Origin of the sequence: Streptomyces sp. cg35, from assembly GCF_050410835.1 — a bacterium.
Classification (GTDB): Bacteria; Actinomycetota; Actinomycetes; order Streptomycetales; family Streptomycetaceae; genus Streptomyces.
Genome location: NZ_CP191268.1, coordinates 8,213,793 through 8,268,949, shown reverse-complemented (window position 1 = coordinate 8,268,949; position 55,157 = coordinate 8,213,793). Strand labels below are relative to the sequence as shown.

Annotated in this window: 52 protein-coding genes (1 of these 52 only partly in view); 31 read left to right on the top strand and 21 right to left on the bottom strand. The window is 72.7% G+C overall.

The window, feature by feature from the left end; all coding sequences use genetic code 11:
- Positions 1 to 56 precede the first annotated feature (56 nt).
- From ACQUQD_RS38180 to ACQUQD_RS38155, 6 genes are all read left to right on the top strand, one after another.
- Positions 57 to 728 (top strand): DJ-1/PfpI family protein, encoded by a 672-nt coding sequence (locus tag ACQUQD_RS38180; RefSeq protein WP_428956804.1) that lies wholly within the window; start codon positions 57 to 59, stop codon positions 726 to 728.
- 47 nt (positions 729 to 775) lie between these two features.
- Positions 776 to 1,096: a hypothetical protein gene (locus tag ACQUQD_RS38175; protein WP_428956803.1), complete on the top strand. Its 321-nt coding sequence runs from the start codon at positions 776 to 778 to the stop codon at positions 1,094 to 1,096.
- A 2-nt stretch (positions 1,097 to 1,098) separates the two neighbouring features.
- Entirely contained in the window at positions 1,099 to 1,566 is a 468-nt protein-coding gene (locus tag ACQUQD_RS38170; protein ID WP_428956802.1) for a DUF2269 family protein, read from the top strand.
- Between the two features lie 2 nt (positions 1,567 to 1,568).
- Entirely contained in the window at positions 1,569 to 1,841 is a 273-nt protein-coding gene (locus tag ACQUQD_RS38165; RefSeq protein ID WP_428956801.1) for a DUF3817 domain-containing protein, read from the top strand.
- Positions 1,842 to 1,933: 92 nt separating this feature from the next.
- Positions 1,934 to 3,475, top strand: coding sequence for a PstS family phosphate ABC transporter substrate-binding protein (locus ACQUQD_RS38160; RefSeq protein ID WP_428956800.1), 1,542 nt, complete (start codon positions 1,934 to 1,936; stop codon positions 3,473 to 3,475).
- 58 nt (positions 3,476 to 3,533) lie between these two features.
- Entirely contained in the window at positions 3,534 to 4,349 is an 816-nt protein-coding gene (locus tag ACQUQD_RS38155; RefSeq protein ID WP_428956799.1) for a hypothetical protein, read from the top strand.
- Here ACQUQD_RS38155 and ACQUQD_RS38150 read toward each other — a convergent pair.
- A complete protein-coding gene (locus tag ACQUQD_RS38150) occupies positions 4,346 to 4,888 on the bottom strand; it encodes a helix-turn-helix domain-containing protein (protein WP_428956798.1) in 543 nt (180 codons plus the stop codon). The genes ACQUQD_RS38155 and ACQUQD_RS38150 overlap by 4 nt on opposite strands.
- 146 nt (positions 4,889 to 5,034) lie before the next feature.
- On the opposite strand from ACQUQD_RS38150, the gene ACQUQD_RS38145 reads away from it, so the two are divergent.
- A complete protein-coding gene (locus ACQUQD_RS38145) occupies positions 5,035 to 6,273 on the top strand; it encodes a benzoate/H(+) symporter BenE family transporter (RefSeq protein ID WP_428956797.1) in 1,239 nt (412 codons plus the stop codon).
- Here ACQUQD_RS38145 and ACQUQD_RS38140 read toward each other — a convergent pair.
- On the bottom strand, positions 6,233 to 6,958 hold the full coding sequence (locus tag ACQUQD_RS38140; RefSeq protein WP_428956796.1) for a type 1 glutamine amidotransferase: 726 nt from the start codon (positions 6,956 to 6,958) through the stop codon (positions 6,233 to 6,235). The genes ACQUQD_RS38145 and ACQUQD_RS38140 overlap by 41 nt on opposite strands.
- A gap of 98 nt (positions 6,959 to 7,056) precedes the next feature.
- Between ACQUQD_RS38140 and ACQUQD_RS38135 the strand changes: the two genes are divergently transcribed.
- From ACQUQD_RS38135 to ACQUQD_RS38125, 3 genes are read left to right on the top strand one after another with little or no spacing between them, the layout of a single operon-like run.
- Positions 7,057 to 7,908: a fructosamine kinase family protein gene (locus tag ACQUQD_RS38135; RefSeq protein WP_428956795.1), complete on the top strand. Its 852-nt coding sequence runs from the start codon at positions 7,057 to 7,059 to the stop codon at positions 7,906 to 7,908.
- Positions 7,909 to 7,950: 42 nt separating this feature from the next.
- Positions 7,951 to 9,033: an NAD(P)H-dependent amine dehydrogenase family protein gene (locus tag ACQUQD_RS38130; protein ID WP_428956794.1), complete on the top strand. Its 1,083-nt coding sequence runs from the start codon at positions 7,951 to 7,953 to the stop codon at positions 9,031 to 9,033.
- Positions 9,030 to 9,509: a carboxymuconolactone decarboxylase family protein gene (locus tag ACQUQD_RS38125; protein WP_428956793.1), complete on the top strand. Its 480-nt coding sequence runs from the start codon at positions 9,030 to 9,032 to the stop codon at positions 9,507 to 9,509. Before ACQUQD_RS38130 ends, ACQUQD_RS38125 begins: the two co-directional genes overlap by 4 nt.
- 62 nt (positions 9,510 to 9,571) lie before the next feature.
- Here the strand turns inward: ACQUQD_RS38125 and ACQUQD_RS38120 are convergent, their stop codons facing one another.
- A complete protein-coding gene (locus ACQUQD_RS38120; RefSeq protein WP_428956792.1) occupies positions 9,572 to 10,357 on the bottom strand; it encodes an SAM-dependent methyltransferase in 786 nt (261 codons plus the stop codon).
- A 371-nt stretch (positions 10,358 to 10,728) separates the two neighbouring features.
- On the opposite strand from ACQUQD_RS38120, the gene ACQUQD_RS38115 reads away from it, so the two are divergent.
- The gene (locus tag ACQUQD_RS38115; RefSeq protein WP_428956791.1) at positions 10,729 to 11,568 is read left to right on the top strand and encodes a nitroreductase/quinone reductase family protein; all 840 of its coding nucleotides are present in this window, start codon (positions 10,729 to 10,731) and stop codon (positions 11,566 to 11,568) included.
- Positions 11,569 to 11,615: 47 nt separating this feature from the next.
- Entirely contained in the window at positions 11,616 to 12,080 is a 465-nt protein-coding gene (locus ACQUQD_RS38110; protein ID WP_428956790.1) for a cupin domain-containing protein, read from the top strand.
- A 3-nt stretch (positions 12,081 to 12,083) separates the two neighbouring features.
- On the opposite strand, the gene ACQUQD_RS38105 is transcribed toward ACQUQD_RS38110, so the two are convergent.
- The 4 genes from ACQUQD_RS38105 to ACQUQD_RS38090 form a co-directional block, all read right to left on the bottom strand.
- Positions 12,084 to 13,046, bottom strand: coding sequence for a D-2-hydroxyacid dehydrogenase family protein (locus tag ACQUQD_RS38105; protein WP_428956789.1), 963 nt, complete (start codon positions 13,044 to 13,046; stop codon positions 12,084 to 12,086).
- Between the two features lie 68 nt (positions 13,047 to 13,114).
- Positions 13,115 to 13,672 (bottom strand): cysteine hydrolase family protein, encoded by a 558-nt coding sequence (locus tag ACQUQD_RS38100; RefSeq protein WP_428956788.1) that lies wholly within the window; start codon positions 13,670 to 13,672, stop codon positions 13,115 to 13,117.
- A 44-nt stretch (positions 13,673 to 13,716) separates the two neighbouring features.
- Positions 13,717 to 15,051: an MFS transporter gene (locus ACQUQD_RS38095; RefSeq protein WP_428957756.1), complete on the bottom strand. Its 1,335-nt coding sequence runs from the start codon at positions 15,049 to 15,051 to the stop codon at positions 13,717 to 13,719.
- Between the two features lie 64 nt (positions 15,052 to 15,115).
- Positions 15,116 to 15,562, bottom strand: a complete 447-nt coding sequence (locus tag ACQUQD_RS38090) for a MarR family winged helix-turn-helix transcriptional regulator (protein WP_428956787.1) — start codon at positions 15,560 to 15,562, stop codon at positions 15,116 to 15,118.
- Between the two features lie 295 nt (positions 15,563 to 15,857).
- On the opposite strand from ACQUQD_RS38090, the gene ACQUQD_RS38085 reads away from it, so the two are divergent.
- Positions 15,858 to 16,718: a glycoside hydrolase family 16 protein gene (locus ACQUQD_RS38085; protein ID WP_428956786.1), complete on the top strand. Its 861-nt coding sequence runs from the start codon at positions 15,858 to 15,860 to the stop codon at positions 16,716 to 16,718.
- Positions 16,719 to 16,794: 76 nt separating this feature from the next.
- On the opposite strand, the gene ACQUQD_RS38080 is transcribed toward ACQUQD_RS38085, so the two are convergent.
- Both ACQUQD_RS38080 and ACQUQD_RS38075 read right to left on the bottom strand, forming a co-directional pair.
- Positions 16,795 to 17,505 (bottom strand): ribonuclease H family protein, encoded by a 711-nt coding sequence (locus ACQUQD_RS38080; protein ID WP_428956785.1) that lies wholly within the window; start codon positions 17,503 to 17,505, stop codon positions 16,795 to 16,797.
- A gap of 151 nt (positions 17,506 to 17,656) precedes the next feature.
- Positions 17,657 to 18,052: a nitroreductase/quinone reductase family protein gene (locus ACQUQD_RS38075; protein ID WP_428956784.1), complete on the bottom strand. Its 396-nt coding sequence runs from the start codon at positions 18,050 to 18,052 to the stop codon at positions 17,657 to 17,659.
- A gap of 461 nt (positions 18,053 to 18,513) precedes the next feature.
- Here ACQUQD_RS38075 and ACQUQD_RS38070 point away from each other — a divergent pair, with 461 nt between their 5' ends.
- Positions 18,514 to 19,341: an endo alpha-1,4 polygalactosaminidase gene (locus ACQUQD_RS38070; RefSeq protein ID WP_428956783.1), complete on the top strand. Its 828-nt coding sequence runs from the start codon at positions 18,514 to 18,516 to the stop codon at positions 19,339 to 19,341.
- Positions 19,342 to 19,351: 10 nt separating this feature from the next.
- Here ACQUQD_RS38070 and ACQUQD_RS38065 read toward each other — a convergent pair whose 3' ends face one another.
- Together ACQUQD_RS38065 and ACQUQD_RS38060 are read right to left on the bottom strand one after the other, a co-directional pair.
- Positions 19,352 to 20,692 (bottom strand): hypothetical protein, encoded by a 1,341-nt coding sequence (locus ACQUQD_RS38065; RefSeq protein WP_428956782.1) that lies wholly within the window; start codon positions 20,690 to 20,692, stop codon positions 19,352 to 19,354.
- Positions 20,693 to 20,768: 76 nt separating this feature from the next.
- On the bottom strand, positions 20,769 to 22,082 hold the full coding sequence (locus ACQUQD_RS38060) for an LCP family protein (RefSeq protein WP_428956781.1): 1,314 nt from the start codon (positions 22,080 to 22,082) through the stop codon (positions 20,769 to 20,771).
- 219 nt (positions 22,083 to 22,301) lie between these two features.
- Here ACQUQD_RS38060 and ACQUQD_RS38055 point away from each other — a divergent pair, with 219 nt between their 5' ends.
- Entirely contained in the window at positions 22,302 to 22,541 is a 240-nt protein-coding gene (locus tag ACQUQD_RS38055) for a hypothetical protein (RefSeq protein WP_428956780.1), read from the top strand.
- Between the two features lie 65 nt (positions 22,542 to 22,606).
- On the opposite strand, the gene ACQUQD_RS38050 is transcribed toward ACQUQD_RS38055, so the two are convergent.
- Positions 22,607 to 23,554 carry an SDR family oxidoreductase gene (locus ACQUQD_RS38050; protein WP_428956779.1) on the bottom strand — a complete coding sequence of 316 codons (948 nt, stop codon included), beginning with the start codon at positions 23,552 to 23,554 and terminating at the stop codon, positions 22,607 to 22,609.
- A 246-nt stretch (positions 23,555 to 23,800) separates the two neighbouring features.
- Here ACQUQD_RS38050 and ACQUQD_RS38045 point away from each other — a divergent pair, with 246 nt between their 5' ends.
- From ACQUQD_RS38045 to aroA, 4 genes are all read left to right on the top strand, one after another.
- On the top strand, positions 23,801 to 25,423 hold the full coding sequence (locus ACQUQD_RS38045; RefSeq protein ID WP_428956778.1) for an FAD-dependent oxidoreductase: 1,623 nt from the start codon (positions 23,801 to 23,803) through the stop codon (positions 25,421 to 25,423).
- Between the two features lie 46 nt (positions 25,424 to 25,469).
- On the top strand, positions 25,470 to 26,036 hold the full coding sequence (locus ACQUQD_RS38040) for a rhodanese-like domain-containing protein (protein WP_428956777.1): 567 nt from the start codon (positions 25,470 to 25,472) through the stop codon (positions 26,034 to 26,036).
- The gene (locus ACQUQD_RS38035) at positions 26,033 to 26,299 is read left to right on the top strand and encodes a metal-sensitive transcriptional regulator (RefSeq protein WP_428956776.1); all 267 of its coding nucleotides are present in this window, start codon (positions 26,033 to 26,035) and stop codon (positions 26,297 to 26,299) included. The genes ACQUQD_RS38040 and ACQUQD_RS38035 overlap by 4 nt, the downstream gene beginning before the upstream one ends.
- A 162-nt stretch (positions 26,300 to 26,461) precedes the next feature.
- Entirely contained in the window at positions 26,462 to 27,733 is a 1,272-nt protein-coding gene (aroA, locus tag ACQUQD_RS38030) for a 3-phosphoshikimate 1-carboxyvinyltransferase (RefSeq protein WP_428956775.1), read from the top strand.
- A gap of 21 nt (positions 27,734 to 27,754) precedes the next feature.
- Here aroA and ACQUQD_RS38025 read toward each other — a convergent pair whose 3' ends face one another.
- Genes ACQUQD_RS38025 through ACQUQD_RS38010 form a run of 4 tightly spaced genes read right to left on the bottom strand, consistent with a single transcriptional unit; the run spans position 27,755 to position 32,373 of the window.
- Positions 27,755 to 29,128, bottom strand: coding sequence for a GH1 family beta-glucosidase (locus ACQUQD_RS38025; protein ID WP_428956774.1), 1,374 nt, complete (start codon positions 29,126 to 29,128; stop codon positions 27,755 to 27,757).
- Between the two features lie 41 nt (positions 29,129 to 29,169).
- A complete protein-coding gene (locus ACQUQD_RS38020) occupies positions 29,170 to 30,042 on the bottom strand; it encodes a carbohydrate ABC transporter permease (protein ID WP_428956773.1) in 873 nt (290 codons plus the stop codon).
- On the bottom strand, positions 30,035 to 31,042 hold the full coding sequence (locus tag ACQUQD_RS38015) for a carbohydrate ABC transporter permease (protein WP_428956772.1): 1,008 nt from the start codon (positions 31,040 to 31,042) through the stop codon (positions 30,035 to 30,037). The genes ACQUQD_RS38020 and ACQUQD_RS38015 overlap by 8 nt, the downstream gene beginning before the upstream one ends.
- 14 nt (positions 31,043 to 31,056) lie before the next feature.
- Positions 31,057 to 32,373: an ABC transporter substrate-binding protein gene (locus tag ACQUQD_RS38010; protein ID WP_428956771.1), complete on the bottom strand. Its 1,317-nt coding sequence runs from the start codon at positions 32,371 to 32,373 to the stop codon at positions 31,057 to 31,059.
- Positions 32,374 to 32,576: 203 nt separating this feature from the next.
- Between ACQUQD_RS38010 and ACQUQD_RS38005 the strand changes: the two genes are divergently transcribed.
- Genes ACQUQD_RS38005 through ACQUQD_RS37990 form a run of 4 tightly spaced genes read left to right on the top strand, consistent with a single transcriptional unit; the run spans position 32,577 to position 35,832 of the window.
- On the top strand, positions 32,577 to 33,869 hold the full coding sequence (locus tag ACQUQD_RS38005) for an ROK family transcriptional regulator (protein WP_428956770.1): 1,293 nt from the start codon (positions 32,577 to 32,579) through the stop codon (positions 33,867 to 33,869).
- 29 nt (positions 33,870 to 33,898) lie between these two features.
- Positions 33,899 to 34,750: a hypothetical protein gene (locus ACQUQD_RS38000; RefSeq protein WP_428956769.1), complete on the top strand. Its 852-nt coding sequence runs from the start codon at positions 33,899 to 33,901 to the stop codon at positions 34,748 to 34,750.
- A 48-nt stretch (positions 34,751 to 34,798) separates the two neighbouring features.
- Positions 34,799 to 35,368 carry a GNAT family N-acetyltransferase gene (locus tag ACQUQD_RS37995; protein ID WP_428956768.1) on the top strand — a complete coding sequence of 190 codons (570 nt, stop codon included), beginning with the start codon at positions 34,799 to 34,801 and terminating at the stop codon, positions 35,366 to 35,368.
- Positions 35,365 to 35,832 carry a pyridoxamine 5'-phosphate oxidase family protein gene (locus tag ACQUQD_RS37990; RefSeq protein WP_428956767.1) on the top strand — a complete coding sequence of 156 codons (468 nt, stop codon included), beginning with the start codon at positions 35,365 to 35,367 and terminating at the stop codon, positions 35,830 to 35,832. Before ACQUQD_RS37995 ends, ACQUQD_RS37990 begins: the two co-directional genes overlap by 4 nt.
- Before the next feature lie 60 nt (positions 35,833 to 35,892).
- Here ACQUQD_RS37990 and ACQUQD_RS37985 read toward each other — a convergent pair whose 3' ends face one another.
- The 3 genes from ACQUQD_RS37985 to ACQUQD_RS37975 form a co-directional block, all read right to left on the bottom strand.
- Positions 35,893 to 37,515: an MDR family MFS transporter gene (locus ACQUQD_RS37985; RefSeq protein ID WP_428956766.1), complete on the bottom strand. Its 1,623-nt coding sequence runs from the start codon at positions 37,513 to 37,515 to the stop codon at positions 35,893 to 35,895.
- Positions 37,516 to 37,664: 149 nt separating this feature from the next.
- Positions 37,665 to 38,303 (bottom strand): TetR/AcrR family transcriptional regulator, encoded by a 639-nt coding sequence (locus ACQUQD_RS37980; RefSeq protein ID WP_428956765.1) that lies wholly within the window; start codon positions 38,301 to 38,303, stop codon positions 37,665 to 37,667.
- Positions 38,304 to 38,337: 34 nt separating this feature from the next.
- Positions 38,338 to 39,066: a TetR/AcrR family transcriptional regulator gene (locus ACQUQD_RS37975; RefSeq protein ID WP_428956764.1), complete on the bottom strand. Its 729-nt coding sequence runs from the start codon at positions 39,064 to 39,066 to the stop codon at positions 38,338 to 38,340.
- A 135-nt stretch (positions 39,067 to 39,201) separates the two neighbouring features.
- Between ACQUQD_RS37975 and ACQUQD_RS37970 the strand changes: the two genes are divergently transcribed.
- The 7 genes from ACQUQD_RS37970 (at position 39,202) to ACQUQD_RS37940 (ending at position 51,212) form a co-directional block, all read left to right on the top strand.
- Positions 39,202 to 41,046: a glycosyltransferase family 2 protein gene (locus ACQUQD_RS37970; protein WP_428956763.1), complete on the top strand. Its 1,845-nt coding sequence runs from the start codon at positions 39,202 to 39,204 to the stop codon at positions 41,044 to 41,046.
- A 5-nt stretch (positions 41,047 to 41,051) separates the two neighbouring features.
- Positions 41,052 to 42,125, top strand: coding sequence for a UDP-glucose 4-epimerase GalE (galE, locus tag ACQUQD_RS37965; RefSeq protein ID WP_428956762.1), 1,074 nt, complete (start codon positions 41,052 to 41,054; stop codon positions 42,123 to 42,125).
- A gap of 4 nt (positions 42,126 to 42,129) precedes the next feature.
- Positions 42,130 to 43,458 carry a UDP-glucose dehydrogenase family protein gene (locus tag ACQUQD_RS37960; protein WP_428956761.1) on the top strand — a complete coding sequence of 443 codons (1,329 nt, stop codon included), beginning with the start codon at positions 42,130 to 42,132 and terminating at the stop codon, positions 43,456 to 43,458.
- Positions 43,455 to 44,429 carry a UDP-glucuronic acid decarboxylase family protein gene (locus tag ACQUQD_RS37955; RefSeq protein WP_428956760.1) on the top strand — a complete coding sequence of 325 codons (975 nt, stop codon included), beginning with the start codon at positions 43,455 to 43,457 and terminating at the stop codon, positions 44,427 to 44,429. Before ACQUQD_RS37960 ends, ACQUQD_RS37955 begins: the two co-directional genes overlap by 4 nt.
- Positions 44,430 to 44,434: 5 nt before the next feature.
- Entirely contained in the window at positions 44,435 to 46,063 is a 1,629-nt protein-coding gene (locus ACQUQD_RS37950; protein ID WP_428956759.1) for a right-handed parallel beta-helix repeat-containing protein, read from the top strand.
- Between the two features lie 126 nt (positions 46,064 to 46,189).
- Entirely contained in the window at positions 46,190 to 50,470 is a 4,281-nt protein-coding gene (locus ACQUQD_RS37945; RefSeq protein WP_428957755.1) for an aminotransferase class I/II-fold pyridoxal phosphate-dependent enzyme, read from the top strand.
- A 7-nt stretch (positions 50,471 to 50,477) separates the two neighbouring features.
- Positions 50,478 to 51,212, top strand: coding sequence for a class I SAM-dependent methyltransferase (locus tag ACQUQD_RS37940; RefSeq protein WP_428956758.1), 735 nt, complete (start codon positions 50,478 to 50,480; stop codon positions 51,210 to 51,212).
- Here ACQUQD_RS37940 and ACQUQD_RS37935 read toward each other — a convergent pair.
- On the bottom strand, positions 51,167 to 52,852 hold the full coding sequence (locus ACQUQD_RS37935) for a glycoside hydrolase family 15 protein (protein ID WP_428956757.1): 1,686 nt from the start codon (positions 52,850 to 52,852) through the stop codon (positions 51,167 to 51,169). The two genes, ACQUQD_RS37940 and ACQUQD_RS37935, sit on opposite strands and share 46 nt — an antisense overlap.
- A gap of 145 nt (positions 52,853 to 52,997) precedes the next feature.
- Here ACQUQD_RS37935 and ACQUQD_RS37930 point away from each other — a divergent pair, with 145 nt between their 5' ends.
- Positions 52,998 to 53,558 (top strand): DUF4232 domain-containing protein, encoded by a 561-nt coding sequence (locus tag ACQUQD_RS37930; protein ID WP_428956756.1) that lies wholly within the window; start codon positions 52,998 to 53,000, stop codon positions 53,556 to 53,558.
- Between the two features lie 4 nt (positions 53,559 to 53,562).
- Here the strand turns inward: ACQUQD_RS37930 and ACQUQD_RS37925 are convergent, their stop codons facing one another.
- On the bottom strand, positions 53,563 to 55,157 hold the 3' portion of the coding sequence (locus ACQUQD_RS37925; RefSeq protein WP_428956755.1) for a discoidin domain-containing protein. 280 nt of this gene lie beyond the right edge of the window; only the last 1,595 of its 1,875 coding nucleotides appear in the window; its start codon lies off the right edge, out of view; it ends in the stop codon at positions 53,563 to 53,565.

Sequence of the window (55,157 nt, the reverse complement as noted above, 5' to 3'; positions counted from 1 at the left end):
CGTCGACGGCGATCCCGGCTCCCGCCGGGCCCGTCGCACATGAAGGAACCTCCCCCATGCACGTCCAGATCGTCCTCTTCGACGGCTTCGATCCCCTCGACGCCGTCGCCCCGTTCGAGGTGCTGCACGCGGGCGGTGTCGCGTCCGGCGGCGCGGTCCGGGTGGAGCTGGTCTCCGCGGAGGGTCCGCGCGACGTGGTCAGCGGGACCGGCGGATTCACCCTGCGGGCCACCGCCGCCCTCGACCCGTCGCGAGCGGGCCTCGTGCTGGTGCCCGGAGCCTCGGGGCGCCTCGGCGAGCCAGGCGAGGTGCCCGACGAGGACACGGCCGGGGACTCGGTCCCCGTGCTGCTGGGCCGCACGCTGGACACCGGGCTGCCCGCGCTGCTCAAGGCCGCGATGGACAACCCCGAGCTGACGGTCGCGACCGTCTGCGGCGGCTCGCTCGTCCTGGCCCTGGCCGGGCTGCTGGAGGGCCGCCCCGCCACGACGCACCACCTGGGCCTGGACCTCCTGGACGCGACCGGTGCGCACGCGGTGGACGCCCGGGTCGTCGACGACGGCGATCTCGTCACCGGCGCCGGTGTCACCTCTGGGCTCGACCTGGCCCTGTATCTCCTGGAGCGCGAGGTGGGCCCCCAAGTCGCCCACGCCGTCGAGGTGTTGTTCGCCCACGAGCGGCGCGGCACGGTCTGGCGGGCCACGGGTCCGGAGCCCGCCCGGCTCTGACCGCGTCCCCGCACGCTCACATCCCGAGAAGAGAGAAGAACCATCGCATGTCCGTCGAAGGCATCTGGGACCTGGCCGTCGTCACCCCCATCGGCACGATCGAGGCCGTCGTCGAGCTCCGCCGGGAGGGCGCCGGTCTCACCGGCGTCGCGCACGGCGCGGGCGAGGAAGTACCGCTGAAGGAAGTGGAGTCGACCGGTGACCGGCTCACCTGGAAGCAGGCCGTCACCAAGCCGCTGCGGCTGAATCTGGCCTTCGCCGTGACGGTCGACGGCGACAGCCTGAACGGCACGTCCCGCGCCGGACGCCTCCCCGCCTCGAAGGTCAGCGGCACGCGCCGCCCCGTGGCGACGGGCGCGGGCCACTGACCATGGCGAAGCTCCTGCTCTCCCTGCACGTACTGGCCGCCGTCCTGACGGTGGGGCCGGTCACCGTCGCCGCCAGCATGTTCCCCGCGTCCCTTCGCCAGGCGCTCGGTCCGGCGGGCGACGCCGACGCGCTCTCGACGCTGCGGACACTGCACCGCATCTGCCGGGTCTATGCGGGCATCGGCATCGCCGTACCGCTGTTCGGGTTCGCGACGGCGAGCAGCCTCGGCGTCCTCGGCAGTGCCTGGCTGATCGTCTCGATCCTGCTGACCGCGGCTGCCGCCGCCGTACTGGCACTGTGGATCCTGCCCGCACAGGAAGCGGCCCTGGCCACGGCGGAGCGGACCGACGGCTCACCGCTCCTGCGGAGCGGAAGCCAATTGGCCATGCTCACCGGCGTGTTCAACCTTCTCTGGGCCACGGTCACCGTCCTGATGATCATCCGCCCCGGCTCCACCACGGGGGTGTGACCATGCGCGTACATCCTCTGCGCATCGCGGCGCACACCGAACTCCTCTCCCTTCTGGTGCTGTTGGGGAACCTCGCGACCGTCCACCTCCAGGCCGTCTCCTCGCTCATGGGGCCCACGCACGGCTGCACCTACCTGATCGTCGTCGTCGCGACCTGGCGGCACGGCCGGGCGGACGGCGGGGCGAAGGCCGTCGCACTGGTCCCCGGCGTCGGCGGACTCCTCGCGCTGCGCCGGCTCGGCCAGGACAGCGCCGTGGCCGCCACCGGACCCTGAAGTCCGTTCCGGCGCTGAACATCTGACGAACAGTCGGCGAAGCTCGGCAGCGGACCCGCCACAGGGTGCGGCGGGTCCGTAGCGTCGGCCCCATGGGATGGCTCGAGATCACCTTCACGGCCGCGGGTCTGCTGCTCGGCGCCGTCTCCATCGTCACGCCGTTCGTCGCGGACCGGCGGGCCCGGCGCAGCAGACGCATCGGCTTCCGCAAGCAGATGGACATCGCCATAGGACACAACGGCCAGGTGAGCGGGGCCGATCCGCGGCTCGGCCTGTTCAACGACCTGCCGGCGATGCGGGACGCCACCCTCGTGCTGCTGCGCATCGAGAACGACGGCTCGCGGTACATCGAGGAGTCGGACTACATCGATCCGTCGACGCAGTACGGGCTCACCGCCGAGTTCCCCGGGCGGCGCATCGAGGCCCAGGACGTGACGCTGCCCGCCGAACACGCCAACCTCATGGGCTACTTCGAGAACCAGCCCGGGCTGCTCGTCGCCGGTCCGGGCACGCTGCGCATCCCGCGCGTCCCGCTGAAGCCGGGCGCGTACTACAAGATCCTGGTGCTTCTGACGGGCGGCCAGGAGGCTGACCCGGTCGCCGTCACCGGCGACATCAAGGACGGAACGCTCCACGAGAACCACAGCCTCACCCCGGACGAGAAGCCGCCGGTGTTCAGCAAGCAGGCCCGCTGGACCACCGTCGCGCTCGGCCTCGCACTCATCGCCGCCGCGACGCTGCCCCCGCTGATGCCGTCCCCGCTGCCGGACGACTGCGCGACGGGCGCCCTGCGACTGACGGGCTCCACGGCGTTCGCGCCGGTCATGACGGAGCTGGCGCAGAAGTACCGGGAGCACTGCGGCGGCCGCCCGGAGATCACCGTCGCCGCCCACGGCAGCCGCACGGGGGTGCGCGAACTCGCCCTGTCCGGTGGCCGCTCGGAGCAGGGCGCGACGGTCATCGCGTTCTCGGACGGGCCGCGCCCGGCGAGCTACACCCGGCTCGCCGAGAGCCGCGTCGCGATCTCCCTGTTCACCCTCGTCGTCCAGGACGACGTGCGCCTGAGGAACCTGTCCGTCGCCGACGTGCGCCGCGTCTACCGGGGCGAGATCCGCAACTGGTCGCAGCTCGGCGGCCCCGACCTGCCCGTGGTCCTGGTCAGCCGCACCTCCGGCTCCGGCACCCGCAGCGCCCTCGGCCACCGAGTCCTCGCGGGCGCCGACGAACCCCCGGCCTCCTCCGACGACTGCGTCGCCCGTACCGTGCGCGGCGCCGCGGTGCTGCGCTGCGAGCTCGACTCGACCGAGCAGGTCCTCGACACCGTGGCCCGCACCCCCGGCGCGATCGGCTACAGCGAGCTGCGTGCCGCGTCCCCGCCGGAGGCGCCGCGCGGACTGCACCGCGTCACCCTCGACGGCCACACCCCCGACCCCGACCGCCTCACCACCAGCGGCTACCCGTACCGCGAGATCGAGTACGCCTACACCTACGGACGCCCGCCCGCGGACTCGCCGGCGTCGAGCTTCCTCTCGTACGCCGTCGACAACGGGACCGGCAAGGGCGTGGTCGCGACCTACGGCCATCTGCCCTGTGGCACGGCGGTCGGCCTTCAGGTGTGCGGCAAAGGCGGCTGAACATACAATTCATGGGTATTTCGGGCGCTCGGAGCGCCCGGGACGGCGAGGTGACGTCATGGCCGGACAGCCTTCCCCCCTGCTGCGCCGAGCGGCGCGCGTTCCCGTGACCGCGGCGGTGATCTGCGCGAGCGTGTTCGCCGCGGGCCCGGCCCCGGCCGACGACGGGAGCTCGACGGATCCCGGCGCACAGCAGCTGGCCGCCGACGCGAAGAAGGAACTCCTCGACGCGCGCTCCCTGCATCTGGTGCTGGCCAACCGCGCGGACGGCGACCGGGACGCCCGCGCTCCCGCCGCGTTCGACCTGCGTCTCGACGAGGACGGGAACTGCGCCGGGTCGCTGCGGATGGGCACCGGCGGCGCCGACGGCGGGAGCGTCGACCTCGTGAAGCGGGGCGACGAGGTGTGGATGAAGCCGGACGCGACGTTCTGGAAGACGCAGGTGTCCGGCGGCTCGGGCGAGCTCGCGGCGCAACTGTTCGGCGACAAGTACGTGCACGGCACCACGGACGACCCGATGCTGGACGGCCTCGCGGACGCCTGCGACCTGGACGCGTTCCGCGGGCAGCTGGAGAGCGGCTCCGCCCGCGACGCCCAGGAGAAGCTCACCAAGGGCGCCACGACCACCGTCGACGGCACCCGCGTGGTCCCGCTGACCGGCCAGGACGAGGACAACCGGATCACCCTGTACGTCACCGAGGACGCGCCGCACCGTCTGGTACGGGCCACCGAGCAGGGCCCGGACGAGAGCGTCACGATGACGCTCACCGACTACGACCGCCCGGTCCCGAGCAGCACGCCGTCGGCGGACGAGTCCGTGGACGTCTCCAAGCTGCGCGACGTCGACCCGAGCGGGACGCCGCCGCAGGTCTAGTCGGTGACTTTCGGGTACCGCACGAAGAGGATCCCGTGGACCTCGCCCCGCGGGGCGCTGTAGCGGTGCGGGGCGTCGGCCCGCCAGTGGGCGTGGCCGCCCGGGCCGACGGTCTGCGGCCGGTCGGGGAGGCCGACGACCGCGGTGCCGGACAGCACCATGAGGCTCTCGGTGGTGTGCGGCACATGGGCGGTCGAGTCCTGCGTGGCGCCGCCGGCGATGGTGACGCGGAAGACGTCGGTGGCGGCTCTCTCGTCCTCGTACCGCTCCAGCAGGACCGCGGTGACGGCGCTGCCGGAGACGCCGCCCGCGCCCTCGGCCACGCCCGCCGGCGGGTCGTCCAGGACCGCGCTCAGCGGACTGCCGAGCGCGGTGGTCAGTGCGTAGAGGGTCTCCAGGGTGGGATTGCGCAGCCCGGACTCCAGCTCCGAGAGGGTCCCCTTGCCGACGCCCGAGCGACGCGCGAGCTCGGACAGGGACAGGCCTCGGTCCAGGCGCAGCCTCTTGAGCCTGCGTCCCACCTCTTCGTTGAGGCCCATCGTCCCGGCTCCCGTCCGTCACCGCGGCTGCGTCCGACATCGGTTTGTTGACGGTTCACCGCCCACCTCCTTAGTGTTCCATAAACAGAACGTTCCGTTTATGGAACACCTTCTGCCCCTGCCGCACCTCCGGAAGTGATGCCCGCATGTCCCCACTCGCCCGCCTACGCGCCATCGCACCGCCCTCGGCCGTCGCGGCGGGGCTCATCGCCGTCACCGTCGGAGTGACCAGCTCGGCGGCCCTGGTCTTCACCGCGGCGCGCGCCGCCGGGGCGGACGCCCGGGAGATCTCCTCGTGGATGCTCGCCCTGGGCGTCGGCCTCGCCGTCACGTGCGCGGGCCTCTCGCTGCGTTTCCGGGCTCCCGTCGTGACCGCCTGGTCGACGCCGGGCGCCGCGCTGCTGGCCACCGGGCTCAGCGGTGTGTCGATGGGCAAGGCGGTCGGGGCGTTCGTGTTCAGCGCCGTACTGATCCTGCTCAGCGGGCTCACCGGCTGGTTCGCCCGCGTCATGGACCGGATCCCGGTCCCGCTCGCGGCGGCGCTCCTCGCCGGGGTGCTGCTGCAGTTCGGCACCGGGCTCTTCGCGGGGATGGACGGCAGTTTCGCGGTCGCGTTCCCGATGTTCGTGCTCTACCTGCTGGGGCGCAGGCTGCTCCCCCGGTACGCGGTCCTGCTCGCGCTGGGCGGTGGCGTCGTCGCCTCCGTGCTGACCGGGGGCTGGCACCTGGAGAAGGTCAGGCTCTCGCTGGCACAACCGGTGTTCACGACGCCGGAGTTCGACTGGAAAGTGCTCGTCAGCGTCGGGGTGCCGCTGTTCGTGGTCACCATGGCCTCGCAGAACCTGCCGGGGGTCGCCGTACTGCGCGGCTCGGGCTATCAGGTACCGGTCTCGCCGCTGCTGACCTGGACCGGTGCGGTCCAGGCCGTGCTGGCCCCGTTCGGCGCGTTCGGCATCAACCTGGCGGCGATCACCGCGGCGATCTGCACCGGCGAGGAGGCCCACCCGGATCGTGAGCGGCGCTTCCTCGCGGCCGTGTGGGCGGGGGTCTTCTACTTGTGCGTGGGGCTGCTCGGCGCCACCGTCGCCTCGCTGCTGGTCGCGATGCCGCACGCGCTCGTGCTGGCGGTCGCCGGCATCGGCCTGCTCGCCACCATCGAGGGGTCGCTGGCCTCCGCCCTGTCGGACCCGGCCTCGCGGGAGGCGGCCGTCGTCACCTTTCTCGCCACGGCGTCCGGGGTGACGCTCCTCGGTATCGGCTCGGCGTTCTGGGGACTGCTCGCGGGAGTGCTCACCAGCGCCGTCGCCTCGCTCGGGCGCCGCAGGAACCCGCAGGAGAGCCCGGTCACGCCCGAGCCCGGCACACCTGCGCGAAGCGGCGCGTGAACCGCGACCACGCCGCGACCGCCGCGTCCTCGTCGGCCACCGCCCGCGCATGGATACGGTCCCTGTCGACGCCCCGCGCGGCGAGCTGGTCCCGGTCCCATCCGGCGATCCGGTCGGCGTCGGCCTCGGGGTGGAACTGCACGCCCCACGCGCTCGCGCCGACCCGGAACGCCTGATGCGGGCAGTCGTCGCTGGACGCCAGCCAGACGGCGCCCGGCGGCAGTTCGGTGATCGCGTCGACGTGCCGCTCGATCGCGGGCACCGTCGCCCCGAGCCCGTGCAGCAGCGGGTCCCGGTCCGCCTCGGGGCGCAGCCGGATCGGGGTGCTGCCGTACTCGGGCCGCCCGTGCTCGGCCCGCACCACACCGCCCGCCACCTGGGCGAGCAGTTGCCCGCCCAGGCAGATGCCGAGGAACGGGGTCGCGTCGGCCAGCGCCTGGCTCACCAGGCTGCGGGTGGCCGGAAGCCACGGCGCGCGCTCGTCGTCGTCCGGCAGGAAGCCGCCGCCGAGCACCACCAGCGGGCGCCCGTCGAGGTGCTCGGGCACGGCCTCGCCGTCGTACGGGCGCAGCACTCGCGTGTCGACGCCGGCCTCGCGCAGCCAGGTGCCGACCCGGCCGGGGCCGCCGCTTCGGGTGTGCTGCACGACCAGGACGGGTCCGGAGCCGCGCTCGTCCGCCCGCATGATTCGGCTCCCTTGTTCGACACCCCTGTTGTTCAGTGCAGGAGATCAGGGCGCCGCACGCCGCGTCAACGCCCGAGTGCGCCCCTACGCTGGGAAACATGCCCCCTGCATCGTCCGCCGCCGCCCGCTTCACGGGGCGGCGGGCCGTCGAGCAGCGCCCTCGGTCCGGCAGCCTGACGGAGGTCGTCCTCGACGACGGGCACGTGGTGATGGTCAAGCGGGCCGGCTCTCCCGACGCGGTGCGGGCGGAGGCGGCGGGGCTGCGCTGGCTCGCCGACGCGGGCGCCGTCGCCGTGCCCAGGACGTACGGGCACGACGCGGGCCGGCTCGTGACCGACCGCGTGGCCGACGGCCGGGCGACCGCCAAGAGCGCGACGCGGTTCGGCCGGGACCTGGCCGCGCTGCACGCGGCGGGCGCCCCCGCGTTCGGCGCCCCGCCGCCCGGTGGTCCGGCGGAGGCGTTCATCGGCCTCGCGCCGATGCGCAACGTGCCGGGCACCGACTGGCCGCAGTGGTACGCCGAGCACCGGGTGCTCCCCTACCTGCGCCTCGCGGTGGACGACGGCACGCTCAGCGCCGCCGAGGCGCGGACCGTCGAGAAGGTCCTCGGTCTGCTGCCCGGTCTCGCGGGCCCCGCCGAGCCGCCGGCCCGGCTCCACGGCGATCTGTGGAACGGCAACGTGCTGTGGGGCCCCGGCGGTGCCGCGTGGCTGATCGACCCGGCCGCGCACGGCGGGCACCGGGAGACCGACCTGGCGATGCTGCGGCTGTTCGGCGCCCCGCACCTGAGGCAGATCCTCGACGGCTACCAGGATGCGGCGCCGCTCGCGGCCGGCTGGCAGGACCGCGTCCCGCTGCACCAGCTGTTCCCGCTGCTGGTGCACACGGTGCTCTTCGGCCGCGGCTACGCCGAGCAGGTCCTGGCCGCCGCCCGGAGCTTACTCCCGTAGCAGGTCTATGAACTGACGACCCATCAGGTTACGCTCCGGCGCATGACTTCGACCGTGGTCTGGGGTACCGGGAACGTGGGCCGCGCGGCGATCCGAGCCGTCGACGCCCATCCCGGACTCGAACTCTGTGGCGTGCTCGTGCACGACCCCGCCAAGGACGGCCGCGACGCGGGCGACCTGGCCGGTCTCGACCACGCCCTCGGTGTCACCGCGACGACTGATGTCGACGCGGTGCTCGCGGCCCGTCCCGGTGCCGTCTTCTACGCCGCCTCCGGCGAACTCCGCCCGGACGAGGCCCTCGCCGACATCTGCCGCGTGTTGCGCGCCGGGGCGGTCGTCGTCTCCCCGGCCCTCTATCCGCTCTACGACCATCGCAGCGCGCCGCCGGACTTCACCGATCCGGTGCGCGCGGCGATCGACGCGGGCGGCGGCTCCCTGTTCGTCTCGGGCGTCGACCCCGGCTGGGCCAACGACGTCCTGCCGCTGCTGGTCAGCGGGCTCGGCACCCGCGTCGACGTGCTGCGCTGCCAGGAGATCTTCGACTACTCGACGTACGACCAGGAGGACTCGGTCCGCCACCTCGTCGGCATGGGCCACCCCATGGAGTACGAGCCGCTGATGCTCGCCGAGTCCATCCCCACCATGGTGTGGGGCGGACAGCTGCGCCTGATGGCCCGGGCGCTCGGGGTCGAACTCGACGAGATCCGCGAGACGTTGGAGCGCCGGCCGCTGGAGAGCGACGTGACGACGGCGACCATGGGCGACTTCGCCGCGGGCACCCAGGGCGCGGTCCGCTTCGAGGTGCAGGGCGTCGTCGACGGGGAGGTCCGCATCGTCGTCGAGCACGTGACCCGGATCCATCCCTCGTGCGCACCCGACTGGCCGGTGCCGCCCGGCGGCGGGGCCGGCGCGCACCGCGTCATCGTGGAGGGACGCCCGCACATCGAGGTCACCGTGCAGGCCACCGACGAGGGCGGCAATCACTCGGCGGGCGGCAACGCGACCGCTGTCGGGCGTCTGGTCGGCGCGATCGACTGGCTCGTGGCCGCGCCGCCCGGGCTCTACGACGCGCTCGACATACCCGTGCTCCCGGCCGTCGGCCGACTCGGAAGGAAGCAGCCATGAGGATCGACATCCCGGACGGCCAGGAACCCATCCCGTACGTGTGGGGCGAGATGGTGCCCGGGATCGGGCCCGCGGCGGCGCAGTTCTCGATGGCGGTGTACGACCACACGACGCTGGGGCTGCGGGAGTTCGAGGCCGCGCGGCTGCGCGTCGCGCAGATCAACGGCTGTCTGTTCTGCCTGGACTGGCGCACCGAGCGGGACGGCGAGAAGGTCGAGGCGTCGTTCATCGACGCGGTGGAGGACTGGCGCACCACCGACGCCTTCGACGAGCGGACGCGGCTGGCCGCCGAGTACGCGGAGCGCTACACCATCGACCACCACGGTCTCGACGACGCGTTCTGGAAGCGGATGACCGCGCACTACAGCCAGGCCGAGATCGTCGAGCTGAGCATGGCCATCGGATCGTGGCTGGCCTTCGGCCGGCTCAACCATGTGCTCGGGCTCGACGCGGTGTGCGTCCTGCCGGGGCACTGAACCGCCGTGTGACGGCCGGGCCCTGGGCAGGTCCCGGCCGTCACGGGTCGGTCCCGTCCGGGTCAGGGCACCCGGGCCACCACGGCGTAGATCCCGCTGCCCTCGGCCTCGGGGGCGGGCTCCTCGCGGTACCACTCGGGCGCCGTGACCAGGCCGGGCGCCACGGGCTCCAGGCCCTCCAGGAAGCGGCTCACGCCCTCGCGGGTGCGGAACCCGAGCTTGATGCCGCCCTTCGCGTACTCGGCGGTGACCTGGTCCGACAGCTCGGGGAAGATGTCGGACGAGGCGTGCGAGAGCACCAGGTGGCTGCCGGAGGGCAGCGCGGAGACCAGCGTCGAGACGATCTCGTACGGGTTCTGCTCGTCGGAGATGAAGTGCATGAGCGCGATCAGCGACAGCGCGATCGGCCGGTCGAAGTCGAGGACGGTGCGGGCGTGTTCGAGGATCGCCTTCGGGTCCCGGACGTCGGCCTGGATGTAGTCCGTGGCGCCTTCGGGGGTGCTGACGAGCAGCGCCTCCGCGTGCCGCAGCACGATGGGGTCGTTGTCGGTGTAGACGACCTTGGCGGCGGGGACGATGCGCTGCACGATCTGGTGCAGGTTCGGCGCGGTCGGGATGCCGGTGCCGACGTCCAGGAACTGGTCGACGCCCTGGGCCGCGAGCCAGGCCGACGCCCGGTGCATGAACTCCCGGTTCTGCCGCGCCGCGTCGCGCGCCTCGGGCGGCAGCTTCGCGCCGACGGCCTCGTCGACGGGGTAGTTGTCCTTGCCGCCGAGCAGCCAGTCGTAGACCCGTGCGGGGTGCGCCTGGCTGGTGTCGATCCGGGGCCGGGGGGCGGGTGCCGTCATGGGCGGGCTCCATCGTCGCGAGGGGCGGGGCGGGTCGGATGACCTGGCCCTCAGTTTGCCACGTCAACTACCCGCGTTGATCAGGGCGTTGGCACAGTTCACGCGCGGTACGGCTTTGACAGCGGACGGTGGTGTCTGGTCCCATGGCCGCGGTGCCGCGTGGCGCCGGCCACAGAGCAGTGGGCCGGCCGGACGCCGGGCGAGCGCCCTTCTCTCAGGACTACGCCATGAGCCTTCGTTCCGCGACCTGATGTGCGTGCGCCCTCGGCGCACCCTCCGCGTTCCCGCTGACGTCCCGCGCGGCGCCGTGCCGCCGGACCGCAGCGTCCCACCGTGCCTTCGCGCATCGCTCCAGAGGAGTTCCCTTCCGCATGCCCACGCTCTCTCAGCCCTCCCCCGCCCTCTCCGAGGGCCCCGGCCTGCTGCGCCTCACCACCACCGGGGCCCGCTCGGGCCGCCCGCACACCGTGCCGCTCGGATACGTCCGGCACGCCGGGCAGTTGCTCGTCGTCGCGTCGGACCGGGGTTCCGACCGGCACCCCGGCTGGTACCACGACCTGCTGGCCCGGCCCGTCGTGACGGTCGCGCTCGACGGTGACACCTTCCAGGCCGTCGCGGTGCCCGCGCAGGGTGCGCGCCGCGCGGAACTGTTCGCGGCCGTCGTCCGCGCCGCGCCCGGGTACGCCGGCCATCAGGCACGCACCACCCGCGCCCTTCCGGTCGTGGTCCTCGACCGGCCGGCGACCGCGGCTCCGGAGACCGTGACGACGCTCGCCGGGAAGCTGCTGCAGGTGCACACCTGGCTGCGGGACCAGCTGCGGCACGTGCGGGCGGAGACCGAGGCCCACTTCGCCGCGTCGACCGCCGCCGGGCCGGGCCTCGGCCTGCAGATCCGGCAGCACTGCCTGGCGTTCTGCCAGTCCCTGGAGTTCCATCACGACAGCGAGGCCGGGCACCTGTTCCCCGGGATCGCCCGGTGGCACCCGGAGCTGGCCGACGTGTTCGAGCGGCTGCGCGGCGAGCACGTCGCGGTGGGACGGATCCAGGACGCGCTGGTGGCGCTGCTCGACGACATCACCACGGCCGACCCCGAGGTGTTCCGCGCCGAGCTGGAGCGGATGACGAAGGAGCTCACGGCGCATCTCGACTACGAGGAGGAGCATCTGCTGCCCGTGCTCGCCGGGGTGCCGTGGCCGCCGGTGCGCCCTTAGGGTGGCCGGAGCAGCCGACGTCCGCGGATTCGCCGGAGGGAGCAGCCGTGCGCGACTGGCGGAGCGAACTGGGCCTCGAACCGCACGGTGAGGGCGGCTTATTCCGGCGGATCTACACCGGCCCGCAGGAGATGGTGACCGCGCACGGCCCGCGGCCCTCGGCCTCGTCGATCTACTACTTGCTCGACGGGACGCAGCCGAGCGGTCTGCTGCACCGCAACCGCAGCGACATCCTGCACTTCCTGATCGACGGCGGTCCGCTGGAGTACGTCACGGTCGATCCCGTCGGCCGGCTCGCACGCACGGTGCTGGGCGCGGACGCCGAGCGGTTCCTGCTGGTGCCCGGTACCTGGTGGAAGGCGTCGCGGCTCGTCGGCGGCGCCTCCCACGGTCTGGTGGCGGAGGTCGTCACACCGGGGTTCGACTACGCGGACCACGAGTTCGCCCCGCTGTCCGTACTGGACGATTTCCCGCACCTCGCCGACGAGTTGCGGGAGTTCGTGCGCGCGTAGGTGTCAGCCCAGGGTGCGGATCGGGCTGCCCGCCAGATACGCCTCGATGTCCTCGATCGCGCCCTGGAAGTATCCGTCGTAGTTGCCGCGGGTGACATAGCCGAGGTGCGGCAGGCCGAGGAAGTTCGGTGCCGTGCGCAGGGGGTCGTCCAGCGGCAGGGGTTCGGTCGCGAACACGTCGCTGCCGGCGCCGGCGATCCAGCCCTCGCGCAGGGCGCGCAGCAGCGCCTCCTGGTCGACGATCGCGGCGCGCGAGGTGTTGACCAGGTAGGCGGTGCGGCGCATCCGTCGAAGGTCCTCGGCGCCGAGGAGACCGCGGGTGCGTTCGCTCAGCACGAGGTGCACGGAGACGAAGTCGCTGGTCTCCAGGAGTTCCTCCTTGGAGGCGGCGAGTTCGGCCCCTGCCTCCGCGGCCCGCTCCCCGGTCAGGTTCTGGCTCCAGGCGGTGATGTCCATGCCGAAGGCGGCGCCGACGCGGGCGACCCGGCTGCCGATCTTGCCGAGTCCGAGCAGGCCGAGGCGGCGGCCGTGCAGGTCGGCGCCGAGCGTGGACTGCCAGGGGCCGCCGGAGCGCAGCTGGTCGTTCTCGGTGACGACGCCGCGGGCGAGGCCCAGGATGAGGGCCCAGGTCAGCTCGGCGGGCGGCTCGGAGCTGCTCGGGGTCCCGCAGACGGTGACGCCGTGCGCGGCCGCGGCTGCCAGGTCGATCGAGGCGTTGCGCAGCCCCGAGGTGATCAGCAGGCGCAGCTTGGGCAGCCGGGCGAACAACTCGGCCGGGAACGGGGTGCGTTCGCGCATCACGACGACGATCTCGCAGTCGCCGATCTCCTCGACGAGCTCGTCGTGGGCGGTCAGGGAGCGGTGCAGGAAGCGGACGTCGACACGGCCCGCGAGTCCCGCCCAGTCGGCCCGCTCACGGGCGACGTCCTGATAGTCGTCGAGTACGGCACAGCGCAGCGTGGTCACCAACACTCCCCAGGGTTCGATCGGCTGCCACGACAGTAGGTGTTCCGCCCGAGGAGATCGCGTACGGGTCACACCCTGGTCGTCAGGGTGTGCGCCCACTCGCTCGTCGTCGTCACGTCACCGCGCCGGTTGAGGACCTTGGTGACCAGGGTCTCGTGCAGTTCGGGGTCGGGGTCGAAGCAGGCGTCGGACAGGACGGTGACGCGGTGGTCCAGGTCGGCCGCCTGAAGGGCGGTGGACAGGACGATGCCGCCGGTGGCGATGCCGGCCAGGACGAGGTGGTCGATGTCCTGTGCGGCGAGGATCTGCTGGAGGTTGTTGCCCGCGAAGGCGCTGACGCGGTTCTTGTGCACGACGAGTTCGTCGCCGAGCGGGGCGACGTCCGGGTGGATGGCGGCACCGGGGTCGTCGGCGGTGAACAGGTCGGGCGGCAGGGAGCCGAAGGTCTTGTTGCGGGGGTGGGCGTCGACGTGGCCGGGGCGCAGCCGCAGGGTGACGTGGATGACGGGGATGCGGGCGGCCCGGGCCGTCTCCAGCGCCCGGACCGCGCGCGGCAGGTAGTCGGCGGACACGTGGGCGAGGTGGCTGAGCTGGAGGTCCATGGCGAGCAGGGCGGTGCGGGACACGGTGATGCCTTTCGTGAGGGGGCTGAGGGTTCGGAGGGGAGCGGCTAGGCCTCTCCCGCGTCGGAGAGGCGACGCAGGCTCCGGTCGAAGACGGTGACGAGGAGGTACAGGACGCCGGCGCCGAGCATGAACCAGGCGAGACGGTGCATGCCGCCGGTGTCGGCGCGCTGTCCGAAGGACGCGGCGGTCGCCGCGGAGGCGACCATCGAGCCCACGTAGGCGAAGGTCCGCAGCAGACCGGCGGAGGAGCCGGTGCGCGCGGGGTCGGCCTGGAAGTACACGGAGTTCTGCAGGGCCAGGCTGTTGGCGCCCTGCGGCACCCCGAAGATCACGGCCAGGACGAGCAGCGCCCACAGGGGGCTGCGCGCGCTGAGGGTCAGCATCAGCAGGCAGGCGGCGATCTGACCGACGGCACCGAGCAGGAGCTTTCCGAGGACCCCGGCGCGCCGGCCGACGGTGACGGAGACCGCGATCCCCACGAGGAACATCGGGATCTGCACGAGTCCGGCGTGGAAGGGCGAGAGCCCGTAGCTCTCCTCCGTCCACTGGGTGAACCCGTAGAGGAAGGCGTAGGAGACGACGTAGGCCACCAGCGATCTGCCGTACGTGGCCAGCAGCGGCGCATTGCCGCCGAGCACCCTGAGGTCGATGAAGGGTGTCTTCGCGCGCAGCTCCCGCACCGTGAAGCAGGCTCCGGCGACGACGGTGATCAGCGGCAGGTACCAGTTGCCGACGCGCAGGTTCATCAGGAACAGCAGCAGTGAGAACAGCACGACCGCGAACAGGGCCATGCCCGGCAGGTCGATCCGTGCGGCCAGGCCGGCCCGGGCGGGGGTACCGGTGCGCGGCTGCTCGGGCAGGCGCAGGGCGCCGAGGACGACCGCGACCACGGCCAGCGGGATGTTCAGTGCGAAGGTCGCACGCCAGCCGCCGAGGCCGATGAGCAGGCCGCCCAGCAGGGGGCCGATCACCGCGATGGTCTGATTGGCGACGGCGAGCGTCGTCAGCACGCCCGCCGGGCTGTCCCGGCCGGTCCGCTCGGCCTCGCTGCGCAGCAGGGCCATGGCGGCGGGATAGCCGGCACAGGTGCCGAAGCCGAGCAGGACGCGCGCCGCGATCAGGACGCCGAGGTCGGGGGCGAGCGTGCCGACGACTCCGGCGACGCCGACGAGTCCGGTACTGAAGAGGAAGAGGCGGCGGGGCCCGAAGATGTCGATCAGCCGGCCGACGACCGGCTGCCCCAGGGCGGTGGCCAGGTAGAGCGCCGAGACCAGCCAGGCGGTCCGCGAGAGCGACGCCCCGAACGCGGCGGCGATGGGCACGAGCGCGACGGCGACGATGGTGGAGTTGATCGGGTTCAGGATCGAGCCCAGCACCATCGGCGGCAGCAGCCGGTGGTCGAAGCCGGCCTGCCCGGGGTCGCCGCGCGTGGCGGTCGTACGGTCAGTCACGGACGAGTCGCTCCAGTACGGCCATGGCCGCGATCACGGTCTGCCGTTCCTCTTCGGTGCACTTCTTCTGCAGTTCGCCGGCGAGCCATTCGCCGCGGGCCTGCCGGCCTTCCTCGGCGCGCCGGCGCCCTTCGGCGGTGAGCGCGATGAGCAGCCGGCGCCCGTCGCCGGGGTCGCGGCGCCGCTCGACCAGTTCCCGTTCGGCCAGGGCGGCGACCGTGGCGGTCATCGACTGGTGCCGCATGCCCTCGGCGGTGGCGAGGTCACTGGTCGTGAGTCCGTCGTTGCCGATGAGGCGGGCCAGGACCGATGCCTGGGGGAGGCTGATGTCATCGGCGTCCGATGCCGCGCGGATACGACGCCGCAAGCGCCCGATGACGGCCCGGACCTCCTGCGAGGCACGGACGGCCGAGGGCGACGTCCCACGAGTTTCGCTCATGCCCCCACCGTAGGATCAGTAGCTCTAATTGTCCAGTTTACCTGCGCAGTTTAACTGGATGACCGAAGAGCGACGGCCGGAGATGACACGACACCCCCGCATGGGCCCGACGTGCACGCCTGCCAACTTCCGCCGCCACTCGACGACTTGGTATGGACGAATGCCTTGACGTCCCTTCCGCCCGTCTCTTAAATCAACTCTTGAAGTAAACGCACCACGCGCACCCCCCTTGTCTTCACTTTCTGGCGCGCCCGAGACAGGCGCGATCCCCCTACCCGAAGTGACGTGATGCCACATGCGCATACCCCTTCGCCGCCGGCTGCCCCTGGCCACGGCCGCTCTCCTGTGCCTGGGCGCCGGTCTCGTCCCCGCGGCGCACGCGGCCGACGCCGACACCGGCGGCCGCACCTCGGCCGCCGCGGCCACCTTCACCGACGACTTCGACGGGCCCGCGGGCTCCGCCGTCGACGGTTCGAAGTGGCAGACCGAGACCGGCGACAACGTGAACAACCACGAGCGGCAGTACTACACGTCGGGCACGAACAACGCGGCGCTCGACGGCCAGGGCCACCTGGTCATCACCGCCCGCAAGGAGAACCCGGCCAACTACAACTGCTGGTACGGCAGTTGCCAGTACACGTCGGCCCGCCTGAACACGTCCGGCAAGTTCTCGACGACCCACGGGCACGTCGAGGCCCGCATGAAGATCCCGCGCGGGCAGGGCATCTGGCCGGCGTTCTGGATGCTCGGCGACGACATCGGTTCGGTGGGCTGGCCCAACTCGGGCGAGATCGACATCATGGAGAACGTCGGCTTCGAGCCCTCCACCGTGCACGGCACGATCCACGGGCCCGGCTACTCCGGCTCGGGCGGCATCGGCGCGGGCTACTCACTGCCCGGCGGTCAGGCGTTCGCGGACGACTTCCACACGTTCGCCGTGGACTGGTCGCCGAACTCCATCAAGTGGTCGGTGGACGGCACGGTGTACCAGACGCGCACGCCCGCCGACGTCGGCGGCAACCAGTGGGTGTTCGAGAAGCCCTTCTTCGTCATCCTGAACCTGGCGGTCGGCGGGTACTGGCCGGGTGACCCGGACGGCAGCACGCAGTTTACGCAGCAGCTGATCGTGGACTACGTGCACGTGTCCAACGGCTAGCCCGCCGCGCACCCGGAAAGCAGATCTGCCCAACCACCCAGGTTTCAGGGGTGGTTGGGCAGTTTTCTGGATGCGATCAGGCCGACGTGCGGCACTCCGGGTGGCCCCAGCCGTCGGGGTTCTTGGCGATGTCCTCGCCCGCGGCATAAGAGCGGCCACACCGGCAGCGGCCGGGGAACTTCGCCTTGAGCGTGCGCGACGAGGACGCCGAGGACGAGCCGGTGCGCTTCTTGGCGGCCGCGGCGCGGGGGCGGGCCGAGCCGCCCGACGACTTGGCCGACGGGGACGAGGGCGGCGGTTCGGGCGAGCCGAGGGCGCTGCCCGCGTCCTCCTGCACGATGGCGGCCTGACTGGCGGCACGGTCCGCGAAGTCGTTGAGCGGGTCGCCGTCGACCTGGTGCGCGGGCACGTACTTGAACTCGACCTTGCGGCCCTCGAGCAGCGCGTCGATCCGGGCGACGAGCTCCTGGTTGGCGACCGGCTTACCGGCGGCCGTCTTCCAGCCCTTGCGCTTCCAGCCGGGCAGCCAGGTGGTGACCGCCTTCATCGCGTACTGGGAGTCCATCCGGACCTCCAGCGGCACATCCGGGGCGACGGTGCTCAACAGCCTTTCCAGGGCCGTGAGTTCGGCGACATTGTTCGTCGCGGTGCCCAGCGCTCCGGCCTCCCACTGGACGGGCCGCTCGTCGCTGTCGGCGACGACCCACGCCCACCCCGCGGGGCCGGGGTTTCCTTTCGACGCGCCGTCACACGCCGCGATCACACGTTCTGCCATGCCCCCGATCATGCCAGGGTGCGGGCCCGACCGGGCAACCCTGACGCGTCCACGCCAGACGGCGGGGCTCCGGGGTGACCCCCGGGTCTTCCGGAGCCGCGTTCCCACCGCCCCTCCCCCTCCGAGCGGGCCCGGCGCGCCGCAGCGTCCCGGGTACGGCCGCTCAGTCCGCCAAGTCGATCCGGATCGTCAGCAGTTGGGTGCCGAAGGCACGGACGGCCGCGCTGTTGTAGCGGGGCAGGGTCCGCAGGCGGGCGCGGGCGTCGTCGTCCGGGAGCAGGTGCGCGGTGCCGGTGTGCCAGCGGCCCCGCAGCCGGACGCGGACCGCCGGATCGGCCTGGATGTTGCGCACGTAGTGCGACGCGAGGCCGAACTCCGAGACGAGCCAGAAGGCGTCACCGACGCGGCGCCCACCGACCGGGGTGCGGCGCGGCAGCCCCGAGGTCCGGCCCGTCGTCTCGATCAGGACCTGACCGGGCATCCGGGTCGACAGCGGGTTGGCGACCCGGCGCTGGAACGTCGTGACGATGCGGTGCTTGATCTCCTGGGCGCGCGACATGTCGGCACTGTAGCGGGGCGGTGAACAGGAGTTCCCCACGCGCGGATCCGCCTTCGGCGCCGTGGCCGCAGTGCCTGGCCGGGCGTGAGGCAACGTGAAGCAAAGGGAAGCCCCGACCGTGACGGGGGACCACGGCCGGGGCGGCTTCTGGGTGGGCACGGATGGCGGTCGCCTCTCGGCGGGGGGCTCCGCAGGGCTTCAGCCGAACGATCTTCCCTGCGGGCGATAGGTAGGGCCCGGGGACACTGTTCCATCCGTGCCCACGATGGGTTCAACGGACAAGGGGCCAGGGTTGTTCCCGGCCGTTTCGGGGCGAGGCGTGAGGTGTGTCACGGTCGGTACGGTCTCGTGTCCACCTGTCACGAAAGGACCGCCCGTGCGGTGGTCGTCCGGCCCGCGGAGGCATCGGGTCCGTTTTCGCCGGGCGCTGTGGTGGCGCGCCGACGCCGTAGGGTGCCGTTGTGATCTTCGTCCCGGTTTCCCGCCGCCTGTCCGCCCTGTGCCTCGTCCTGGCCGCCGCTCTGCTGTCCGCCTGCTCGTCGGCCCCGGCCGGTGAGGACCGGCCGCCGCGCGTCCAGCGGCCCACGCCCGGTATGGACTTCGACTACCAGATCGGGGGTGCCTACCGGCCGCCCGCCGGGGTGCGGGCCGTCGCCAGGGACCGCGGCTCGGCACCGGCCCGCGGGCTCTACAACGTCTGCTACGTCAACGCGTTCCAGGCCCAGCCCGAGGCGCTGCGCTGGTGGCGGGACCGCCACCCCGACCTGCTGCTGCGGGACGGGAAGGGCCACTTGGTGATCGACGAGGACTGGGACGAGGCGCTCCTCGACCTCTCCACGGCGGACAAGCGGGCACGGCTCGCGAAGATCGTCGGGCCATGGATCGACGGCTGCGCGGACGACGGCTACCAGGCCGTCGAGCCCGACAACCTCGACTCCTACGACCGTTCCAAGGGCCTGCTGAAGCCCGCCGACGCGGTCGCCTTCGCCAAGCTGATCACGGACCGCGCCCATGCCGCGGGGCTCGCCGCCGGCCAGAAGAACACCACCGAACTGCTGCCGAAGCGCGCGGCCATGGGCTTCGACTTCGCGGTGGCGGAGGAGTGCGGCCGCTACGACGAGTGCGCGGACTACGCCTCCGCGTACGACGACCGGGTCTTCGTCATCGAGTACCGCGCCGCCGATCTGGCCCGCGCCTGCCGCGCTGAGGGCACGCGGCTGTCGATCGTGCTGCGGGATCTGGACGTCCTGCCCGCGGGGTCGAAGGGGTACGTGCGCAAGACCTGTTGAGCCAGGGGCGTCAGGCCGTGCGGGATCCCGCGCCGAGGGCGTCCAGACGGCGCTGGATCGCCTCCAGGGCTCCGGGGCGGCGGCCCGGGACCTGATGACGCAGCGCCGTGAGGGCGGTGGCCTGCGCCCTGGCGCGGGCCGGATCGCCGACCTGCTCCCACTGGTGGTGGGCGCGGTCGACGGCCGCCTCGACGTCCTCGTCGGTGAGGGCCTCGCCGCGGGCGAGCCGGGCCTGGGCGACCGCGGTCCACAACTCGCAGCTGCGGCCCGGGTCCTGGGCGAGCCGGGCCAGATCGGCCCGCACCTCCAGCCAGTGGATGGCCTGCGGTGAACCGGCCCCGTGCGCGCGCAGCGCCTCGCTCTCCCAGGTCGCGGCGATGGCGGCGGCCTCCCCGTGCCGCCCGGCCTGGGCCGCCGCGAGCAACGCCGGGTGGGGGTCGCCTCCCTCGGCGGGGCGGGCCGCTGGCACCGGGGCGACCGGAGCGGGAACGGCGCGGGGCGGGGCGGGCTCCGCGTGGGCCGGGGCGGGCCTTACGCGGGCCGGGACGGGAACGGACTGTGCGGGTGCGACCTGGGCCGGGGCGGTCCGGGCGGGTGCGACCTGGGCCGAAGTGGCCCCGGTGGCTGCGATCTGGGCCGAAGTGGTCCCGGTGGGCTGCACCGTCACCCCGTGGGCCGGGTCCGGGAAGCGCGTGTCCGACGCCAGGAACAGCGCGTCCGCGGGGCCCGCGCAGGCGGCCGCCACCTCGTGCAGCCGGGCCGGCGCGGGGCGCTCGCCGCTGCGCCAGATGTCGGCGTACGCCCTGAGGTAGGCGGGGGTCAGTACGGTGCGGCGCGGCGGGGGCGGGGCCACGCGTCCGTACAGGCGCACTCCGTGGCCGAGTCCGAGGCCGCCGGCCCGCACGTGGTCCCAGGCTGCCGCGTCGGCGACGAGGTCGAGGACGACGGTGGTGGTGTGCGGGCGGCGCAGGGCGATCTCACCGGTCAGCCAGTGCCAGGGCAGGGCCGTGTAGCGCAGCGTGGACGGGGTGGTGCGGGCCAGCGCGAGGTGGAGCAGACGCTGGCGGTGGTCGAGCTGGAGCTGCCCGGTGACGTACAGGTGGAGCGGTCCGGGCTGTGCGGCGGCCGTGCGGATGCGGGTGAGGACGGCCTGCGGGTCGAGCGGGTCGGCGAGTTCGACGACGGTGGCCGCCGCCGTACCGGTGAGCGCGCTCGGCGGGACCGCGGCGAGCGTCGGCAGCACGGCGGCCGCGTCGATGAGGCACCCCTTGCCCGCGGGCGCGGCAGCGAGCAGCAGCGCCGTCCCCGGCTCGGTGGAGTGTTCCTCGTAGGTGCCTTGCGCGTTGATCACCCCAGCACCGTAACCGGAATCCGTCGGGGCGCGCGCCCCGACGGAGCATCCCAACTGGTCCGGCTACGGCTGGTTTTCAGCCGTTTTCGGTGGCCGGCCGCGGGCAGCGCAGCCGGTCGCCGGTGACCGGGGCGCCCTCCACCATGCTGCGGTCGTACGTCACTTGCCGCACGCCGCGGTCCTCGCTGCCGACGACGACACGGAAGACGGGGCCGGAACCGGCCACGGGGCGCAGTCGGGCGCCGGGCAGGGCGGCGGCCAGGGACGGTGCGTAGCGGGCGCGTTCCGGGTCGTAGGTGACGACGGTCGGGCCCGCCGGACGGGTCGCGCGCGCCGGGGTCTCGGTCACGGCGAAGCCGCTGGCGCGCAGCCCTTCGGCGATGCGCGAGTCGTCGACGGTGACCTGGGTCTCGGACGGGAGCGTGCCGACGGCGACCGGTCCGTCGGTCCGCCCGCCGGGCGGGGCGAGCGGCCGGTCGGCGCGCAGCGCCGCGAACATCTGCCGTGCGCGCGGCTCGTCCCACAGCAGGGTGGAGCCCCAGTCGGGTACGCGGTGGTCGAAGTCGACGATGGGGACGGTGGCGAACTCGGTCCGCTCCGGGGTGAGTTCGCGCATCGACCAGGCGAGGGAGACGAGTGTTGCGGCGTCCGTGCGGCCGTCGGTGCGCACGTGGGCGAGCAGGGCGCGGGCCGTTCGCGCGGTGGCGACGGGGTTCCGGAAGAGCTTGGCGTCGGACAGCCGCGCCAGCATGCCGAGCAGCAGCTTCTGCTGGCGGCGCACCCGGCCCAGGTCACCGGGCGGGAAGACGTGCCGGGCGCGGGCGTAGCGCAGGGCTCCGCGGCCGTCGAGGTCGTGGGTGCCGGCGGTGAGTTCCAGGCCGGAGTTCTCGTCCGCGAGGGGCGTGTCGGTGCACACCTCGGCGCCGCCCAACTGGTCGACAGCGGCCTCGAACTGGCGGAAGTCGGCTTCGAGGTAGTGGTCGACGCGCACTCCGGTGGCGCGTTCGACGGTGCGGACGGCGAGGTCGGCGCCGCCGTGCGCGAACGCGCCGTTGATCTTGCCGCTGTGCGCGGGATGGTCGTGCGGCGCGAACGGCACGTACGAGTCGCGCGGCAGGGAGACGACGCTGAGCCGGCGCCCGTCGGCGGCGATGTGCACGAGCATCATCACGTCGGTGCAGCCGCACTCCTTGCCGCCGACGTGCAGCCGGTCGATCTCCTCGCGGGTCAGTCCACTGCGCCGGTCGAGGCCGACGACGAGCAGGTTGGTGCCCGCTCCGGAGGCGGGCGCGGGGCCGGGGTCCGCTCCCGCGACGCCGGTCCAGGCCAGGGTGGCGGTCAGGAGGGCGGCGGCCAGGGCGTGGCGGCGCCGGGGACGGTGTGGGGGCATGGGTTCCTCCGCCGGTGGACGGTCGGGACGGTTCGGGCCCGTCGGTGCGGTTCGGCCAGGGGGACGCCTCGCCGAATCCAGCAGGTTAGGCCCGCAATGCCCAGATGTGGCGCCCCGCGCCGCGCCGCGGCCGCCGATTCACCGTCCTGCCGTGCGCCACGCTGCCGCCGGGGGTGTCTGAGGGTGCGGACTCTTCCCCGGACGACGAAGCTGAGGGGCATGGACGGACTCGACGGATACCCCTCAGTTGTCGTGCACGCGGCGCAGCCCGGCGGGCGACGGGTCACCGTCCGCGGTGAGGACGCGGGGCTCGCGACCTCACGGGCGGACGTGGTGGAGTTCCTGCGCCGCGCCGGGCTCGAGGACGCCTCGCTCGACGACCCGGACGTCATCGAGTGGCGCGGCGGCGGGAGCGCGATCTGGCCCGCGCAGATCGGCGATCCGGAGGACGGGATCTAAGGCCTGTCCGGCGGATCCCGCCGCGGGCGCGCCCTGATCCGCGGGACAGGCACTCGGTCCGGGGCCTACCGGTACCCGGTGACATCGGCGGGCTTGCCCGCGTCCTGGACCTCGACGAGGTAGCGCCAGGCGTCGGGCCTGCTGCCGTCGAGGTCGGTGAAGCCGTAGACCTGGGCGAGGCCGCCGCTGGAGAGCGAGGTCCCGTTGAAGCGGGACACGTCCGGGTCGGCGGCGAGAGCGGCGACCGCGCGGCCGGTGTAACGCGGCGTCTCGGAGATGGCGAAGTGCGGCTGGTCCCCGAGTGCGTCACGCCAGGTGTCCTCGGTGACGCCGAAGTGGCCGAGCATGATCTCCGAGCGCATCCAGCCCGGGGTGAGGGCCACGGCGGTGGCGCCGCGGGGGCCGAGTTCGTGGCCGAGGGCGAACGCCATGCGCAGGACGGAGCTCTTGGCGAGGTCGTAGAAGAAGGACACGCGGTAGTTCGTGCGGTTGTACTCGGCCGTGCCGTCGGTCACCTCCACGACCAGGCCGCCCGGGGTGCGCAGCAGCAGGGGGAGCGCGAAGTGGCTGGTGATGGCGTGGGTCTCCACGGCGAGGCGGTGCAGCCTGAGGCCCTTGTCGAGGTCGTGCTCCCAGACGGGGGCGTCCCAGTCGAAGAGGTTCTCGCCGCCCCAGATGTCGTTGACGAGGACGTCGAGGCGGCCCTGTTCGGTCTCGATGCGTGCGACGAGCGCCCTGACCTGGTCCTGCTCCAGGTGGTCGGTGGGGACGGCGATGCCCTGGCCGCCGGCCGCCGTGACCAGGTCGGCGGTGTCCTCGATGGTCTCGGCACGGTCGTACTCGGAGCGCCGGGCGCGTGTCGTCCGGCCGGTGACGTAGACCGTGGCACCGGCGGCGCCGAGTTCCACGGCGATGCCGCGGCCCGCGCCGCGGGTGGCGCCCGCGACGAGGGCGACCTTGCCGCTCAGCGGGGCTTCACCGGTCCGGCCGTCCTGCTGCTGCGTGTGCGTCACGTTCGTCTCCTGTGGTGATTCCGGCATCGTCCGCCACTCTCCGCGTCGGCCCCGCTGAGGGGCCTGCGCCGTCGCGCCTTGTTCGCGCCTCGTTCGGTCCTCTTCGTCGAGCATCCCCCCGAATCCCGACATCTTCTGTCCGGCTTCCCGGCCGGTCGGCGGGCGCTGACCTGCACCGGAATACCCCCGGGGGTATATCTGATACCCTAGGGGGTATAGAGTCGCTTGTGGCACCTGGAGGTTCCCGTGAAGGTCGTGGTCATCGGAGGCGTGGCGGGCGGTATGTCAGCGGCCACCCGGTTGCGCCGGCTCGACGAGCGGGCGGAGATCGTCGTGCTGGAGCGTGGCGCCCATGTCAGCTACGCCAACTGCGGGCTGCCGTACTTTCTCGGCGGTGTCATCGAGGAGCGCGACGCGCTGCTCGTGCAGACGCCCGAGGCGCTGCGGGCCCGCTTCCGGCTCGACGTCCGCGTCCGGCACGAGGCCGTCGCCGTGGACCGCGCCGCACGGACGGTCCGGGTCCGGGACCTGGTGAGCGGCGACGAGTACGCGGAGGCCTACGACCGGCTGGTGCTCAGTCCGGGGGCCCGGCCGTTCGTGCCGCAACTGCCGGGCGTGGAGCGGGCGTTCACTCTGCGGGACGTCACCGACACCGACCGGATCGCCGACACCCTCGCGGCCGGGGCACGCACCGCCGTGGTGGTCGGCGCCGGATTCATCGGCGTGGAGGCGGCGGAGAACCTGCGCCGTCGCGGACTGACCGTGACGCTGGTGGAGCTGGCTGGTCAGGTACTGCCGCCGCTGGACCCGGAGATGGCGGCGCCGCTCGCCGATGAGCTGCGCGCGGGCGGGATCGAGCTGGCGCTCGGCACCCAGCTGAAGGAGGTCCGGGAGGGCGATGTCGTTCTGGACGACGGGCGGACCGTGCCCGCCGATGTCGTCCTCATGGCCATCGGCGTACGCCCCGATGTCGCGCTCGCCCGCGCCGCCGGGCTCACCGTCGGGCCGCGCGGCGGCATCGCGGTCGACGAGACGGGGCGCACCAGCGACCCCGCCGTGTACGCGGTGGGCGACGCCGCCGAGAAGCGCGACGGGCTGAGCGGCGAGAGCGTCCTCGTGCCTCTGGCGAACCTGGCGAACCGGCACGGGCGGCTCGTCGCCGACGCGATCGCAGGACGCCCGGTGACGGCCCGGCCGGCCACCGCCACCGCGGTCGTGCAGGTCTTCGGGCTGACCGCCGCGGCCACCGGCTGGAACGAGAAGCGGCTGCGGGCCGCGGGCCACCCGTACCAGGCGGTCCATCTGCACCCCGGTTCGCACGCGGGCTACTACCCGGGCGCCTCGCCCATCGCCCTGAAAGTCCTCTACGACCCGTCCGACCTGCGCATCCTTGGCGCGCAGGCGGTCGGTGCCGAGGGCGTCGACAAGCGCATCGACGTGATCGCCACCGCCATCGCGGGCGGGCTGACCGCGCCGGAACTGGCGGATCTGGAGCTGGCCTACGCTCCGCCGTACGGCTCGGCGAAGGATCCGGTCAACATGGCCGGGATGATCGCCGAGAACCTCGCCACCGGCACGGACCGAACCGTCCAGTGGCACGAGCTGACCGCGGTGCGCGACGCGGGCGCCACCCTCGTCGACGTGCGCACGGCCGCCGAGCACGCCCGGGGCGCGATCCCCGGTGCGGTCAACGTCCCGCTCGACGAGCTGCGTGAGCGCGCCGCCGACCTGCCCGACGGCGACCTCGTCGTCCACTGCCAGGTGGGGCTGCGCGGCCACACCGCGCTGCGCCTGCTCGCCGGGCTCGGCCGCGACGCCGTCAACCTCGACGGCGGGTACGCCACCTGGTCCGCCGGGCAGGCCGCATGAACCGTCCGCCCCCCACCCCTCACCCGTCACGTCACCTGGGAGAAGCATGAGCACCACCCTCGTCCCCGCCGAGCTGCGCGCCCGGCCCGCCGACGGCACCCTCGTCGTGGACGTCCGCGCACCCGGCGAGTACGCGTCCGGACACGTGCCCGGCGCGGTCAACGTGCCGGCGGAGCACCTCGACGCGCTGCTGCCCGACCTGCGGGCCGCGGCCGAGGCGCGGCGCATCGTCGTCGTGTGCGCGGCCGGTCAGCGCTCGGCCGCCGCCTGCGCGAAGCTCGCCGACGCGGGCGTCGAGGCGGTCGGCCTGGCGGGCGGCACGCAGGCCTGGACCGCCGACGGGCTGCCCGTCGACACCGCCGCGCGCCCGCAGCGCGCCGTCTGGGCCATGGACCGCCAGGTGCGGTTCACCGCCGGTTCCCTCGTTCTGCTCGGCCTCGCCCTCGGGCGGCGCGCGCCGAAGGGCCGTCTGCTGGCCGCCGGGATCGCGTCCGGCCTGGTGTACTCCGGGCTGAGCAACACCTGCGGCATGGCGGCGATGCTGGGCAAGCTGCCGTTCAACCGGCCGGAGCCGGGCGCGCTGGACGCGGCCCGCGCGGCGCTGCGCGGATGAGCGGTAACCCGGCGGCCACCGATGCCGTACTGAAGCGGCTGCGCCGTGCGCAGGGCCAGCTGGCCGGGGTCATCGCGATGATCGAGGCTGGCCGGGACTGCAAGGACGTGGTCACGCAACTCGCCGCCGTGTCACGCGCGTTGGACCGGGCTGGCTTCAAGATCATCGCCTCCGGCATGCGGGACTGCATGAATGCCGCGGACGGGGAACAGCCCCCGCTCAGCGAGGACGAGCTGGAGAAGCTGTTCCTGTCGCTGGCGTGACGACGGCCCTGGGCGCGTCGCTCTTCCTCGGAGCGGCGCGCGCGGGGCCGTTCTGACGTCCGGCGTCCGTACGGGGCGGGAAGAATGACCGCCGCCCGGGCGGCCCTACAGGGCAGGATCGGGGCCGACCCTGCTGTGGACACCCGTGCTGGAGCATCTGTCGTGACCGTCGTCGACGTCCCCGGATCCAAATCCCTCACCGCCCGCGCGCTGTTCCTCGCGGCAGCCGCCGACGGCGTCAGCACCCTGCGGCGCCCCCTGGCCTCGGAGGACACGGAGGGCTTCGCCGCCGGTCTCACCGCGCTCGGCTACCGCGTCGAGCGGACCCCGGAGCGCTGGTCGGTCCAGGGCAGCCCGGCCGGTCCCCCGCACGACACGGCCGAGGTGTACTGCCGGGACGGCGCCACGACCGCGCGCTTTCTGCCGACCCTGACGGCGGCGGGCCACGGCACCTACCGCTTCGACGCCTCGGCCCAGATGCGGCGCCGGCCCGTGGCCCCGCTGACGCGCGCGCTGCGCGCCCTGGGTGTGGACGTGCGGCACGAGGAGAGCGAGGGACACCATCCGCTGACCGTGACGGCCGACGGGGTGCGAGGCGGTGAACTCGCCCTGGACGCCGGGGAGTCGTCGCAGTACCTGACCGCACTGCTGCTGCTCGGCCCGCTCACCCGCGACGGGCTGCGGATCACCGTCACACGGCTGGTGTCCGCGCCCTACGTCGGGATCACGATCGCGATGATGCGGGCGTTCGGCGTCACGGTGAGCCGCGAGAACACGTCCCGGGGTGAGGTGTTCTCCGTGCCGCCGGGCGGGTACCGGGCGGCCGATTACGCGATCGAGCCGGACGCGTCCACCGCGAGCTACTTCTTCGCCGCGGCGGCCCTCACAGGCCACGAGACGACCGTCCCCGGTCTGGGCCGCGGCGCGCTCCAGGGCGATCTGCGGTTCGTGGACGTCCTGGAGCGGATGGGCGCGCGGGTGCGGGTGGACGACGACCGGACGACCGTGTCCGGGACCGGCACGCTCCGCGGGATCACCGTCGGCATGCGGGACGTCTCCGACACGATGCCCACCCTCGCGGCGATCGCCCCCTACGCGTCGGGCCCGGTCCGGATCGAGGACGTCGGCAACACCCGGGTCAAGGAGTGCGACCGGCTGGCGGCCTGCGCCGAGAACCTGCGCGCCCTGGGGGTTTCCGTGACCACCGGCGAGGACTGGATCGAGGTCTCCCCCGGCACACCGCGTCCGGCACGCATCGCGACGCGCGCCGACCACCGCATCGCGATGTCGTTCGCCGTCGCCTCCCTGCGCACACCGGGCATCACCTTCGACGACCCCGGGTGCGTCCGCAAGACGTTCCCCGCTTTCCACGAGGTCTTCGCCCGCACCCGGGCGGCCTGGGGGCTCGCCGCCGCGGCCTCACCCGACAGGTGAGACCGCGGCGGGGTGCCGGGCTCAGGCGGCGCGCCGGGCCCGCGCCCCGTGGCGGCGCACGATGTCGGCGTACCGGTGCCCGCTGCCCTTGATGGTGCGCACCTGCGTCGCGTAGTCGACATGGACGAGGCCGAACCGCTTGTCGTAGCCGTACGCCCACTCGAAGTTGTCGAGCAGCGACCACGCGAAGTACCCGGCGAGCGGAGCACCCTTGCGGACCGCGCGGGCGCAGGCCGCGATGTGGTTCACGAGGTACTCCTCGCGCTCCGGGTCGTCGACGGTGCCGTCGGGGCGCACGACGTCCGGGTACGCGGAGCCGTTCTCGGTGATGTACAGCTTGCGGGCGCCGTACTCGTGGGTGAGACGCAGCAGCAGGGACTCGATGCCGTTCGCGTCGACCTCCCAGTCCATCCCGGTGCGCGGGACACCGAGCCGGCGCACCGCGTCCGCGTACGGGGCCGGGCCCGCCGGGTGGTCGGCGATCACGGACGGGAAGTAGTAGTTGAGGCCCAGCCAGTCGAGGGGCTCGGCGATGGTCGTCAAGTCGCCCGGCTTCTCCGGGAGTTCGACGCCGTACACCTCGAGCATGTCCGCGGGGAAGCCGCGGCCGTGCACCGGGTCGAGCCACCAGCGGTTCGCGTGGCCGTCCATCCGGCGGGCCGCCGCGATGTCCTCGGGGCGGTCGGTGGCGGGCTCGACCTGGGCGAGGTTGTTGACGATGCCGATCTCCGCGCCGGGCACGTGGGCGCGGATCGCCTGCGTGGCCAGGCCGTGGCCGAGCAGCAGGTGGTACGAGGCCTGGACGGCGGCGGTCAGATCCGTCCAGCCCGGCGCCATCCGGCCTTCGAGGTGGCCGATCCACGCCGAGCAGAGCGGTTCGTTGAGCGGCGTCCAGTGCTTCACGCGGTCGCCGAGGCGCTCCGCGACGACGGCGGCGTAGGCGGCGAAGTGCTCGGCGGTCTCCCGCACCGGCCAGCCGCCCCGGTCCTGGAGCACCTGCGGCAGGTCCCAGTGGTAGAGGGTGACGGAGGGGGTGATGCCCGCGGCGAGCAGCGCGTCGATCATCTCGTCGTAGAAGTCGAGGCCCTTGGCGTTCACCGGTCCGTCGCCGCCGGGCACGACGCGCGGCCACGCGACGGACAACCGGTAGGCGTTCGTGCCCAGTTGCCCCATCAGGGCGATGTCGTCGCGCCACCGGTGGTAGTGGTCGCAGGCGATGTCGCCGTGGTCGTCGTTGTCGACCTTGCCGGGGGTGTGCGAGAAGGTGTCCCAGATCGAGGGCGAGCGGCCGTCCTCAAAGACGGCTCCTTCGATCTGGTACGCGGACGTGGCCGTGCCCCACAGGAAGTCGTGCGGGAAGGCGGAAACATCCACGGAAGCGTGGGGGTCGGACACAGGGTTCCTTTCACGAAGGGGCGGACCGGGAGGGGCGTCGGTCACTTGACGGCGCCGGCCGTCAGGCCGGTCACGAGGTAGCGCTGCAGCAGCAGGAAGCCGGCCACGACGGGCACGCTGACCACCAGCGAGGCGGCCATGATCTGGTTCCAGTACACGTCGTTGAGGTTGGCGTAGGCACCGAGGCCGACCGAGAGCGTGCGGGTCGTCTCGTTCGTCATGACGGAGGCGAACAGCACTTCTCCCCAGGCCGTCATGAACGAGTACACGGCGACCGCGACGATGCCGGGGATCGCGGCCGGCACGATGATCCGGAACAGGGCGCCGAGCGGGCCGCAGCCGTCGACGAGGGCCGCCTCGTCGAGGTCGCGCGGCACGGACTCGAAGTAGCCGATGAGCATCCAGATCGAGAACGGCAGCGTGAACGTCATGTAGGTGAGGATGAGTCCGCCGCGCGAGCCGAACAGGGCGATCCCGGTGGCGTTGCCGATGTTGACGTAGATGAGGAACAGCGGCAGCAGGAAGAGGATGCCCGGCAGCATCTGCGTCGACAGGACGGTCACCGTGAAGACGCGCTTGCCGCGGAAGCGGTAGCGGCTGACCGCGTAGGCGGCGAACACGGCGATGACGACCGAGCAGACCGTCGCCGCTCCCGCCACGATCACCGAGTTCGTGAAGTACTTGGCCAGCGGGACGGTCGACCAGATGTCGATGTAGGGGCGGATGGTGAGCCCGCTGGGGATCCAGCGGAACTCGCCCTGGACGTCCTGAAGCGGCTTGAGCGAGCTGGACACCATGACGAAGACGGGCAGCAGCACGAAGCCGGCGAGCAGCGTCAGGAAGATCCGGCGGGACCACACGAAGGACCGGGGCGCCGCCATCGGCGACCGGTGCCGCACTGAGGTGTCAGACATCGGCGGTCTTCCTTCCCCGCGAGGTGAGCGCCAGGTACACGCCCGTCACGACGAGCAGGAACAGCAGGAGCAGGACGGACATGGCGGAGCCGGTGCCGAAGTTCCAGGTGACGAACGACGACTGGTAGATGTGGACCGAGATGAGGTCCGCGGCCTTGGGCGCCGCCTTGCCGAACATCACGTACGGCGTGTTGAAGTCGTTGAACGTCCACAGGAACAGGACGAGCACGAGGACCTGGTTGACGGGCCGCAGCGACGGCAGCGTGATGCGGCGCAGCTGCTGCCACAGGCCGGCCCCGTCCAGGGCGGCGGCCTCGTACATCTCCTTCGGGATGTTCTGCAGACCGGCCATCACGATGAGGAAGGCGAACGGCCAGCCCTTCCACACGGACACGGTGAGCAGCGCGTAGAAGCTGTTGTCGCCGATGAGCCAGAAGGACGGCTTGTCGGTGACGCCGAGCTGGTCGTGCAGGACGTGGTTCACCAGGCCGTTGTCGTGCTGGAACATGAACACCCAGGTGATCACGGCGGCGTAGACGGGCAGCGCGTACGGGATCAGGAACAGGGCGCGCAGGATGCCGCGTCCCTTGAACGTCTCCTGCATGTAGACCGCCGCCGCCGTGCCGATCGCCCAGCACAGGCCGACGGAGAGCAGCGTGAACAGGCAGGTGACGAAGAAGGAGTGGAGCAGTGCCTGGCCGACCGGCGCGTCGAAGTCGACGGCGATCTTGAAGTTGTCGAAGCCGGACCACGGCGCGGAGCCCCAGTCGCGGATGTAGAACTGGGTGAGTTCCCGGAAGCTCATCACGATGCCCATGACCATCGGGATGAGATGGACGAGCAGTTCGAGGACGAGCGCGGGCAGCAACAGCAGGTACGGCAGGCCGATCCGGCGGATCCGCCCGGGGCGGCGGCCCTTGCCGCGCGCCGCCCCGGGGGAGGTCTTGCCGACGGCCCGCCCCTCCCCCGCCTCGGCGGGGGACGTGGCGGTCGTGGTCATGACGGTCTCCGCACTCACTTCGTCGGCATCGACTGCTGGGCCTTGGTCAGCGCGGCCTTCACGGACTCCGTCGTGACCGGCTTGCCCGCGGCGGCGTCCGCGAAGAGTTCCTTCACGGCCGTGCCGACGGCGGTCTCGAACTGCGACTCGTCGGCGACCTGCGGCAGCGGCGCCGCGCTCTTGGCGAGGGTCTCCTTGAGGACGCCGGTGGACTGGGCGTTGAACGCCGGGTCCTCCTGCGCGGCCTTGACCGGCGGGATCGAGCCGTAGGTCTTGTTGAGGAGCTTCGACTCCTCGTCGCTGGTCATGAACTTGACGAACTTCGTGGCGCCGTCGAGGTTCTTGGTGTTCTTGAAGACGGCGATGTTGATGCCGGCGACCATGGAGTTGACGTTCTGGCCCTGGCCGGGAGCGCCGGACTGGACGGGCGCGGGCACGACGCCCCACTCGTCGTCCTTCATGCCCTGCGACTTGAAGGTGGAGGCGGCGGCCTGCCACAGGACCATCGCGGTCTTGTTCTTGGAGAAGTCGCTCAGGGACTGGTTCTGCGCGTACTCGGCATTGCCCGGCGCGATGATCTTGTCCTTGGCCATCAGGTCGACGTACTGCTTCACGGCCTTGACCGCGCCGTCGGAGGTGAAGTCCGGCTTGCCGTCGGCGGTGAACCAGTCGGCGCCGTGCTGCTTGGCCAGGACGAAGATCTGGTGGATGTTGTTGGACAGGTTCGAGCCCTCGGCGGCGAGGCCCCACTTGCCGCCCTTGGAGATCTTCTTGCCGTCGGCGACGAGCTCGTCCCACGTGGTCGGGGGCTTGGAGATCCCCGCGTCCTTGAACATCTTCTTGTTGTAGTAGAGCGCGTACGACATCGAGTACAGCGGGACCGCGGCCGGGTCCTTGCCCGCGGCGCCGGCCGAGCCGATCGCCGACTCGACGAACCGGTCCTTGCCGCCGATCTTGTCGAAGTTCTTCGCGTCCCACGGCAGCAGCGCGCCGCTCGCCTGGAGCGAGGCGCTCCAGGTGTTGCCGATGTTGAGGACGTCGGGGCCCTGGCCCGACGTGGTCGCGGTGAGGATCCGGTTGAGCAGGTCCGACCACGGGACCACCTCGAGCTTGACCTTGATCCCGGTCTGCTTCTCGAACTTGTCGAGCTCGGGCTGGAGGACCTTCTTGTCGACCTCGATGCTGGCGCCCTGGTTCGACGCCCAGTACGTGAGCGTCTTCGGGGAGTCGTTGGACCCGCCGCCCGAGGACGAGCCACCGCCGCAGGCGGTCGCGGCGAGGGCGAGCGAGAGGGTGGCAGCGCCGACGGCTGCGGCTCGGATTCTGCTCATGGCTCCAGGTGTCCCTTATCCGGAGGAACCCCGACCGCGTTCACGGAATCTCACCAGTGCGAGTTCAAGTAGTGAACGCCCTCAGGGCTTAATTTAGGCTGTGAGTTAAGCCGCACAAGAAGAGGGCGTCAAGGGATCCGACACGGGTATCTTGCGCGGGGCGGGCGTTGTTGGCGCCCCGCGGGCGCAGGGAGAGGGAGATCATGGCCGGGCGGAACGGGCGTACGGTGCACGACCTGCGGCGCGAGAATCGCGCGGCCCTATTGCAACAGTTGTATTTCGATGGCCCGCTCAGCCGGTACGAACTGGGCCCGGCGACGGGCCTGAGTTCAGGCTCCGTCAGCAACGTGGTGGCCGAACTGGCCGCTGAGGGGCTGGTGGAGGAGGCGGGCAGCGTCGAGTCCGACGGCGGGCGGCCGCGCACCCTGCTGCGGATCGCGCCGGACTGCGGCCTGCTGATCGGCGTCGACGTCGGCGAGAACCTGGTCCGCGTCGAGCTGTTCGACCTGGTACTCACCGAACTGGCCCGCGTGGAGCGGCCGTTGGAGGTCAGTGACCGCTACGCCGTCGACGTGGTGGTGGGGCACATACGCGACGGGATCGCCGAGGTGCTGGCGGCGGCGGGCGCGGACCCCGGGCAGTTGCTCGGGGTGGGCGTCGGGGTGCCCGGGATCGTCGCGCGGGATCCCGAGCAGGGAGCCGTGGTGCACGGCCAGACGATCGGCTGGCGGGCGGTGCCGCTGGAACGGCTGCTGCGCGCGAGCTCGCCGCTCCCCGACGAGGTCCCGTACTTCATCGACAACGGAGCCAAGACGCTGGGCCAGGCGGAGATGTGGTTCGGCGCCGGGCGGGGCGCGGGCAGCGCGGTGGTGGTGCTGTTCGGGTCGGGCGTCGGCGCCTGCGCGGTCACCGAGGCCGGGGCGGAGGGACGGGCCCTGGAGTGGGGGCATCTGACGGTGCGGGTGCAGGGGCGGCGCTGCCGGTGCGGCGCGCTCGGCTGCCTGGAGGCGTACGCGGGTGCGGAGGCCCTCGTCGAACGGTGGCGGGAGGCGGGCGGGGTCCCGCGCCGGGCGGCGGGCGAAGAGGCGGCCCTGGCCGAGCTGTTGGCGACGGCGTACGAGGAGGGCGGCCCGGCGCCCGACCGGGATCTGGCGCTGTCGGTCCTGGAGGAGACCGCCGAGTACCTGGGCGCGGGCCTGTCCGACCTGATCAACCTCTTCCAGCCGGAGCGGATCCTGATCGGCGGCTGGGCCGGTCTGCGGCTCGGACCGCGGTTCCTGGAGTCGGTGCGACGGCACATCGGCACGTACGCGCTCGACTATCCGGTCGGGCGGGTCGGCGTGGAGCTGGGCCGCCTGGGTCCGGACGCGGTGACGGTCGGCGCGGCCACGTTGCCGCTCGCGGGGTTCTTCGCCCGCGGCGGCCGACGCGCCGAGCCGGCCCCGGCGCAGGAACTCGCCGGGTGGCGGCGGGCGTTGGTGCATCGCAGGGGGTGAAGCCCCGCGGCGGCGTCAGGGGGGGCGCAATGGGTGAAGGGTTGGCGGACTGGTTCCGCGGGACGGGCGAGCGGCGGCGCCCCGTACGGGGCATCAGCACGACGGGCGACAAGCCCTGGGTGCGGGACCGGCCGCAGGGCGCGTGTCCCGTCCCGGACCGGGAGCGGGACTGGATCGAGCGGTGGCTGGACTGGTGCGCGGGGCAGTTCGGGCCGCCCTCGGCCCCGCTGCGGGAGGTCGCCGGGCCGGGGTTCGTCGCCGCGGACTTCACGGGCACGCAATTGCAGGCCGAGTCCCTGGTGCGGCGGGTCGCCGCGGTGATGGGCGCCGACGTCACCGAAGTCTCGGTGATGCTCGTGGAGGCACCGGAGGGACCGCCGCCCACGAAGCGGCATCAAGTGGGCGCCTACCGGCGGACGTCCGGCGGGGCGGTCATCGAACTGGACCGCGGTGTGGCGGCCCGGCGGGACACCTTCGCGGCACTCGTCGCACACGAACTGGCGCACGCACGGCTCATCGGCGAACGGCGCATCGGCAACCGGGACTTCGCCGAGCGCGAGGAGGAGCGGCTCACCGACCTGGTCACCGTGTTCCTCGGCATGGGCGTCCTCACCGCGAACGCCGCCGACGACTATGTGAAGGCGACCGGGTACTCGGTGGCGCCGCTGGGCGAGCTCACCGACTGGATGCTCACCGGGCGTCGCGACCAGCCGCCGCATCGCCTGGGCTATCTCGGCCCGGGCGAGTTCGGCTACGCGCTCGCCTGCTGGAGCGTCCTGCGCGGTGACCCCCGGCCGCCGCCCTGGGCCCGGCATCTCGCGGCGAGCGTCAGGCAGGCGTTCACGCAGGGCCTGGCCCACCGGGCGGCACGACGGGACTGACACCGCACTGGCCCGCCCCCTTGTCCGTGCGCGTGCTTCGATGGGCGCGTGAGCGATATCGACAGCAGCACGCCGCAGATCGGAGTGCGCGGGGACGGCGATCTGCCCGCGTGCGTCACTGTTCTGCGCGCGGTGCACCTCAGCGACGGCTACCCGGTCAACTGGCCCGACGATCCGGCCCGTTGGCTGGGCGGCGGCGCGGACGAACCTTCCTGGGTGGCGCACCGGGGCGGACGCGTCGTCGGCCACGTGACGCTGACGCGGCCCGGCGCGGGCGACGTGGCGCCGACGCTGGTCGCCTCGGGCACGGGTGTGGCGGTGGTCGGCCGGCTGTTCGTCGATCCCTCGGCCCGCGGGCACCGGATCGGCACCCTCCTCATCGAGACGGCCGTACGCGAGGCCCGGCTGCGCGGGGCGCGGGCGGTCCTCGACGTGGCCGCCACCGACCGTGCGGCCGTCGCCCTCTACGAGCGGCTGGGATGGGAGTTTCTCGGCACGCGCCAACAGGAGTGGCAGCCGGGCCAGTTGGTCGACGTACGGTGTTACGCGGCTCCCGCCCCAGGCGGCGGGCCCGAGCACACCGCATCGTCGCAGCCGACCGTGAAGGAGTCTCCATGACCGACGCCGCGCCCGCCCGTTCGGCGAAGCAGCGCAAGCAGGACACGCTCGCCCGCCTGGAGCGGGACGTCGACGCCTGGGTCTCGACCGCCGCGGCGGAGGGGGGTCGGCCGTACATGATGCCGCTGTCGTTCCTGTGGCTCGACGGAGCGGTGTACGTGTCGACGCGCGCGACCAATCCGGTCGCGCGCAACCTCGCGGCGACCGGCACGGTGCAGCTCGCCATCGGGGACACCCGGGATGTCGTGCGGATCGAGGGCGAGGCCGTGGCGCTGCCCGACGCCGAGGTCACCGCCGGGTTCGGGGACGCGTTCGCGGCGAAGTGCGGGTTCGACCCGCGCGCCGCCGACGGCCCGTACCCGTACTTCCGGATCCGTCCGGTGCGGATCCAGGCCTGGCGCGAGGCGAACGAGATCGCGGGCCGGGACCTGATGCGCGACGGCACCTGGCTCGTCGCGGACTGAGACACGTGTGCCCCTCGCCGCACGGGGCGGCGAGGGGCACGGCACGGGGTGGCGTGCGCGTCAGCCGACCGGGGCCGGCTCCTTCTCGGCGACACCGTCGGCGTCGCCGGGCGCCGCGTTCTGGGCGTGCCAGTCGTCGTTGTCGGCGAGCGGCTTCTCCTTCAGGACGAAGGCGAGGACCAGGCCGACCGCGAAGACGGGCAGCAGGTACAGGAAGATCGGGACGAGCGCTTCCTGGTAGGAGTTGACGACGGTCTCGCGCAGGTCGGCCGGGAGCGCGCGGACCAGCGCCGGGGTCAGCGAGTCGCTGTCGCCGACCTTGGCGGCGGCCTCGGCGGGGATGCTCGTGGCGAGCTTGTCGGTGAGGCGGCTGGCGAACACGGCGCCGACGACGGCGGTGCCGAGCGTCGCGCCGATCTCCCGGAAGAAGTTGTTCGCGGAGGTGGCGGTGCCGACCTCGCTGCCCGGGAAGTCGTTCTGCACCGCGAGCACGAGGGTCTGCATCATGAGGCCGACGCCGGCGCCCGCGAGACCCACGTACACACAGACCAGCCAGACCGGGTCGGACACGTCGAGCGTCGACATCAGGTAGGCGACGAGCATGATGATCAGGGTGCCGGCGATCGGATAGACCTTGTAACGGCCCGTCTTGGACATGATCGCGCCGGACGGCAGGGCGGTGCCCATGATGCCGACGACCATGGGGATCAGCAGCAGTCCGGACTCGGTGGCGGACTTGCCGTAGACCATCTGCAGATACGTGGGCATGTAGCCGACGATCGCGAACATGCCGAGACCGATGACGATCATGCCGAGCAGCGTGGCGACATTGAAGATCGGGCTGCGGAACAGGTGCAGCGGGATGACCGGCTCCTTGGCGCGCTTCTCCGCGGCGAAGAACAGGATCCAGGCGGCCACCGCGCCCACGCCGAGACCGATGACCAGCGGGTCGGACCACGCGTACTGGGTGCCGCCCCAGCTGGCGAACAGCACGGTGCAGGTGACGGCGGTGGCCATCAGGGCGGTGCCGAGGTAGTCGAGCGTGACCGTGACGGCCTTGCGGGGCAGCTTGATCGCGACGGCGGCGACGAACAGGGCGAGGACGCCGAGGGGCAGGTTGACCCAGAACGCCCAGCGCCAGGAGTGCGCGTCGGTGAACCAGCCGCCGAGCAGCGGCCCGACGACGGAGGACAGACCGAAGACGGCGCCCATGGGTGCCATGTACTTGGCGCGCTCACGCGGCGGCACCAGGTCGGCGATGATCGCCTGCGAGGTGATCATGAGACCACCGCCGCCGAGGCCCTGGAGGGCGCGGCCCGCGATCAGGGTGCCCATGTTCTGGGCGAGTCCGCAGACCACGGAGCCCACCAGGAACAGGGCTATGCCGGCCAGGAAGATGTTCTTGCGGCCCATCAGGTCGCCGAGCTTGCCGTAGACGGGCATGCCGATGGTGGCGGCGAGGATGTAGGCGGTGGTGATCCAGGCCATGTGCTCGATGCCGTTGAGCTCGCCGACGATGGTCGGCAGCGCGGTGGACACGATGGTCTGGTCGAGGGCGCCGAGCAGCATGGTCAGCATCAGCGCGGCGAAGATGAGCCCGAAGTTGGCCGGCTTGGCGATGCTCTCGTCGGCCGCCGGGCCGGGTCCGGTGTCGATGCCCTCGGATGCGGGGGCGTGCGTCATTGCGTGGTTCTCCGATGTGCGGGGGTGGACGGGTCGGCTGACCGTGCGGCGCGGGGAGAGCGGTGGCCGCGTACGGGTACTGCGGGGTTCGGGGAGAGGTGCGTGGGTGACCGCTTCGGGGAGGGGCGCCGGTCACACGGGTGGGGCGCCTACTGCACCGCGGCCTGCCCGAGCAGGGTGCGCAGCGCGGTGAAGGAGTCGCGCACGCAGGCGGCGGGACCGTCGTGGTGGTCGCCCGTCTGGGCCCACCGCTTCAGTCCGCTGCGGACGGTCGCCATGGCGATGCCCGCGAGCAGTTCGGCGGCCTCGCCGTCGGGCGGGGTGCCGGTGCGCCGGGCGATGGTGCCGGCCAGATCCCGTTCCACCGCCTCGCACTGGGCGAGGAACGTGGCGAGGACGGACGGCACGCCTTCGGCGATGCGCAGGGTGTCCTCCAGCTCCCGGGGGCCCGGGGCGGCCTCCTGGAGGTGGTCGGCGAGCACGTCGCCGAGATCGCGCAGGACGGCGTCGGTGTCCCGGCCCTCCCCCGCGGCGAACCGCTCGGCGAGGGCGTCGGGCAGGCTGCCGGGCAGGGCGAACAGCGCGGCTTCCTTGCTGGGGAAGTAGTTGAAGAAGGTGCGGGGCGAGACCCCCACCTCGTTGCTGATCATCTCGACCGTCACCCGCGCGAATCCCAGCTCGCGCACGAGCCGCAGCGTGGCGGCGTGCAGCTCGGCCCGCGTACGGCGGCGCCTGCGGGCGCGCAGGCCCTCGGCTGGCGCGCTCTGCTGCGGGTCGGATGTGATCACGGCGAGAATTCTTGCACACCGTGCAAACTTGCGGTCACTGCACCCCTGGGTCCCGGCCGAGCTTCCGCAGCAACACGTCGAGCCCCGCGCTCAGGTCGTCCGCCCCGCCGTACTCCGCCATCAGCGGGGCGCACTCGCGCAGCCGGGGCAGTTCACGGGCGGACAGGCGGTGCAGCCCGAGCCGGAAGGCGGGGTCGGGCTCGTCGGGGTCATCGACCATGGCACGCAGATCGACGGTGAGCCAGCCGAGCAGCCAGGCGGTGAACGCCCGGTGCAGGCGCACGGCCTGACGGCCGTTCAGACCGGCGTCGAGCAGGAGGACGAGGATCCGCTCGTCGGCGCGGAGCACGGCAGCCGGACGCCGGGCGAGCGGCGTCGAGAGCAGCCGCGTGGCCAGCAGCGGCACCACGTGCGGATGCCGGAGGGCGACCTCGTACGCGGCGCGGGCGATCCGGTCGAGCTCATCGCGCCACTCGCACGCTGCCACTCCGGCGTCCAGGGCCGTCTCCAACTCGACGAAGAACGCCTCCACCAACCCGTCGAGGAGAGCGCCCTTGCCATCCGCGTACCGGTACAACGCCATGGCCTCGACGCCGAGTTCGGCACCGAGGCCGCGCATGCTGAGCGACGACAGACCGTCCCGGTCGACGATCTCCAGGGCGACGGCCAGCACGCGCTCCCGGCTGAGCCGGCCGTAGCGGCCCCGGTCCGCGGCCCGACGCGCGGGGACCGCCTCCCCGCCCTCCTGCGCCCTCTTCGGCATCACGAGCTCCTCTCGCCCGACGAGCCCCGGATCGCCCCGGAAATCTCCGCTTGACTCAGCTCCACCATAGGCGCAAAGTCGTACATATACGTCGTAAACATACGACGTCAGCGTACAGCGCAGGAGCGTGCGGCCATGACGCACCGCGAGCCGGTTCCGGCGAATCCCCCCGCAGCGGACCTTCCCGAGGTCGCCGCGCACCTCGCCCGCATCTCCGACGGCAACGTCGTCCGGATCAGCTCCGAGGGCCCCGTCTTCGCGCGGCCGTGCCGCGTACGGGCGGTGCGGCGCTCGACATTCGTGCCCGCGCTCGGCCGCCCGGACCGCGCGGCGCTGCTCATCATCGCGGCGGGGTGGACGGTGAGCCTCGTCTGGTTCTGGACGTGGTGGCTGCAGCCCGAGCACCGGGCGGGCTGGCCGGGCCTGGTCGTCAACAGCGCCCTGCTGCTGTACCTGACCGCCCTTCCCGCCTACTTCTTCCTCACGGCTCTGCGGCTGCGCCGCGTCGACCCGGCGCTCGCGATCCCCCGGCTGCCGGTCGCGTTCGTCGTCACACGCGCCCCGTCGGAGCCGTGGCCCGCCGCCGTGCACACCCTGAAGGCGATGCTCGCGCAGGACTTCCCGCACCACTACGACGTGTGGCTGTGCGACGAGGCCCCGACGCGGGACGTCGTCTCCTGGTGCTACGCGCACCACGTCCGCCTGTCGTCGCGGCACGGCGCCGGCGCGTACCACCGCCCCTCCTGGCCGCGCCGCACCCGCTGCAAGGAAGGCAACCTCGCCTACTTCTACGACCACTGGGGCTACGACAGGTACGCCGTGGTCGCCCAGCTCGACTGCGACCACGTGCCCGCACCCGGCTACCTGGCCGAGATGGTGCGCCCGTTCGCGGACCCGGCCATCGGCTATGTCGCGGCGCCCAGCGTGTGCGACGCGAACGGCTCCGGTTCCTGGTCGGCGCGCGGCCGGCTGCACCGGGAGGCCGTGTGGCACGGAGCCGTGCAGCTGGGCCACAGCGACGGCCTGGCACCCATGTGCATCGGCTCGCACTACGCCGTGCGCACCCGCGCCCTGCGGGACATCGGAGGCCTGGGCCCCGAGCTCGCGGAGGACTTCTCGACGACGTATCTGCTCAACTCGGCCGGCTGGCAGGGGGCGTTCGCCATCGACGCGGAGGCGCACGGCGACGGACCACTGACCTTCGCGGACATGGTGACGCAGGAGTACCAGTGGTCGCGGAGCCTGACGACGATGCTCCTGGGACTCCTTCCCCGGCATCTGGGACGGCTGCCGGCGGTGCTGCGGCTGCGGTTCGCGTACGCCCTCGCCTACTACCCGCTGCTCGGCCTGATGATCGTGGCGGGGTTGGTGCTCCCGCCGGTCGCCGTCGTCACCGGGCTGCCGTGGATGAACGTCGACTACTTCTCGTTCCTGCTGCACTTCTGGGTGCTGCCGGTGTGGCTGATGCTGACGCTGTGGCTGTTGCGGCGGCGCGGGCTGCTGCGTCCGCGCCGGGCGCCCCTGGTGAGCTGGGAGGTCTGGCTGTTCGCGCTGGCGCGCTGGCCGTTCGTGATCGCCGGGCTCGTCGGGGCGGTGCACCAGCGGGTACGGCCGCGGCAGGTCACCTTCAAGGTCACACCGAAGCGCGCCACCGGTCCGCGGCCACTGCCGGCCCGGCTCACGGCGCCGTTCGCGCTGCTGGGCACTGTCCTCGCCGCGATCGCCCTGCTGGGCGAACTCACCAGCCCGTCGGCCGGATACGTGTTCCTGTGCCTGGTCGCGGGCGGCACGTACACGGTGGTCTCGCTGGCCCTGCCGCTGCTGCACGTGCAGGAGACGGCACGGGCCTGCGGCCTGCCTCTCGCGGCGGCCCTGGCCACCGTGCGCACGTCCCTGGTGGCGGCCGTCCCGGCGGTGCTGACCGTCGTGACGGCCGCCGTCTTCTACCCGGCCTACGTGGCCGCCGTCCTGGGCTGGTGAGGACCGTGCACACACGCGACGCCAACGGCTCGCCCTCCACCGTTCTCGTCACGGGCGGGGCCGGATTCATCGGCAGCCACGCCTGCGTCGAACTCCTGGACCACGGCTATGAGGTGATCGTGGTCGACGACTACTCCAACAGCTGCCCGCGGGTCCTGCCCCGGGTGGAGCGGATCGCCGGACGCTTCGTCGGCGCCGTGTACGAACTGGACATCCGCGACCGGCGCGCCCTCTCGGCCGTCTTCGCTCGTCACCCAGTCGACGCCGTCGTGCACTTCGCCGCGCACAAGGCCGTCGGCGAGTCGGCGCGGATGCCCGTCGCGTACTACGACACCAACGTCGGCGGCACCACGGCCCTGCTGCACGCGATGCACGAACACGGCGTGCACAGGCTGGTGTTCTCCTCCTCCTGCTCGGTGTACGGCGACGCGGGCGAGGGCCCGCTCGACGAGGCGGTGCCGCACCGGCCGACCAATCCGTACGCCGCATCGAAGTCGCTGTGCGAGCGGATCCTCGCCGACGTGTGCCGGCACGATCCGCGCTGGAGCGTGCTGTGCCTGCGGTACTTCAATCCGGCCGGCGCGCACCCCAGCGGCCTGCTCGGCGAGGACCCGCACGGCACGCCCGACAACCTCTTCCCTTACGTCGCCCAGGTCGCGGTCGGCCGCAGGCAGCGGCTGCGGGTCTTCGGCGGCGACTGGCCGACACCCGACGGCACCGCGATCCGTGACTACCTCCACGTGATGGACACCGTGGAGGCGCACCGGATCGCCCTCGACCACCTGGCCGACGCCACCGGCTTCACGGTCTTCAACCTCGGCCGGGGACACGGGAGTTCGGTCCTCGACGTCGTCGCCGCCTTCGAGGAGGCGAGCGGAATCACTGTTCCGCACAAGATCACCGGCCGTCGCACGGGCGACGTGGCCGAACTCGTGGCGGACGCCGGCGCGGTGGCGCGCGCCTGGGGCTGGCGTCCCTCCCGGGACCTGGCCGACATGTGCCGGGACGCCTGGCGTTTCCAGCAGCTCAACCCCCATGGCTACCAGGGTTCGTCCCCGCAGCCGGGCGCAAAGGAGTAGGACCATGCGGATGACGGTCATCGGCACGGGTTACGTCGGCACGGTGCACGCCGCGTGCATGGCCGACATCGGGCACGAGGTGCTCGGCGTCGATGTCGACGCCGAGCGCGTCGCGTCCTTGGCGGCGGGCCGGGCCCCGCTGCACGAGAAGGGCCTCGACGCGCTGCTCGCACGCGGGGTCGAGACGGGCCGGCTGCGGTTCACGACGTCGCTCACCGAGGCGGCCGCGTTCGCGGACCTGCACTTCGTCTGCGTGGGCACGCCGCAGCGGCCCGACTCGTCGGCCGCCGATCTGCGGTACGTGGACGCGGTCGTCGAGGAGCTCGGGCCGCGGCTGCGGCCGGGCGCCCTGGTGGTCGGCAAGTCGACGGTGCCGGTGGGCACGGCCGACCGGATCGCACGGCGGTTCACGGATCTCGCGCCGGGCACGGAGGTCGCCTGGAACCCGGAGTTCCTGCGCGAGGGCCGCGCGGTGCACGACACGATGCACCCCGAGCGGCTCGTGATCGGGGTCGCGTCCGACCGGGCCGACGCGCTGCTGCGCGCCGTGTACTGGCCGATGCGACGGGCCGGAGTACCGGTGTTCGCCACGGATCCGGCGACGGCGGAGCTGGTGAAGGTCGCATCGAACGCGTTCCTCGCCACCAAGATCTCCTTCGTGAACGCGATGGCCGAGGTCTGCGACGCGGCCGGCGCCGACGTCACCGTGCTGGCCCGCGCGATGGGCGCGGACTCGCGGATCGGGCCCCAGTTCCTCGATCCGGGGCTCGGGTTCGGCGGCAGCTGCTTCCCCAAGGACATCCGGGCGTTCGCCGCGCGCGCCGAAGAGCTCGGCGCCGGTGAGGCGGTCGCATTCCTCCACGAGGTCGACCGGATCAACACACGGCAGCGGCGGCGCACCGTCGACCGCGCCCGCGAGCTGCTCGGCGGCACGTTCGCCGGACGCCGGGTCGGTGTTCTGGGCGCCGCGTTCAAGCCGGGCAGCGACGACGTACGGGACTCGCCGGCGCTGGCCGTCGCGGCCGCCGTGCAGGCGGAGGGTGCGACCGTGCGCGTCCATGATCCGCAGGCTCTCGACAACGCCCGCGCCGCCTGCCCCGATCTCACGTACGCCCTGGAGGTTCCGAAGGCGTGCGAGGGCGCGGACCTGGTGCTGCATCTGACGCAGTGGCCCGAGTACCGCGCACTCTCCCCCGCCGCCCTGGCCGGTGTCGTCCGCACCCCGCTGATCCTCGACGCCCGCAACGCGCTCGACGCGCGGGCGTGGGGCGCGGCCGGCTGGGCCTTCCGGGCGCTCGGGCGTCCACTGAGCACCGTGGGAGGTTCGTCATGAGAGTCGTCGTGACGGGAGGCGGAGGGTTTCTCGGCTCCCACCTCTGCGAGGCCCTGCTGTACCGGGGCGACACCGTCTGGTGCCTGGACAACTTCTGCACGGGCACCCCGGCGAACGTCACGCACCTGCTGCCGGAGCCGCGGTTCCGGCTGGTGTCGTGCGATGTGACCGAGCCGTTCGAGGTGCCGGGCCCGGTGGACGCGGTGGCGCATCTGGCGAGCCCCGCGTCGCCGCCCGACTACCACCGGCTGCCCCTGGAGACGCTCGCGGTCGGCAGCCGCGGCACGGAGCACGCGGTGCAGCTGGCACTGCGCCACGACGCCCGCTTCCTGCTCGCGTCGACGAGCGAGGCGTACGGCGATCCGGAGGTCCATCCGCAGCCGGAGGACTACTGGGGGCATGTGAACCCCGTCGGGCCGCGCAGTGTGTACGACGAGGCGAAGCGGTACGCGGAGGCGCTGACCATGGCGCACCGCCGCTCGCTCGGTGCGAACACGGGCATCGTGCGGATCTTCAACACGTACGGTCCGCGGATGCGCCCGCACGACGGCCGGGTGGTCTCCACGTTCCTGCGCCAGGCCCTGGCCGGACAGCCGCTCACCGTCTTCGGGGACGGCGCGCAGACCCGCAGTTTCTGCTACGTCGACGATCTCGTCCGAGGTCTGACGGCGATGCTCGACAGCTGCGCCGACGGGCCGGTCAACCTGGGCAATCCGGCCGAGTTCACGGTGCGGGAGCTGGCGGATCTGGTGCTGGAGGTGACCGGGTCGGCCTCGGAGGTCGAGTTCCGGCCGCTCCCGGTGGACGACCCGACCCGCCGCCGTCCGGTCATCGACCGGGCGCGTGCCGAACTCGGCTGGGCCCCGTCGGTCTCCCTGGAGGAAGGGCTTCGCCGCATGGCCGCCTGGTCGCAGACGCGCTCGCGGGCCCGCCAGGTGCGGCGGCCCGCCCGCGAGCCCGTGAAGGTGTGAGGACGATGCCCGGCGTGGCACTCGTCATGACGGTGGGCCTGGCCCTGGCGGCGACGGGCTGCGCCGCCACCCCGCACTATGTGCCGCCCGCGCACACGTACTACGTCGCCGCCGACGGCGACGACAGCGACGACGGCACCTCAGCGGACACCGCGTGGCGCACCCTGGCCCGCGCGGAGCGCACGGCGCTGCGTCCCGGTGACCGGCTGCTCCTCGAGGGCGGGGCGCGGTTCCGCGGCACGGTCACCGTCGGCCCCGGGGAAGCCGGGGATCCGCAACGGCCCGTGGTTCTCGGGTCGTTCGGTACCGGACGGGCGGTCGTCGACTCCGCCGCCCGGCCCGCCGTGACGGTGCACAACACGGGCGGCGTGGAGATGCGCGACCTCGTGCTGCGCGGCTCCGGGGCGTCCCGGGCGCACGACGCGGGCGTGAACGTCTACAGCGATCTGCGCTCCGGGCCGCGCCCCGCCGGCGTCACGGTGTCCGGTGTCGACGTCTCCGGCTTCCGCGTGGGACTCGCGATCGGGGCCTCCGGGGACGGCATCGGCTTCCGCGAGGTGACCGTCCGCCGGTCCACGCTGCACGGCAACAAGGACATCGGCCTGCTCACCTGGGGACCCGACTACACCCCGGCGCGGGCCGCGTACGCCCACGAGGACGTCACCGTCGACTCCGTCGTCGCGTACGGCAATCCGGGCGATCCGACCGCCCACGACCGCCACACAGGGGACGGCGTCGTCATCGGCGCGGTGCGCGGCGCCACGCTGCGGCACGTCGTCGCCCACGACAACGGGACCCGCGCCGCGGCCGACGCTCCCGAGGGACCGGTCGGCGTGTGGGCGTACGACTCGACCCGCGTCCTGATCGAGCAGAGCGTCGCCTACCGCAACCACACCGGTTCGTCCGTCGACGGCGCCGGCTTCGGGCTCGACTCGAACGTGTCCGACTCGGCTCTGCGCCGCAATCTGGCCTTCGACAACGACGGCCCCGGCTTCTACGCGTATCAGCGCTGGGTGAACGGCGCCCACACGCGCAACACGATCAGCCACAACATCAGCGCCGACGACGGCCGGTCACTGCCCGGCCACGGGGCGATCGCCGTGTACGGCGAGGACATCCGGCAACTGGCGGTCGTCCAGAACACGGTGCTGCTCTCCCGCTCCAGCGCCGGCGCAGGGCCCGCACTGCGGCTGCAGTCCGGAGAGCGCGACGTCGTCGTCCGCAACAACCTCCTGGTCACCGAGAACACCCCGTTCATCGTCGCCGACCCGGGCCTGACCGCCTCGAATGTCGCGCTCCAGGGCAACAACTACCGCTCCGTGGACGGTGGGTGGCAGGTGCGCTGGGGCGAGGAGTCGTACGGCTCGCTCGCCGCGTGGCGGGCCGGCAGCGGACAGGAACAGGCCGGCGTCCGGGCCACCGGGCTCGACGTCGATCCGTGCCTCACCGGGGGTCCGCTGCCCGCGATCCGGTCCGCCGACGACGCGCCGCGCACCGTGCCGGAGTGCGCCGCCCTCGCCGGAAAGGGCGTCGAGACGCCGCTGCCGGGCGGTGTCCCCGACGTCGGCGCCGTCGACTACTTCGGCCGTACGGTAGGTACTCCGCCGCAGGTGGGAGCCGCGGTCCCGCGCTGAGATGCAAGTGGCTGCGGCCCGTGCCTACGATCGAATACGGAGCGAGACCCAGGATCGACGCCTTGAACGCCTCCCGGTGTCCCGGACGCAGGGAGGCGGCTGCCATTGCTGCGAGCACATCGGCTGATGGCCCTGTACGTCGCCCTCGTGGCGGCCGCCACCGCCGTCTACCTCACCGTCCCGTCGACGCACGCCCCTCTGTGGTCGGCGATCGGCCTCTCGTCCGTCGTCGCCGTACTGGCCGGAGTGCGGATGTACGGGCCCGCGCACCGCTGGCCCTGGTACGCCCTCGCGGGGGCGCTGCTGGCCTTCGCTGCCGGTGACACGTACTACAACGTGCAGGAGCAGTACTTCGCGGCGTCGAACCCGTTCCCTTCGCCGTCCGACGGCTTCTACCTGCTGACGTATCCACTGTTCGCCATCGGGCTGTTCGGGCTCGTGCGCCACCGGTGGGCGGGGCGCGATCTGCCCGCTCTGCTCGACGCGCTGATCCTGACCGCGGGGCTTGCGCTGCCGGTGTGGGTCTTCCTCGTGCAGCCGCTGACGCTCGCCGAGGGCATGACGTGGGAGCAGCGCGCCATCAGCCTCGCGTATCCGCTCGGCGATGTGCTGGTGCTCGCGCTGCTGGCCCGGTTGCTCGCCTCGGGGCCGGGGCCGCGGGGCAACCGTTCCGTGCAACTGCTGGTCGCGGGCACCCTGACCCTGCTGTGCTTCGACGTCGCGTACGGGATTCTGCAGCTCAACGGCAATTGGCAGGCCGGGACGCTGCTGGACGGCGGCTGGATCGTGTTCTACGCGGCGTGGGGGCTCGCGGGCCTGCATCCGTCGATGGTGGAGCTGACGGCGCAGTCGCCCCAGGAGCCGTCCCTACTGCCGCCGCGCAGGCGGGTGGTGATGCTCGGCCTGGCAACGCTGATCGCGCCCGGCATCCTGTTCTACGAGGCGCTTTCGGGCGTCACGCACGACGGCGCGGCCATCGCCGCGTTCAGCGCGGTCCTCTTCCTGCTCGTGCTGCTGCGCCTGGGCGGGATGGTGGTGGCGCACCGCAAGGCCGTGGCGCGGGAGCTGGCGCTGCGCACCGCCTCCGCGTCGCTGGTGTCGGCGATCCACCCGCAGGACATCGCCGCGGCCTGCGAGACCGCTGTCGGCACGCTCTTCGGCCCGGACACGCCGCACGCCTCCACGCTGCTGACCACGGTGCCCGACGCCGACGCGCCGAACGGTCTTCCCGAGTCGACCCGGCTGATGTCCGTGACGCGGCTCGGCACCGCGGCGGCCTCCCGCCTGCGCGGCCTCCCGACGGCCCTGGTGTGCCCGATGGTCCAGCCGGACCGGCCGCCCGGCGGCGACCTTCCCGGGGTCCTCGTGGCGGCCGGGCCGCCGAAGCAACTGGGCGAGTTCCGCGGCACATTGGAGATCCTCGCCGCGCACGCGGGCCTCGCGATGGGGCGGATCGCACTGCGCCAGGAAATCATCAGGCGGGAGAGCGAGGCGTACTTCCGCACACTCGTGCGCAACGCGTCGGACGTGATCCTGATCGTCGACGACGACAACGTCGTCCGGTACGCGAGCCCGTCCGCCCAGGCCGTGTTCGGCGGGGTCCAGCCGGTCGGCTCCGTACTGCCGGACCTGGTGGGGCCGCGCGACCGGGAGCGGGCCACGCGGGCCCTGTCGGCACTGCGCACGGAGGGAGCGCCGGAGACGCACGACCACTGGTGGGTGACGCGGGACGGCGGGCGGACCGAGGTCGAGGTGCGGTGCAGCGATCTGCGCGACGACCCGACGGTCGCCGGGATCGTCGTGACGCTGCGCGATGTGACCGAGCAGCGGCAACTGGAACAGGAACTGACGCAGCGGGCCTTCCACGACGCGCTCACCGGGCTGCCGAACCGGACGCTGCTCCTGGAGCGGGTCGACCGGGCCCTCGTGCGCAGTCGTCGTGATCCCGCCCTGACCTGTCTGCTCTTCATCGACCTGGACGACTTCAAGCTGGTCAACGACACGCTGGGGCACCCGGCGGGCGACATGCTGCTGATGGCCGTCGGCGAACGCCTCTCGGCGACGCTGCGCCGCTCGGACACGGCGGCCCGGCTCGGCGGCGACGAGTTCGCCGTGCTGATGGAGGACGCGCGGGAACCCGTCGACGCGGAGCTGCTGGCGGCGCAGATCGTGCAGACGCTCAGCCGCCCGATCCGCCTGCTGGAGGACTCGGTGACCGTGTCCGCGAGCGTCGGTGTGGCCACGGCCCTGGACAGCTCCAACGCCGACGAGCTGCTGCAGCACGCCGATCTGGCGCTGTACGCGGCGAAGGCGGCCGGCAAGCGTCAGTGGCGTCGCTTCAAGCCGCCGCTGCACGAGCGCGTGGTGCGCCGCCACGAGTTGCAGGCGCGGCTCGACGCGGTGGTCAGCGGCGGCGGGTTCGCGCTGCGCTACCAGCCGGTCGTCGATCTGGCGACGGGCTCCGTGGTGGGGTTCGAGGCGCTGGTGCGCTGGCCTCAGGACCCGCGCGGCGCGGTGCCACCGGAGCAGTTCGTCGCGCTCGCCGAGGAGACCGGGCACATCGCGTCGCTGGGCGCATGGGTGCTGCGCAACGCGGCGGCCGGTGCCGCGCGCCTGCAGGCGGTCACCCCGGAGGACCCCCCGTACGTGAGCGTGAACGTGTCGGCACGCCAGTTCCGGGAGGCGGACTTCGTCGACCAGGTGAAGGCGGCGCTCGGCACCCCGGGCCTGGCCCCCGGATCGCTCCAGCTGGAGCTCACGGAGACGGTGTTGATGCGGCGGGACAAGCAGATCGACACGGTCGTGCAGGCCGTCAAGGACCTCGGCGTGCGGATCGCCGTCGACGACTTCGGCACGGGCTTCTCCAGCCTGCGCTATCTGCGCGAGTTCCCCATCGACGTACTCAAGATCGACAAGTCGTTCATCGACGACATCGCGACCGACGCACGGCAGGTCGCCCTCGTGGAGGGCATCGTGCGCATCGCCCGCACGCTGGGCCTCGGCGTCATCGCGGAGGGGATCGAGGACCCCGCACAGCGGGACCTCCTGTCCGGCATGGGCTGCCGGTTCGGACAGGGCTTCCTCTTCGCCCGCCCCCTGACCCCCGAGCACGCCGCGGCGCTGCTCGACCGCCCGCCACCGAAGGAGACGAGCGTCATGAGCGATGCGGCATCCCGGCCCCCGGATGTGCGGCGCGATCCGCGCTGGGGCGATCTGGAACGGCTGCGCCGTACCAACCCGATGAGCGACGCGGTCCTCGACGAGGTGCGCGGGCGGCACATCCGCAGCGGTGACCACTGGCTGATCGACTTCGCCTCCTGCAACTACCTGGGGTTCGACTGGGACCCCGAGATCATGGAGGCGATCGGCCCGGCGGTGAAGCAGTGGGGCACGCACCCGAGCTGGTCGCGGCTGCTCGGCTCGCCGCGCCTGTACCCGGACATCGAGGAACGGCTGGCCTCGCTGCTGGGCGCCCCGGACACGCTGCTGCTGCCGACGGCGACGCTGATCCACGCCTCCGTGATCCCCGTCCTCGCCGGTCAGGGCCAGGTGTTCGTGGAGGCCACCGCGCACCGCACCGTGTACGACGGGTGCGTCGCCGCGCGCGGGCAGGGCGCGACCCTGCACCGCTTCCACGCGGAGCGCCCCGACGAGTTGGAGGGGCTGCTGCGGGCGGCGCCGCCCGGGGTCTCCCGGCTCGTGTGCCTCGACGGTGTCAACAGCATGAGCGGAAATGTGCCGGACCTCCCGCGACTGGCCCGGCTGTGCCGGTCGTTCGAGGCGACGCTGTACATCGACGACACGCACGGCTTCGGGGTCATCGGCGAACGGGGCGCCACCGAGCCCTGTCCTTACGGGGCACGCGGCAACGGTGTCGTCCGGCACCTGGGCGAGTCGTACGACGGGATCGTCCTGGTCGGCGGGTTCTCCAAGGCGTACTCGTCGCTGCTGGCGTTCCTAGCACTGCCGACGTGGCTGAAGGACCACCTCAAGACGTCCGCGGCGCCCTACCTCTACTCGGGCCCGTCCCCGACGGCGTCGCTGGCGACCGCCCTCGCCGGGCTCGACGCGAACGAGAAGCGCGGCGACACGCTCCGCGCCGACCTGTACGCGAAGACGAGACGCGTCCTCGACCATGTGCGCGCGCTGGGCCTGGAGACGCTAAACCGGGACGGACTGCCCATCATCGAGATCCCGTTGGGTCAGGCCTCGGACGTGGACGCGGTGGCCCGCTTCCTGTGGGACAGCGGCATCTACGTGACGGTGGCCGCGTACCCGCTGGTGCCGCACGACCGGGTGGGCTTCCGCATCCAGCTCACGGCGCTCAATTCCGACGAGGACATCGACCGGCTCAACGCGACGCTGACCCGCCTCAAGGAGCGGTTCGCGCTGCGCGAGAGGGAGTGAACGGCCGGTGCCCGCGCGGACGTTCAACGACGACGTCGACTGGGACGGCTGGCCGGTCGACGCCTACCTCGCCGAGAACTACCGGGAACTGCACCCCTCGGATGCTGCCGTGATCGCGCATCACAGCGCCTGCTACCGGAGGCTGGACACGGACAGTGTGGAGCGGTCGCTGGAGTTCGGCGCCGGGCCGAACCTGTATCCGCTGATGCTGGGCGCGGCGGTGTGCCGGCGGACGGACGCCGTGGAGGCTGGGGCAGCCAACGTCGCTTATCTGAGGCGGCAGTTGACCGAGGGGCCCGACGCCAGCTGGTCGCCGTTCCACGCGCTCGCGCGGGACCTCGACCCCCGGATCCCCGCCTCGCCGGGCGCGGCGCTGGCCCGGGTCCGCGTGGTCCACGGCGATGTGCGCGCGGTGCCACAGGGGCGGTATGGACTCGCGTCGATGAACTTCGTCGCCGAGGGCGTGACCGAGGACTTCGCCGAGTTCACCGCGCTGTGCCGGCAGTTCGTCCGGTGTGTCGTGCCCGGCGGGACGGTGGTCGCGGCGTTCATGGAGAACATGCCGACGTACCGGATCGGCGAGACGACCGTCTGGCCGGGCTGCCCGGTCGACGTGCACACCGTCCGGTCCGTGTTCGCGCCGCTGACCGGGGAGCTGACCGTGACGCGCATCGACGCCGACCCGACCCTGCCCGACTACGGGGACTCCGGCATGGTGCTCCTGTCGGCGGTCAGGCGCTGAGCCGCGCTCAGGGCGAGGGCCGTGTCGACGAGCGCGAGGTGGCTCGCCGCGCTCGGCGCGTTGCCGAGACGCCGGCCCGTGCGCGGATCCCGGCGTTCGGCGAGCAGCCCCAGGTCATTGCGGCCGGCGAGGACCCGCTCGAAGGCGGCCACGGCCGCGGGGACGCGCCCCGTTCCGGCGAGGCCCTGCGCGCGGAGCAGCGTGTCGGCGACGCGGGGCGCGGCCTCCTGCGGCGCGTCGAGGGCGGCCCGGACGCGGGGGTGCGTGGAGGGCAGGAGGCCGAGCCCCGGCATCAGCAGGTCGGCGGGGACCCCGGCTCCGTCACTCGTGACCTGCCGCCGGATCGCCTCCCGAAGGTCCGCCCAGTGGGCAGCGTCGTCGGGGCGGCCGAGCAGTTCGGAGACACGCGCTCCCCGGTCGAGCGCCGCCCACGCCAGGACACCCGAGCGGGCATCGATGCCGGGCCCCGCGTCCGGCCAGGCCCGCGCGACCGCCCGGGTCAGGTCCGCCGCGAACCGCCCCGAGCGCAGTCCCGGCACGGGAAGCCCTGCGAGCAGCGCCGTGTGGAGGGCGGCGAGGACCTCCCCGTAGGCGTCGAGGCGGAGGCGATGCGCCGTGGCGTCACCGAAGCGCACCCGGTACCCGGCAGGGCCGTCCGCGAGCCAGGGCGCCTCGGTCTGCCGCAGACGCCGCTCGCCCGCGAGCCCGTAGACCGCCTGCAGTGCGCCGGGGTCCCCGGCGGTGGTGCGCAGCAGCCACTCCAGCCACCGTGTCGCCTCCTCGCGCAGGCCGCAGCGCAGCAGGGTGACGAGGGCGCGGGCGAAGCCGTCGAGCCGGCAGGAGCGGCCGTCCCCGTCGTGCTCGCCGTCGGGCCCGTACGGCAGCGAGGTCGTCGGCGCGGACAGTACGGCGCCGGTGGGGGCGTAGGTGAGGGCCTTCCACGTGATCAGGGAACGCACGACAGCAGGCCGCCAGGGGCCCTGGTAGGCGCAGGTCGCGGTCCAGCGGCGCCAGAACGCGAGGGTCTCCTTGAGGAGGGTCGGCGCGGGCACGGTCGCCTCGGCCGGCGGTTCGGCCAGGTGCGAGGGAGCCCAGACCAGGGTCACGGTGCAGTTCTGCCCCGCGGTGACCGTGGCATCGAGGGTGCTGGTGCCGGTGGCGGCATCGAGGGTCTCCCGGCCGTGGCCTTCGGTGCGGACCCACACCGCGTCGGGCCCGGCCACGGCGACCGTGCAGGGCCCCACGGCCCGCAGCCAGGGCACGACGCGTCCTTGGTGGAAACGCAGCCGCAGGACACCGCGGACCGCGACGGTGCCGCGGACCCCCTCGATCCGGCGCACGAGGCAGGGGCGGGTGGCGCGCGGCGGCATGAAGTCCGTGATCCGCACGGCGCCGTCCGGCGTCTCCCACACGGTGTCCAGGACGAGGGTGTCGGCGCGGTAGGCCCGGTGCGCGCGAGCGGCCGGGCCGACGGGGGCGACTCGCCAGAAGCCGTTGGCAGGGCTGCCGACGAGGGCGGCGCAGGCCGCGGGCGAGTCGAAGCGGGGCAGGCACAGCCAGTCGACGGACCCGTCGCTGCCGACCAGCGCGGCAGTCTCCAGGTCCCCGAGGAGGGCGTGGTTCTCGACGGGAAGGTCCATGATCGAAAACGACGCCGCCATACACAAAGCCGCACATCCAGGATAGGCTCACTTGTCCGTATTGCGACAGAGTTACCTTTTATTACTCCATGTGCCCGTCGCAGTGCGTCATGACGGACCACCGACCACGGAGTGGGGACCCCCGATGCGCGCTCGTCACGTCACCGCGGCCATGGCGGCCGCCCTCACCCTGACCGCCCTGGCCGCGCCAGCCGCACTCGCCGCTCCCGCTGCCGCGGCCCGGGCCGAGCTGCCGCGCTGCGCCGAGAAGGACCTCACGGTGCGCGCCGAGCCGTCCGACGACGCCGACGACGTCCTGAAGCTGAGCGTGCGCAACGACTCGGCGCGGGCCTGCCTCGTCGACCGCGTCCCGACGATCACCTACGGCGATCTGGACGGGGCGGCCCTGCCGCTGCCGACGGTGCCGCACGCGGGCCGGACGCTGGCCGCGCACGGCACCGCCTACGCGGCGGTCCGCTCGGTGTCGGACTCCGACGACGCCGAGAAGGAGGCCCGCACCGTGATGTACGTGAACGTCGCCGCCGTTCCCGACCACGACGGGCGTACGTTCCAGGCGCTGAAGCTGGGCGCCCCGGCCGGCGTGCGCGTCTGGGAGCCGGTGACGACCCTGTGGCAGTCGTCCCCGGACCGGGCCGCGCAGGTGCTCGAGGAGGAGACCACCGGCCGGGGCACCCTCGCGGTCTAGGCGGTCACCCCTTCTGCTCCACCCGCACCCAGTCCACCTCCGCCTGGACACCGCCGCGCGCGACAGCGTCCACGCTCGACTGCGGCAGACCCCAGTAGGGCTGGGTGACCTTGTTCCAGCCGGCCGGGTAGGCGCCGCCGAGCGCGAGGTTGAGGATCAGGTACTGGTTGTGGCCGAAGACCCACTGGCCGCGCGTGGACTCCAGCTTGTTCCTGGTGGTGCGCTGGACGAGGCGGTCGTCGACGGTGAAGCGCATCTCGGTCGGCGTCCACTCGACACCGTAGGTGTGCCACTGGTCGGCGCGGCCGCCGTCGGCATAGTGCTGGAGCGCGCCGATGTTGCCGTCCGCCGAGTAGCCGGGGCCGTGCAGCGCCGAACTGGTCCAGTCGCCGTAGCCGATGTTCTCCATGATGTCGGTCTCGCCGGACGCGGGCCAGGACACCGACGGATCGTCCACGTCGCTGCCGAGCAGCCAGAAAGCGGGCCAGAACCCGTCCCCGACCGGCAGCTTCATCCGTGCGCTGACCTTGCCGTAGGTGAAGTCGAGCTTGGTGTGGGTGTCGATGCGGCCGGACGTGAAGTCGTAGGTGCCGCCGCCGGCCTGAGTGCAGCCCTTGCAGTACTTGGCCGCGAGGACCAGGTTGCCGCCCGCCGTGCGGACGGTGTCGGTGGAGTCGACGTAGGCCTGGGACTCGCCGTTGACCGGACCCATCTCCTGGCCGGTGCGCACGACGCGCCACTTGGAGCGGTCGAGAGCGGCGCCGGTGAAGTCGTCGAAGAACGTCGTGCGGTACGTGCCCGACTGGGCGCCCGGCAGCGGCGGGTACGCGGCGCCGGCGCTGCCGCCGGTGCCCCAGACCTCGAACTCGTAGAGTGAGTAGCCGAATTGGGCGGTGGCCGGGGCCGGGTTGTAGAAGGACCGGCGTTCCTTGCCGAGCATCCGGACGTAGCGGCCGGTCGCGGGGGTGGGCAGGCGGACCGTGTCGCGGCGGCCGGCCGCGTCGCCGGGCGACTTGATGTCGGCGCGGCGGGCGGCGACCTCTGCGGCGCTCGGGCGGTACACCGTGCGCCAGGTCCTGTTGTCGTCGGAGACCTGGAGTTCGTAGTCGACGGCGTACGCGGCCTCCCAGTACAGGTCGACGGTGTCGATGGTGGAGGCGGCGCCCAGGTCGACCGAGACCCAGCGGTCCGCGTTCCAGTCGCTGGACCAGCGGCTCTGGTCGGCCTTCAGGTCGGCGGGTCTGCCGCCGTCGGTGACGAACGCCGGTGAGTTCCCGGCGTGTTGGTAGTAGTTGCTGTACGCGGGGTGGTGCAGGGCGAGGTTGGTGCGGGTCGTGGAGGCGGGGGCCGGGGCGCCCCCGTACACCTTGAACGAGTAGAGGGAGTAGCCGTAGGGCGTGGCACGCTCGATGCCGCGCAGGCGGACGTAGCGGCCCGTCACCTCCTGCGGGTAGGTGTGCGCGGTGACACTGCCGCCGGTGCCGGCGTCCTCGGTGTAGAAGGGCTGCCAGTCGGTGCCGTTCTTCGAGACTTCCAGGGCGTACTGCTTGCCGTAGGCGGCCTCCCAGTCGAGGGTCACGCGGTCGATGCGCAGGGTCG

What these genes read in the sequence shown, in the direction of transcription:
- ACQUQD_RS38180 (WP_428956804.1), top strand. Translation starts at nt 57, where the DNA reads ATGCACGTCCAGATCGTCCTCTTCGACGGCTTCGATCCCCTCGACGCC.
- ACQUQD_RS38175 (WP_428956803.1), top strand. Translation starts at nt 776, where the DNA reads ATGTCCGTCGAAGGCATCTGGGACCTGGCCGTCGTCACCCCCATCGGC.
- ACQUQD_RS38170 (WP_428956802.1), top strand. Translation starts at nt 1,099, where the DNA reads ATGGCGAAGCTCCTGCTCTCCCTGCACGTACTGGCCGCCGTCCTGACG.
- ACQUQD_RS38165 (WP_428956801.1), top strand. Translation starts at nt 1,569, where the DNA reads ATGCGCGTACATCCTCTGCGCATCGCGGCGCACACCGAACTCCTCTCC.
- ACQUQD_RS38160 (WP_428956800.1), top strand. Translation starts at nt 1,934, where the DNA reads ATGGGATGGCTCGAGATCACCTTCACGGCCGCGGGTCTGCTGCTCGGC.
- ACQUQD_RS38155 (WP_428956799.1), top strand. Translation starts at nt 3,534, where the DNA reads ATGGCCGGACAGCCTTCCCCCCTGCTGCGCCGAGCGGCGCGCGTTCCC.
- ACQUQD_RS38150 (WP_428956798.1), bottom strand. Translation starts at nt 4,888, where the DNA reads ATGGGCCTCAACGAAGAGGTGGGACGCAGGCTCAAGAGGCTGCGCCTG.
- ACQUQD_RS38145 (WP_428956797.1), top strand. Translation starts at nt 5,035, where the DNA reads ATGTCCCCACTCGCCCGCCTACGCGCCATCGCACCGCCCTCGGCCGTC.
- ACQUQD_RS38140 (WP_428956796.1), bottom strand. Translation starts at nt 6,958, where the DNA reads ATGCGGGCGGACGAGCGCGGCTCCGGACCCGTCCTGGTCGTGCAGCAC.
- ACQUQD_RS38135 (WP_428956795.1), top strand. Translation starts at nt 7,057, where the DNA reads ATGCCCCCTGCATCGTCCGCCGCCGCCCGCTTCACGGGGCGGCGGGCC.
- ACQUQD_RS38130 (WP_428956794.1), top strand. Translation starts at nt 7,951, where the DNA reads ATGACTTCGACCGTGGTCTGGGGTACCGGGAACGTGGGCCGCGCGGCG.
- ACQUQD_RS38125 (WP_428956793.1), top strand. Translation starts at nt 9,030, where the DNA reads ATGAGGATCGACATCCCGGACGGCCAGGAACCCATCCCGTACGTGTGG.
- ACQUQD_RS38120 (WP_428956792.1), bottom strand. Translation starts at nt 10,357, where the DNA reads ATGACGGCACCCGCCCCCCGGCCCCGGATCGACACCAGCCAGGCGCAC.
- ACQUQD_RS38115 (WP_428956791.1), top strand. Translation starts at nt 10,729, where the DNA reads ATGCCCACGCTCTCTCAGCCCTCCCCCGCCCTCTCCGAGGGCCCCGGC.
- ACQUQD_RS38095 (WP_428957756.1), bottom strand. Translation starts at nt 15,051, where the DNA reads ATGGTGCTGGGCTCGATCCTGAACCCGATCAACTCCACCATCGTCGCC.
- ACQUQD_RS38090 (WP_428956787.1), bottom strand. Translation starts at nt 15,562, where the DNA reads ATGAGCGAAACTCGTGGGACGTCGCCCTCGGCCGTCCGTGCCTCGCAG.
- ACQUQD_RS38085 (WP_428956786.1), top strand. Translation starts at nt 15,858, where the DNA reads ATGCGCATACCCCTTCGCCGCCGGCTGCCCCTGGCCACGGCCGCTCTC.
- ACQUQD_RS38080 (WP_428956785.1), bottom strand. Translation starts at nt 17,505, where the DNA reads ATGATCGGGGGCATGGCAGAACGTGTGATCGCGGCGTGTGACGGCGCG.
- ACQUQD_RS38075 (WP_428956784.1), bottom strand. Translation starts at nt 18,052, where the DNA reads ATGTCGCGCGCCCAGGAGATCAAGCACCGCATCGTCACGACGTTCCAG.
- ACQUQD_RS38060 (WP_428956781.1), bottom strand. Translation starts at nt 22,082, where the DNA reads ATGCCCCCACACCGTCCCCGGCGCCGCCACGCCCTGGCCGCCGCCCTC.
- ACQUQD_RS38055 (WP_428956780.1), top strand. Translation starts at nt 22,302, where the DNA reads ATGGACGGACTCGACGGATACCCCTCAGTTGTCGTGCACGCGGCGCAG.
- ACQUQD_RS38040 (WP_428956777.1), top strand. Translation starts at nt 25,470, where the DNA reads ATGAGCACCACCCTCGTCCCCGCCGAGCTGCGCGCCCGGCCCGCCGAC.
- ACQUQD_RS38035 (WP_428956776.1), top strand. Translation starts at nt 26,033, where the DNA reads ATGAGCGGTAACCCGGCGGCCACCGATGCCGTACTGAAGCGGCTGCGC.
- ACQUQD_RS38020 (WP_428956773.1), bottom strand. Translation starts at nt 30,042, where the DNA reads ATGTCTGACACCTCAGTGCGGCACCGGTCGCCGATGGCGGCGCCCCGG.
- ACQUQD_RS38015 (WP_428956772.1), bottom strand. Translation starts at nt 31,042, where the DNA reads ATGACCACGACCGCCACGTCCCCCGCCGAGGCGGGGGAGGGGCGGGCC.
- ACQUQD_RS38010 (WP_428956771.1), bottom strand. Translation starts at nt 32,373, where the DNA reads ATGAGCAGAATCCGAGCCGCAGCCGTCGGCGCTGCCACCCTCTCGCTC.
- ACQUQD_RS38005 (WP_428956770.1), top strand. Translation starts at nt 32,577, where the DNA reads ATGGCCGGGCGGAACGGGCGTACGGTGCACGACCTGCGGCGCGAGAAT.
- ACQUQD_RS38000 (WP_428956769.1), top strand. Translation starts at nt 33,899, where the DNA reads ATGGGTGAAGGGTTGGCGGACTGGTTCCGCGGGACGGGCGAGCGGCGG.
- ACQUQD_RS37990 (WP_428956767.1), top strand. Translation starts at nt 35,365, where the DNA reads ATGACCGACGCCGCGCCCGCCCGTTCGGCGAAGCAGCGCAAGCAGGAC.
- ACQUQD_RS37985 (WP_428956766.1), bottom strand. Translation starts at nt 37,515, where the DNA reads ATGACGCACGCCCCCGCATCCGAGGGCATCGACACCGGACCCGGCCCG.
- ACQUQD_RS37975 (WP_428956764.1), bottom strand. Translation starts at nt 39,066, where the DNA reads ATGCCGAAGAGGGCGCAGGAGGGCGGGGAGGCGGTCCCCGCGCGTCGG.
- ACQUQD_RS37970 (WP_428956763.1), top strand. Translation starts at nt 39,202, where the DNA reads ATGACGCACCGCGAGCCGGTTCCGGCGAATCCCCCCGCAGCGGACCTT.
- ACQUQD_RS37960 (WP_428956761.1), top strand. Translation starts at nt 42,130, where the DNA reads ATGCGGATGACGGTCATCGGCACGGGTTACGTCGGCACGGTGCACGCC.
- ACQUQD_RS37955 (WP_428956760.1), top strand. Translation starts at nt 43,455, where the DNA reads ATGAGAGTCGTCGTGACGGGAGGCGGAGGGTTTCTCGGCTCCCACCTC.
- ACQUQD_RS37950 (WP_428956759.1), top strand. Translation starts at nt 44,435, where the DNA reads ATGCCCGGCGTGGCACTCGTCATGACGGTGGGCCTGGCCCTGGCGGCG.
- ACQUQD_RS37945 (WP_428957755.1), top strand. Translation starts at nt 46,190, where the DNA reads ATGGCCCTGTACGTCGCCCTCGTGGCGGCCGCCACCGCCGTCTACCTC.
- ACQUQD_RS37935 (WP_428956757.1), bottom strand. Translation starts at nt 52,852, where the DNA reads ATGGACCTTCCCGTCGAGAACCACGCCCTCCTCGGGGACCTGGAGACT.
- ACQUQD_RS37930 (WP_428956756.1), top strand. Translation starts at nt 52,998, where the DNA reads ATGCGCGCTCGTCACGTCACCGCGGCCATGGCGGCCGCCCTCACCCTG.